Origin of the sequence: Stutzerimonas urumqiensis (genome assembly GCF_003640395.1) — a bacterium.
In the GTDB taxonomy this organism is placed as follows: domain Bacteria; phylum Pseudomonadota; class Gammaproteobacteria; order Pseudomonadales; family Pseudomonadaceae; genus Stutzerimonas; species Stutzerimonas urumqiensis.
This window is the reverse complement of sequence record NZ_RBZQ01000007.1, coordinates 171392-228590: the sequence shown is the minus strand read 5'-3', so window position 1 is coordinate 228590 and position 57199 is coordinate 171392. Positions and strand designations below refer to the sequence as shown.

Below are 57199 nucleotides of genomic sequence, written 5' to 3'. Positions count from 1 at the left end.
ATAAAGTTCGATGAACACGAACGGCGATCCGGCGATGTAGGCGAACATGCCGGCCATCACGAAACCGCCGGTCAGTGCATGGCCGAGGAACGAGCGATCGCCGAACAGCCGACGATACTGGCCCAGCGCACCGGAAAGCGGCGGCCGCGGCAGGTTCGCCGGAATGCTTTCCGGCAGCCAGCGTGCCACGGCCAGCAGGCAGGCGCCGCTGAACAGCGTCAGCGCGACGAAGATGGACGGCCAGCCGAACGCATCGAGCAGCAGGCCGCCAGCCACCGGCGCCAGGATCGGCGCCAACCCCATCACCAGCATGAGCTGCGAGAACACCTTCGCGGTCGTTAGCGGGTCGCACAGGTCCCGCACCATCGCGCGGGCGATCACCATGCCCGCACAACCGCCCAGCGCCTGGGCGAAACGCGCGGCGATCAGCCACTCGAGGGTCGGCGCCAGCGCACAGGCGAACGACGCCAGGGTGAACACGCAGACGCCGAACAGCAGCGGCTTGCGCCGCCCGTAGCGATCGGCGATCGGGCCATAGACGAGTTGGCCGATGGCCAGGCCGACGAAATAGGACGCCAGCGACAACTGCACGTGTTCGGTGTCGGTGGCGAAAACGTGGCGATCGCCGGGAAGGCCGGCAGATAGAAGTCGATGGCCAACGGGCCAAAAGCAGTCAGCGCGCCCAATATGAGCAGGATCGGCAGGGGCATCGGGAATCTCGAAGCGGGAGGAAGGCGGCGCCACCGGTACGGAGACATGGCCTGGATCATTTACAGACGAAGTCGATGCTGTTACATACACCGCCGATTGTAAATACCGACAAGGCATCGCCAGCCGACTGGCCGCCTGCGAGGATTCGATGCGCCGAACCAAAGAAGAAGCCGAGAAAACCCGCCTCGCCCTGCTGGCATCCGCCGAGCGGCTGTTTCTCGAACGCGGCGTGGCCCATACCAGCCTCGACCAGATCGCGCGCGATGCCGGCGTCACCCGCGGTGCGGTGTACTGGCATTTCCAGAACAAGAGCCACCTGTTCCACGACCTGCTGGACCAGGTGCGCCTGCCGCCCGAGCAGCTGGCCGAGCGCCTGCGTGCCGGCGATCAGGCCCAGCCGCTCGAAGCGCTGCGCAACATGTGCGTCGACGCCTTGCAGGGCCTGGCGAGCGACACGCAAAAGCGTCGGATCTTCACCATCCTGCTGCACCGCTGCGAATTCACCGATGACATCCGTGATGCCGCCGAACGCCACGATGCCTTCGTGCGGATGGTCATCGAACTGTTCGAACGGCAGTTCCAGGCTGTGGCGCCGCGCCTGCGCGACGGCATCACGCCACGCCTGGCGGCCCTGGCGCTGCACGGCCTGGTGCTGGGTCTGTTCTCCGACTGGACGCGCGACCCGAGCCTGTTCGCCAGCGAACAGGAAACCAGCGCCCTGTTCGAAGCGCTGCTGCGCGGGCTGGTGACCGATTGGCCGGCGTGACCGGCCTTCGGCGTCACTGCACCTCGTAGCCTTCCTCGCGAATCGCCTCGCGCACCTCCTCGTCCGACAGCTCAGCTTCGACCCGCACGATGCCGGTCGGCAGGTCGATATCGACCCGAGCCTCGTCGTCACGCGCCTTGATGGCCTGGGTGATGGCCTTGCTGCAATGGCCGCAGGTCATGCCTCTGACGTTGAACGTTTGCATGGGGTGTCTCCTCTTTCTGTGATCGCCAACCGTTCGATGGCATTGCCAGCCTGAAGGTTGCCGCCATGGCAAGGTCAAGCCGCAGTTTCGAAGCTTGACCTTGCCACAGGGTCAAGGTCGATGCTGACCGAAACGATCAGGAGGACGCCATGAGCCAGGTCACCCATACCCTGCCGATTTCGGGCATGACGTGCGCCAGTTGCGCCGGTCGCGTCGAGCGTGCGCTGAACAAGGTCGCCGGGGTCACCCGGGCCACCGTCAACCTCGCCAATGAACAGGCGCGGGTCGAGGCACCGGACGATGCGCTTCCCGCGCTCGTGACGGCCATCGAGCACGCCGGCTATCAGGTTCCGGCGACGACGCGCGAGCTGGCCATCGAAGGCATGACCTGCGCCAGCTGCGTCGGCCGGGTCGAGCGGGCGCTGCGCAAGCTGCCGGGCGTGCGCGAGGCCACCGTCAACCTCGCCAACGAACGGGCACGGGTGACCACGGTGGGCCTGGAGCCATCGGCGCTGATCGCGGCGGTCGAACGGGCCGGCTACCAGGCGCGCCTGCTGGATGTGGAAACGGCCGCCGAAGACCGAACCGCCCAGCGATTGCGGCGTGAGCGCCTGGCATTGATCGTTGCGCTGCTGCTCGCCACGCCGCTGGTAGCGCCGATGCTGCTCGAACCCTTCGGCGTGCACGCCATGCTGCCGCCGTGGGTACAGTTCGCGCTCGCCACGCCGGTGCAATTCATCCTCGGCGCACGCTTCTATGTCGCCGGCTGGAAGGCGCTGCGCGCAGGTACCGGCAACATGGACCTGCTCGTCGCACTCGGCACCAGCGCCGGCTATGGCCTGAGCCTGTACCAATGGTGGGCCGCGCCGGTGGGCGTGATGCCGCACCTCTATTTCGAAGCCTCTGCCGTGGTCATCGCGCTGATCCTGCTCGGCAAGTACCTGGAGACCCGCGCCAAGCGCCAGACCACCGCCGCGATCCGCGCGCTCGAGGCGTTACGGCCGGAGCGCGCCGTGCGACTGCGCAACGGCCTCGAAGAGGAGGTAGCGATCGATGCGCTGGCGATCGATGACCTGGTGGTGGTGCGCCCGGGCGAGCGCTTCCCGGTCGACGGCGAGATCACCGAGGGTCATAGCCAGGCAGACGAAGCGCTGATCACCGGCGAGAGCCTGCCGGTGGGCAAGGCGCCGGGCGATCGCGTGATTGGCGGCGCCATCAACGGCGACGGCCGCCTGCTGGTACGCACCACCACGCTCGGCGGCGAAACGGTGCTGGCGCGCATCATCCGGCTGGTCGAAGACGCCCAGGCCGCCAAGGCGCCGATCCAGAAGCTGGTGGACCGCGTCAGCCAGGTGTTCGTCCCCGCGGTGCTGCTCATCGCCTTCGGTACGCTCGCCGGTTGGCTAATCGCTGGCGCCGCGCTGGAGACCGCACTGATCAATGCCGTGGCCGTGCTGGTCATCGCCTGTCCTTGTGCGCTGGGCCTGGCGACGCCAACGGCGATCATGGCCGGCACCGGCGTCGCGGCGCGCCACGGCATCCTCATCAAGGACGCCGAAGCGCTGGAGATCGCCCACTCGGTCAGTGCCGTGGCGTTCGACAAGACCGGCACGCTCACCTCCGGCACACCGCGCATCGCCCATCTCGAGGCACTCGAAGGCGACGACGCCGAACTGCTGAGGCTTGCCGGTGCGTTGCAGCGGGGCAGCGAGCATCCGCTCGCCCGTGCGGTGCTCGATGCCTGCGCCGAGCGCGGACTGATCCCGCCCACCGTGCAAGCCAGCCAATCGCTGACCGGGCGCGGCATCGCCGGCACCGTTGACGGTCGGGAACTGGCCCTCGGCAACCGGCGCCTGCTCGAGGACAGCGGCTTGCGCCCCGACACGCTGGCGTCGCAAGCGCTCGCTTGGGAGGCCGAGGGCCGCACCCTCTCCTGGTTGATCGAACGGGGCGCGGCGCCACGGGTGATCGGCCTGTTCGCCTTCGGCGACACGCTCAAGGACGGCGCCGCCGAGGCCATCGCGGCACTGGGTGCGCGCCACATCCGCAGCCACCTGATCACCGGCGACAACCGTGGCAGCGCGAACCGGGTCGCCGAGGCGCTGGGCATCGACGACGTGCATGCCGAAGTCCTGCCGGCGGACAAGGCCGCCACGGTCGGCGCGCTGAAGGCAGGCGGCGCAGTGGTGGCGATGGTCGGCGACGGCGTCAACGACGCACCGGCGCTGGCGGCGGCGGATGTCGGCATCGCGATGGGCGGCGGCACCGACGTGGCCATGCACGCTGCCGGCATCACGCTGATGCGCGGCGATCCGCGCTTGGTCCCGGCGGCGCTGGAGATCAGCCGGCGCACCTATGCGAAGATCCGCCAGAACCTGTTCTGGGCGTTCATCTACAACCTGATCGGTATCCCGCTGGCCGCCTTCGGCCTGCTGAGCCCGGTCTTCGCCGGTGCGGCGATGGCCCTGTCGAGCGTGAGCGTGGTGAGCAATGCCCTGCTGCTCAAGACCTGGCGGCCGGCGACCGAACAGACCCATGACCGCGAGGCGAATCCATGAACATCGGCAAGGCGGCCCAGCGCAGCGGACTGACCGCGAAGATGATCCGCTACTACGAATCGATCGGCCTGCTGTCACCGGCCGGGCGCAGCGACAACGGCTACCGTCATTACAGCGAGGACGACCTGCACCGGCTGGCGTTCATCCGCCGCTCGCGCGACCTGGGTTTCTCATTGGAGGAAGTGGGACGGCTGCTCGCCCTCTGGCAGGACCGTCACCGCGCCAGCGCCGAAGTCAAGGCGCTGGCCAGCAGTCACGTCGAGGCGCTCAACCGCAAGATCGAGGAGCTGAGCAGCCTGCGCGACACGCTTCAGGTGCTGGTCGATCATTGCCACGGCGACGATCGCCCGGACTGCCCGATCCTCGCGGACCTGGAGTCCAGGCATTGTTGCGGCGGTGCCGGGGCCTCGGCGACCGGCAGCGCTGCCGAGGGCGCGGCGAAGGGGTCGACTCAGGCGTAGGACTGCAGGTAGTTCTGCAAACCGATGCGGTCGATCAGGCCCAGCTGCTGTTCCAGCCAGTAGGCGTGGTCTTCCTCGGTGTCCTTGAGCTGCGCCTGGAGGATGTCGCGGGTGGGGTAGTCGCCATGCTGCTCGGCCAGCGCGATGCCCTTGGCCAGGGCTTCGCGAACCTTGTATTCCAGCGCCAGGTCGGCCTTGAGCATCTCGGGCACCGTCTGGCCGGGATGAATCGCCTCGGGCGTCATGTCCGGCGTGCCCTCGAGGAACAGGACGCGTTGCAGCAGCGCGTCGGCGTGCTGGGTTTCCTCTTCCATTTCGTGATTGATGCGCTCGTACAGCCTGGTGAAGCCCCAGTCCTGGTACATCCGCGAGTGCAGGAAGTACTGGTCCCGTGCGGCGAGCTCGCCACGCAAGAGCGTTCTGAGGTAGTCGATAACCGGCGCCTGGCCTTGCATGACGTGTCTCCTGGTGGATCGAAGGGCGACAGGATGGTGAGCGCCGGGCGCTCGGTCAAGCGACGGATCGTCCCGGGTTCCCCCTAGTCAAGCAGGCTTCGCCAGGCCTTGCATCAAGACTGCAGCCACGGCGGCGGTGGCGGCTCGTCGCTCGGTTCGTCATCGCGTCGCGCGGCCTCGCGGCGCGCCTGATCGGCCAGCGCGGCCTTGATCTCGCGCATCACCGCGTCCAGGTCGGCGGCATCTTCAGGCTCGGCGAACTCGCCGGTCAGCGCGGACTCGGGCGTCAGCTTGCCGTCTTCGTAGAGCGCCCACATTTCCTTGGCGTAACGGGTATAGCGAAGTTCGGGGGCGAACTGCCCGAAGTAGGCCGCCATGTTGCCGACGTCGCGCTCGAGCATGCGCAAGGCGTGGTTGTTGCCCGCCGCGTCGACCGCCTGCGGCAGATCGATGATGACCGGCCCCTCCGGGCCGAGCAGCACGTTGAACTCCGACAGGTCGCCGTGCACGAGGCCGGCGCAGAGCATCTTGACGATCTCGCCGATCATGAAGGCATGGAACTCGCGTGCATCGTCCGGGTGCAGCTCGACGTCGTTCAGCCGCGGCGCCACGTCGCCCTCGCCATCGGTGACCAGCTCCATCAGCAGCACGCCGTCGACGTAGTCGTAGGGCTTGGGCACGCGCACTCCGGCGTTGGCCAGCCGGAACAGCGCCGCGACCTCGGCGTTCTGCCAGGCCTCTTCCTGCTCGCGACGGCCATGCTTGGAGCCCTTGGCCATGGCGCGGGCGTCGCGACTGTTACGGACCTTGCGGCCTTCCTGGTACTCGGCAGCGTGCTTGAAGCTGCGCTTGCCGGCTTCCTTGTAGACCTTGGCGCAGCGCAGCTCATCGCCGCAGCGCACCACGAACACGGCCGCCTCCTTGCCGCTCATCAGCGGCCGCACGACCTCGTCGATCAGGCCATCGTCCACCAGTGGCTCGAGTCTTTTCGGGGTTTTCATCTAGACGGCCGGATCTCCAGGTTGCGATGCCGGCAGAGTACGGCAAAGGCGGCAGACGATCCACGCAACGAGACCATCATGGTGACTCAGCGTACTTCTTGCTGTCCGAACGGAAGGGCCGACAAAAGGGAGTGACGAAATGACCGATCTCAAGCGCTACCGCATCCATTACAACATCAACGGCAACCCCGCCTCGCTGACGATGAGTTCGTTCGACGAGCCCAGCCTCGAGCAGGCCGAGCTGGAGATCCTGCTGCATCACGTGCGCGAGCCGCGCGCTTCGGCCGACGCGCCCTGGGAAATTCCCGAGGCGCCGAGCGAAGACTGCCGCATGCGCGAGCTGGGCGTCAGCGACATCCAGATCGAGCAGGATCGCTGAGCTTGCCGCAGCAACCAGCAATGCCGAAGCTACGCCGATGCGACTGATCGATACCCACACCCACCTGGACTTCGACGACTTCGATGCCGACCGCCACGCGGTGCTCGCGCGCAGTGCCAGCCTCGGCGTCGAGCGGGTGATCGTGCTCGGCGTCAATGCGGCGAACTGGCCGCGGGTCTGGCAGCTGGCAACCACCGAGCCCTCGGTACACGCCGCGCTGGGCCTGCACCCGGTGTTTCTGCGCGATCACCGGGACGAGCACCTGGCCGAGCTGCGCGGCTGGCTCGAGCGGCTGCGCGGCCACGACAAGCTCTGCGCGATCGGCGAGATCGGGCTGGATTACTACATCGAAAATCCCGATCGCGACGGCCAGCAGCGCTGGCTCGAGGCGCAGCTGGACCTCGCCGCGGAGTTCGAATTGCCGGTCCTGCTGCATGTCCGCCGCGCCCATGCTCCGGTGATCGCCGCGCTGAAGCAACGCAAGCTGCCGCGCGCCGGCGTCGCCCACGCCTTCAGCGGGAGCTGGGAGGAAGCGCGCGAGTACATCCGGCTGGGCTTCCGGCTCGGCCTCGGCGGTGCCGGCACCTGGCCGCAGGCGCATCGCATGCATCGCGTGCTGAAGGAGTTGCCGCTCGAATCCATCGTGCTGGAAACCGATGCACCGGACATCGCGCCAGCCAGCCATCCGGGCATGCGCAACAGCCCGGAGCATCTGCCCGCGATCTGCCGGACCCTCGCCGAGCTGCGTGGCGTCGAGGCCGAGGAATTCGCGGCCGCCGCCTACCGCAACAGCTTGGAGCTGTTCGGCTGGAATTGACGGCCGGCTGCGACAACAGGCCTCGGTGACGCCGCGAAAAACGCTCTGGTTCAAGGGTTACGACTATGGTCGCGACCTCGACTAAAGTCGCCCTGCCGATGCGCAACCAGCGCTTTAGAGTGCCGCCACTGCATCTTGTAGTGGAGGACAACAACAATGCACGACCACATCTACACCCAGATCCAGAACAACCCGAAATTCCGGGAGCTGGTCGCCAGGCGCGAGCGTTTCGCCTGGCTGCTGTCGGCCCTGATGCTCGGCCTGTACCTGGCGTTCATCCTGCTGATCGCCTTCGAACCGCAATGGCTCGGTACCCGCATCGATCCCGACTCGACCACGACCTGGGGCATTCCCGTCGGGGTCGGCCTGATCGTCTCGGCGTTCGTCCTGACCGGCATCTACGTGCGCCGCGCCAACGGCGAATTCGACGACTTGACCCGCGCCGTCCTGGCCGAGGTGCATAAATGATCTACCGACTGCTCGCAACCCTGGGCCTTGTCGCCTTCGCCCCGGCGCTCTGGGCCGCCGGCGCCCTGGAAGGCGCGGTGCAACGCCAGCCGCTGAACGTCTCGGCGATCGTCATGTTCGTCGCCTTCGTCGGCGCCACCCTGTGCATCACCTACTGGGCGTCCAAGCGCAACACCTCGACGTCCGACTTCTACACGGCCGGCGGCTCCATTTCCGGCTTCCAGAATGGCCTGGCGATCGCCGGCGACTACATGTCGGCGGCGTCCTTCCTGGGGATTTCGGCGCTGGTGTTTACCTCGGGCTATGACGGGCTGATCTATTCGATCGGTTTTCTCGTCGGCTGGCCGGTGATCCTCTTCCTGATCGCCGAACGCCTGCGCAACCTCGGCAAGTACACCTTCGCCGACGTCGCCTCCTATCGCCTGAAGCAGAAGGAAATCCGCACCCTTTCGGCCAGCGGCTCGCTGGTGGTGGTGGCCTTCTACCTGATCGCGCAGATGGTCGGTGCCGGCAAGCTGATCCAGTTGCTGTTCGGCCTGAACTACCACGTCGCGGTGGTGCTGGTCGGCATCCTGATGGTCTGCTACGTGCTGTTCGGCGGCATGCTGGCGACCACCTGGGTGCAGATCATCAAGGCCGTGCTGCTGCTCTCCGGCGCCTCCTTCATGGCGCTGATGGTGATGAAGCACGTCGGCTTCGACTTCGGCACGCTGTTCGCCGAAGCGGTGAAGGTGCATGCCAAGGGCGAGGCGATCATGAGCCCCGGCACCCTGGTGAAGGACCCGATCTCCGCCATATCGCTCGGCCTGGCGCTGATGTTCGGCACCGCCGGCCTGCCGCACATCCTGATGCGCTTCTTCACGGTCAGCGACGCCAAGGAAGCGCGCAAGAGCGTGTTCTACGCCACCGGCTTCATCGGCTACTTCTACATCCTGACCTTCATCATCGGCTTCGGCGCGATCCTGCTGGTCAGCACCAACCCGGCCTTCAAGGACGCCACGGGCGCCCTGCTCGGCGGCAACAACATGGCCGCGGTGCACCTGGCCGATGCGGTGGGCGGCAGCCTGTTCCTGGGCTTCATCTCGGCCGTGGCCTTCGCCACCATCCTCGCGGTAGTCGCCGGGCTGACCCTGGCCGGCGCCTCGGCGGTCTCGCATGACCTGTACGCCAGCGTGATCAAGAACGGCAAGGCCAACGAGAAGGACGAACTGCGCGTATCCAAGATCACCACCATCGCCCTCGGGGTGCTGGCCATCGGTCTGGGCATCCTGTTCGAGAAGCAGAACATCGCCTTCATGGTCGGCCTGGCGTTCTCCATCGCGGCGAGCTGCAACTTCCCGGTGCTGTTCCTCTCCATGTACTGGAAGAACCTGACCACCCGCGGCGCCATGATCGGCGGCTGGCTGGGCCTGATCACGGCGGTCGGACTGATGATCCTCGGCCCGACCATCTGGGTCTCGGTACTGGGCAACGCCGAGGCGATCTTCCCGTACGAATACCCGGCGCTGTTCTCGATGGCCGTGGCGTTCGTCGGCATCGTGGTGTTCTCGCTGCTCGACAAGTCGCACGCAGCGGGCGAGGAGCGCGCACGCTTCCTGCCTCAGTTCGTGCGGTCCCAGACCGGCCTGGGCGCGTCCGGAGCGGTCGCTCACTAAGCGTGACGGCAAGACAAAAAGGGCGACCGGAAGGTCGCCCTTTTCATTCCCGAGCCCTAAACGAGCATTCCGACTGGGTCGCACTCGACTGGGTCGCATCCGACTGGGTCGCACTCGAGCCTGCTTTCAACGCGGCCTAACCGCACGACGCAGCTGTTCACAGCCTGAGCAGGCGCTCATTCATCGATCGCCGATAGCGACCGGCCAGCCATCAAAACGGCCGATGTTCACTATCAGCCCGCTCGCCTTTGCCGAATTTTCCTGGTGCGTAGCATGGCCCCCGTAGCCACTTCCCACGAGGAACCCGACATGAAAACGCTCATCGCCAGCCTGATCCTGGCCAGCACCGCCACCACTGCCCTGGCCGCTGCGCAAGACGCCACCCTGCCCTCTCGGCCTGAACACAGCGCCCTGATGATCGAGCTGCACGTCGACGGGCTGCGGCTCGCCGAAGACGGTTTCGACCGCACGCCGCAAGGCAACTTCCTCAACGATTCGTTCGGACGAGACCAGGACGACGGCCTGGTCGACGAGACCGCACCGAAGGCGGACGGCGTCCGCATGGCCGAAGACGGTGCGGAGCGCACGAAGCGCCGCGTGGCCGAAGACGGCTTCGACCGCACCCCGGCCGGCCAGATGTTCGCCGAAGGCGGCAGCGACCGGCTGGGTCGGGCGTGATGACACAAACGCAAAGGGCGCCGGAGGGCGCCCTTTTGTTCAGTTCGGTCGTCTCAAACGTGGAAGGCACCGATCAATTGCTGAAGGCGCTCGACCAGCGCTGACAATTCGCGGCTGGCCTGCTCGGTCTGGCCCGCGCCGCTGGCGGTCCGCTCACCGGCTTCGTTGATCGCGACGATGTTGCGGTCGATGTCATGCGCAACGGCCGTCTGCTCCTCGGCAGCCGTGGCGATCTGATGGTTCTGTTCGACGATCGCACCCACCGCTTCGAGGATATTGGCCAGCGCAGCCTGTACCTGGGCCGACTGGCTGACGGTTCCGTTGGCCATTTCATGACTGGCATGCATGGACTTCACCGCCGCGCCGACGCCGCCCTGCAACCGCGCGATCATCTGCTCGATTTCTTCGGTGGATTGCTGGGTGCGGCGCGCCAGGTTTCGCACTTCGTCGGCCACCACGGCGAAACCGCGCCCCTGCTCGCCCGCTCTCGCCGCCTCGATGGCCGCATTGAGCGCGAGCAGGTTGGTCTGTTCGGCGATGCCTTTGATGACGTCCAGCACCTGGCTGATGGTCGCGCTGTCGCTGGCCAACTGGTTGATGACGCCGACCGACCCGTCGATGCCGCTCGCCAGCCGCTCGATGCTGCCGACCTGCGACTCGACCAGTCGCCGGCCTTCGACCGTCTCGTTGTTCACGTGGCTGGCGCTCTGCACCGCCGCGGCCGCGCTGCGGGCGACCTCGTTGGCGGTCGCCGCCATCTGGTTCATGGCCGCGGCGACCTGCTCGATCTGGCTGCGCTGTCCGGCGACCGCCTGGTTGCTTTCCCCGGAGATACGCTCGACCTGGCCGGCCTGGCGCTCGACCTCCACGACGGTCTGACCGACCCGCTGGATCAGCTCGCGGATCTTCGCGACCGACGCATTGAATACTTCACCCAACTCACCCAGCTCATCGCGGCTACGCACCTCGAAGCGGGCGGTCATGTCGCCATCGGCCACCTTGTTCATGACGCGCCCCAGGCTGGACAGCGAACGGCGGGTCGACACGTAGAAGGCGCTGTAGAGATAGACGACCAGCAGGAACACCAGCGCCAGTGCGCCGATCAGGCCGATCACCTCGCGTTTCTTCTGGCCGAGCCGCTCGGTCAGCCCGGCCTCCAGCACGGTGAGCGTGCCATCATTGAGTGCATAGGTATGGGCCATTTCGGCGCTCAGGCGGTCGTAGTAGCGGTCCCAGCCCTGGGTCAGTTCATCGGCGAGGATGACTTCGTCCTGGATCAGCGCGCCGACCGTCGCCAGCGTTTGCTGGCTGGCCGCGGCCAGGGGTTGCAGGCGCTCACGCGCCGCAGCCGTGGTCGACAAGGCGTCCTGCAGCTGTGCGCCGTACTGGCCCTGAAGTCGCTCGAGCTCGAGCACCAGATCATCGAGCGTAGTGCTCGCATCGGAATCCAGATACCCCTGCCCGAAGGTGTTGGCGCCGACCACCCGGCCCTCGCTCAGGGCCGCCGTGATCGCCGGCGTGACGGTGGTCAGCAGTTCGGCCAGCTGGCGGATGTCGCGCTCAGGGTCCTGGCTCAACCCCGACTGGTTGGCGATCAGCCGGATCATCACCTGCGCTTCGCCGAGCAGCGCCTCGGCCAGCGCCACTTTCGATTGCAGGGATTGTTCGGCCTTGGCGGCCTCGAGCGACTGCCCAAGACGTTCGCGACGGCTGTTGAATTCAGCCACCTGATCGGCATCGCCACTGACCGGCTGTAACGCGGCGAGCTGGCCGTCGAGCAGGCTTTCCACCTTTTGCAGGCGCTGGTTCAGCACCTCGGCGTTGCCCGACTGACCGATGCGCGCTTCGATCAGCACCAGGTCGCGCCAGTCTTCCATCGACCGCCGCAATTGAAGGGCGGCACCGAGCGGGCTCAGGCTCTGCAATTCGGTTCGGGTCGCGACGAAGCCACGATACGAGTCTTGCGCCAGGAAAAAGCTGGTGGCCAGCATCGGAATGAAGACCAGGACACTGATCAGGCTGAACTTCATGCCGAAGCTCAGCCGGTTCATCAGGCGGATAGCCGGATATAACAGGCTCGTCACAGAAACCGCTCCCATCATTATTGGTATGTGCAGCATCTGCTGCAGGGTTCGCCAGCGGGTTACCCGAGCAGTTATACGAGATATCGACAGGCGTCTATGTAACTTAAGGTAATGGCGATGAGCCGCCATTCATGGCGCGAAGTCAGTCGCGACGCGGCCTGCAAGCCCAAGGGCGTCAGCGCAACAGGACCCAGACGGCGAAAGCCGCGTACCAGAGCGCCGCGGCCCGGATGGCGAGCGACCACAGCGCATCGAGCCGGGCCGCATCGCCGGTCGTCGCCGGCACTTCGCAGCCGATCGCGGCGCAGCCGGTCAGGGCGACCAGCTGTCGGCTCGACACGTACCAATCCAGCAGCAGCGGCAGCAGGGCACGGTTGACGGCTGAAAAGTCGCCGACCAGGGCGAAGCTCGCTGCCAGCACCCGCGCCGGCAGCCATTCGAAGGCATGACGAAGCTGGCGAGCCCGCTCGACCATCGGCTCCCTGCGCCCGTGCGACTGCGCCAGGGCGATCAACCGATAAGCCAGCGCGACCGCCGGCCCGAGCAGGACGTACCAGAACACCACGACGAACAGGCCCTGGAAGGCCTCGCCAAGCAGGTAGGTGCGCACACGCGTCAGCAGCTCGCCGGCGTCCGCCGCCTCGATGTTCAAATCCCGCTGCGCCGCCAATGCCGCGCCCTGTTCATCGCTGCGCCGCCAGGCGGCTTCGAAGGGGCCGACCTCACGGCGAACGTCGCCCCGCCCCAGGCTGTACAGCAGGATCAACAGATGGAGTGGCAACGCCAGCCAGCCATAGGCGATGGGCTCGATCGATTGCACCACCAGTGCCGCGACAATCGCCGGCGCTAGCACGAGCAGACCGAGTGCCAGCCACGGCATGCGCTCCGTCCAGCCACGGGCCTCGCACACGGCCAGGGCATGCGCCCACGGACCGTCCCGCTGGGCGAGCCGGCGCAGGCCGGAGAATTTCTCCGCGAACAGAACGAGCAGCAGGACCAGGAAGCTCATGTGCCGATGTCTCGCTGTGAATGGACGATGCCCGCCGCGGCCAATCGCGACCAGTCGAATGCCGGTCCCGGATCGGTCTTGCGGCCGGGCGCGATGTCGCTGTGTCCGCAGACCCGATCGGCGGAAATGGCCGGATACGCGTGTCGCAGCGCCCGTGCCAGCGTGATCAGGCGGTCGTATTGCACCGCCGTGAAGGGTTGCTCGTCGGTCCCCTCGAGCTCGATGCCGATGGAAAAGTCGTTGCACCCTTCCCGACCGCAAAAGCTCGACGCTCCGGCATGCCAGGCGCGATCGAGGCAACTGACGAACTGGACGACGTGGCCGTCGCGCTCGATGAGAAAGTGCGCCGACACGGTCAACCCGGCGATCTGGGCGAAATAGGGATGCTCGGCCGGATCGAGGCGGTTGAGGAACAGCTCGTTGACCTTGCCGGTGCCGAACTGTCCGGGCGGAAGGCTGATGTTATGGATGACGAGCAGGGAGATCTCGCCATCGGGACGGGCATTGAAGTTCGGCGACGGGCAGTGCGTCACGCCGTGGCACCAGCCGGTGAGAGGGTCCGGTTGCATGGGGGCTCCTTTGATGGCGCACGCTACCTTTCCACGCCGTCACAGGGCAAGCACCCGCCTAGACGCGGTGCTCCTTGCCGCGCCGCGACGCCAGCCGATCGGCCAGACGCGTCGGCTCGGGCAGGCGATAGCGCGTCACGAACGCCATCACCACCTCGGGCGCGGTCGCAAGGCTCACCCGGTTGCCGGGCGAAACGATCAACGGCCGAACGCCATCCTTGCTGCGCAGCAGCGTGCCGATGACGTCCCCCTCCTTGGCATGCAGATCGACCCGCGCGCCCTTGTTCAGCGGCAATTCCGCATGCTCGCCGGTGAGAATCTTCTTGGCCACGCCGATGGTCGGCAGGCCGGTCACTACGCCCAGGTGCGCCGCGACGCCCAGGCGCCGGGGGTGCGCGATACCGTGGCCGTCGACGAACACCAGATCCGGTCGCTGTGGCAAGGCATCAAGCGCCTGCAACAGTGCCGGCAGTTCACGAAACGAGAGCAGCCCCGGGATGTAGGGCATCGAGGTGGGAATGCGCGCGACGCACTCGGCGAGCGGTTGGCGGGTTTCGGCATCCAGCAGCACGGCGGCGGCACGGGTGATGCGTCCGCCTTCTTCGAACCCGACGTCCACCCCGGCGACGAGGCGCAGTGGCGGAAAGTCGTCCTCCAGCCGCACCTGCGCGGCCAACTGGCGCTGCAGGTCGCGTGCGGCCGCGACGCTGCCATCCCAGCCGCTCAGTGGGTCTGCATACACGTGGCGTTGATTGTCCATTGATCCCTCCGTGCCCGGTTGGACGGGCTGGTGTGCCAGCTGGTTCAGCCGTCTGGACATTTCCAGGAAAAGCGAAGACGATCCCGCCATCGCGCGGCAGTTTAGTCACGCTTCCGATAACAAGAAACCAAGCGGTACGACATGAACCGGATCTGCATTCTGGCTACCGACGGGGTCTTCGCTTCGACCCTGATGCATGCCAAGGACTTTTTCCACATGGCCGGCCTCCGCCACGCCAAGCGCCTGGGCGACGAGGCGTCGCCGGCCTTCGACACGCTCATCGTCAGCCCGGACGGCGGCCCGGTGAAGACTTTCAGCGGGACTGAAATCACGGCCGAAGCGGCGTTGGTCGACGCGCAGGTGATCATCCTTCCCGCGTTCTGGCATGAGTTCGATGCGCTTCGAGCCCGTGCCCCACAGGTGATCGACTGGCTGCGCGAACGGCACGCCGCCGGTGCGCTGCTGGCCGCCGAAGCGACCGGAGCCTTCTGGATCGCCCAGGCCGGCTTGCTCGATGGCAAGGAAGCCTGCACCCACTGGCGCTTCCAGCAGGAATTCGCCGCGCGATTCCCAAAGGTCACGCTCACCCCCGGCAAGCAGCTGACCGACAGCGACAACCTGTTCTGCGCCGGCGGCACCACCTCATCGAGCGACCTCTACCTCTATCTGGTGGAGCGGCTCTACGGGCCAGGCATCGCCCAGGGCATGGCGCGCGACATCCTGTTCGAGGTGCGGCGCAGCTACAGCCCGGGTCGTATCGGCTTTGGCGGACAGAAACTGCACCAGGACGGCAGCGTGCTGCAGATCCAGGAGTGGCTGGAGGAGCATTTCGCCGAGAAATTCCGTTTCGAAGACGTCGCCCGCCAGCATGGCATGAGCATTCGCAATTTCATGCGCCGCTTCCAGGCCGCTACCGGCGACAAGCCGTTGCACTACCTGCAACGCCTGCGCATCGAGACGGCCAAGGGCCTGCTCTCGACGACCCGCAAGAGCATCAAGACCATCAGTTACGAGGTGGGCTACGACGACGCCAGCTTCTTCGCGCGGCTGTTCCGCCAGCACACCCAGCTCTCGCCGAACGACTATCGGCAGCAGTATCGGCACAAGGGGAGCTAAGGCTGGATGCGCAGAAGGCTCGCTCCGGGTTGCCCGACCGCGACGTTGCGTCGCGTCGGCCACGGACAGGCGAAGCCGAGAGCCCAACGCGCCGCCGTCCGGCCTTCGGGCTCGTCTTGTCCTTCCCGCCTTAAGGCTTGTGCGGCCGCGACAGGTATTCGTGGGATTGCATTTCCAGTAGCCGGCTCAGGGTGCGCTGGAACTCGAATTCCAGACGGCCGCCGGTGTAGAGGTCCTTCAGCTCGACCTCCGCGGAAATGATCAGCTTGACGTTGCGATCGTAGAACTCGTCGACCAGGTTGATGAAGCGGCGCGCCATATCGTCCTTGGCGACGCCCATCTGCTCGACGTTGGCCAGCAGGATGGCGCCGAAGATCTTGCCCAGCTCGATGTAGTCGTTCTGGCTGCGCGGGCCGTCACACAGCTCGCGGAATTCAAACCAGGCGACGTCGTTGCCGGTCTTCACCGCGCGTATCTCGCGGTTCTCGATATTCAGCGCGTCGTTCTCGACGACCCGGCACTTTTCCGGCAGCAGGCTCTTGAAGCTGCGCTCCAGGCTCTGCTGGGCCTCGGTATCGAGCGGGTAGTGAAACAGCTCGGCCTGCTCGAGCGCGCGCAGGCGATAGTCGATGCCGCTGTCAACGTTGACCACTTCGGTGTGCTGCTTGAGCAGCGCGATCGCCGGAAGGAAGCGCGCCCGCTGCAAGCCATCCTTGTAAAGGCCATCGGGAACGATATTGGACGTCGCGACCAGGCTCACGCCGTTCTTGAACAGCTCGTCGAGCAGGGTCGCAAGGATCATCGCGTCAGTGATGTCGGAAACGAAGAATTCATCGAAGCAGATCACCCGCGCCTCGTCGGCGAACCGCTTGCCAATGATGGTCAGCGGGTTCTTCTCGCCCTTGAGCGTTTTCATCTCCTCGTGCACACGCTTCATGAAGCGGTGAAAGTGCGTGCGCATCTTCTGCTCGAACGGCAGCGCTTCGAAGAAGGTGTCGACCAGGTAGGTCTTGCCGCGCCCTACGCCACCCCAGAAATAGATGCCCTTGATCGGCTCGTGCTTCTTCTTGCCGAACAGCTTGCCAATGAAGCCGCCCTTGTCCCGGTCGTCGGCCACCAGGTCGTCATAGAGACGCTGAAGATGCCGAACGGCATTTTCCTGCGCCGCATCGTGAAAGAAGTCAGGACGTTTCAGATCAGCCTGATAGCGCTCGAGGGGGGTCATGGCGGGGTCGGGGTTGCGAAACGGGGCCGCCACTTTAGCCGCGGCCTCGGTGCTTGGCAATTTCGGGCCGACGCGGACGCCTGGCCCAGGCGACCGGCCCGTCGGCTGCCCCGGCGGGCAGCGCAACGCGCCGGCAGTGCGCTGCGTTCAGTCGGTTGCCAACGAGGCGACCGCGTTGCGCAGGCGAACCATCGCGGCATCGAGCGCCTGCGCATCGGCGAAGGCGGGACTGTCCGCGACGCGTGCCCCGTCCAGCCACAGGCTGAAGCGATCTCCCTCGTCCTCCCGAAGGTCCAGCGCATCCACGCCCGCGGCGATGACACGCTGGGTCAGCATGCCCACCGCCTTGGGATCGGCCAGCGGGCGCGAGAGCAGCAGCTCCTCGCCATCGGCCGCCAGAAACCGGAAGCGGAAGGTGCCGTCGGCTTCGCGGAAGCTGACGAAGCGAGCGCTCTTGGCGCCTTTCTTCTTCGTTGGCGCGGCAACCGATGCCTGTGCGCCAAAGTTGCGCAGACCGACCGCCTCGCGCAGCTCGCCAAGAAACGGCGTGGCGATCCGGCGCGCCTTGGCGGCACCGGCTTGCAGGATGTCTTCGAGGTCCGCCGGCCGGGCGATCAGCGCATGGTAACGGTCGCGTGCCTCTCCCAACTCGGCATCAAGCAACAGGAACAGGCGCTCCTTCGCCTCGCCCCAGGCCAGCCCGGCCAGCAAGTCGGCACGGAAGGCGGCAAGCTGCTCCGGCGTGGAGAAGGCCTGGTAAAGCGTGAACAGGTGGCTGCTGTCCGGATCCTTGGGTTCGCCGGGCAGCTTGGAATCGGTCACGATACGCGCGATCGCCGCCTTCAGTTCCTTCGCACTGCCGAACAGCGGAATGGTGTTGTCGTAGCTCTTGGACATCTTGCGTCCATCGAGCCCCGGCAGCGTTGCCACGTCTTCTTCGACCACCGCCTCGGGCAGGGTGAAGAACTCTCGCCCCTGGCCGAACAGGTGATTGAACCGTTGCGCAATGTCGCGGGCCATCTCGACATGCTGGATCTGGTCCCGACCGACCGGCACCTTGTGCGCGTTGAACATCAGGATGTCCGCCGCCATCAGCACGGGGTAGCTATACAAGCCCATCGTCACGCCAGCATCGGCGTCTTCCCCCGCCTCGACATTGCGATCGACCGACGCCTTGTAGGCGTGCGCACGGTTGAGCAGCCCCTTGGCGGTCACGCAGGTAAGCAGCCAGCACAGCTCAGGAATTTCCGGGATATCGGACTGGCGATAAAACGTCGCCCGGTCGACATCCAGCCCGCAGGCGAGCCAGGTGGCCGCTATCTCCAGACGCGAGCGCTGGATGCGCAGCGGATCTTCGCACTTGATCAGCGCGTGGTAGTCGGCCAGGAAGTAGAACGAATCGGCTGCCGGCGTACGGCTGGCGACGATCGCCGGGCGGATCGCACCGGCGTAGTTGCCCAGGTGTGGAGTGCCGGTGGTGGTGATCCCGGTCAGGATGCGTGTGGTCATAAGCGCCCTTGCAAGGTGAACGACATCAGAGCCGAGGCAGAACCAGCTCCTTCAGCTCGACGAGCTTGCCGTGAAAAAAGTGGCCGCATTCTGCCACTTTCAGCAGCTCGTGGGAGCGAGACAGGCTGGCGGAAAACGCATGGACAGTCTGCGGATCGACCACCTCGTCGGCCTCCGGCTGGATGATCGTCAGTGAGCCCTCGGCTGGAAGCGGCTTGCCCTCGAGCCTGTGAACGGCCGGCGCGACCATGAACAGCCGCTCGACCGGCTCGCCCGCCGCCTCGAGACGCGCTGCGAGGCTCGCCGCGACGAAGCCGCCGAAGGAAAACCCCATGAGGGTGACCGGCAATCCCGGGTATTGCGCCATGAGCCAGCGCACTGCCGCCTCGGCATCGTCGACTTCGCCGTCGCCCATGTCATGGCTGCCCGCGCTGCGCCCCACGCCCCGATAGTTGAACCGCAACGTGGCGTAGCCGGCGTCCCGGGCGGTGCGCTGCAAGGTCGAGACGACCTTGTTCAGCATGGTGCCGCCCTGCACTGGATTGGGATGACAGACCAACGCCGCGCCTACGGCCTGTGGCGTCTCGAAATGCAGCGCCTCGAGCCCACCGCTCGGGCCGTCGAGGAAAAGGGATTGTTCTCGCATGAGCAAGGGGAACTCCGTGACCCACCCTCGGGTCGACTCGTCTTCTCGAAACCTGCGACCGCCGCGGCAATGCGCGACGGTGTACAGGACAGGGGCCAGACGTTAACGTAACAGGCCGTCGAAACACCACTGCGCGCCTGGCCCGCATCGGCCTTGGCCCTCGCAGCGTGCGCAGTCGCTTGAATGAGGAAGGACTCGTGGAACAAAACCTTGCGCTCTGGCTGCTCCCGATCGTCGGCCTGCTGGTTGGCGTCGCCATTGGATACCTGATCGCACGCAGCACCTCACCGAACCGCACCCAGCGTCAGGTGGATGACCTGCAGGAGCGCTTCGACACCTACCAGAGCGAAGTGATCACCCACTTCAATACCACCGCGAGCCTGTTGCGCAAGCTCACCAACAGCTACCAGGACATGCAGGATCACCTGTCCGAAGGTGCGAACAAGCTGGCCCTCGACGAGCAAACCCGGCAGCGCCTGCTCGCCGCCTTACATAGCGACGAGCACAACCCACGCGAACGGCTTAATTCGCCGGTGTTCACCGAAGCCCCGAAGGATTACGCCCCCAAGGGCGATGATGCGCCCGGTACGCTGCACGAGAATTTCGGCCTGAAAAGCCGGCTGTGACGCGGAGGAACTGATAAGGGGCGAAAGCCCCTTTTTCGTTGCAATTACTGACTCGCTGCAATCACTGGCGAAGACGCATGGACAGGTCGATCGCCTGCACATGCTTGGTCAGCGCACCGATCGATACATAGTCGACACCGGTTTCGGCAATGGCCCGCAGGGTCGACTCATCCACGCCTCCCGACGCTTCGAGCATGGCGCGTCCCTTCGCGCGGTCGACGGCAATCCGCATGTCCGCCAGGCTCAGTTCGTCCAGCATGACGATGTCGGCCCCCGCCGCCAGCGCCTGGTCGAGCTCATCGAGGCTCTCGACCTCGACCTCGACCGGCTTCCCCGGCCCGATACCACGCGCCGCGGCGACCGCCTCGGCGATTCCGCCACATGCCGCGATATGGTTCTCCTTGATGAGGAAGGCATCGTAGAGGCCGATCCGGTGGTTGTGGCAGCCACCGCAGGTGACGGCGTATTTCTGCGCCAGGCGCAAGCCCGGCAATGTCTTGCGCGTATCGAGCAGACGCACGCCGGTGCCTTCGACCAGATCGGCATAATGCTGGCAACGCGTCGCGACACCCGAGAGGGTCTGCAGAAAATTCAGGGCGGTTCGTTCGCCTGTCAGCAGCGCCCGCGCCGGCCCCTCCAGATGAAACAACGGCTGATTGGCCTGGACGCGCTCGCCATCAGCGGCTTGCCAATGAACCGCGACCCTCGGATCGATCTGCCTGAACACCGCATCGACCCAGGCCGTACCGCACAGCACCGCGGCTTCGCGGGTGATGACGGTCGCATGTGCAAGTCGCTCGGCCGGAATCAATTGCGCAGTGATATCACCGGTCCCGACGTCTTCGGCCAGGGCGCGTCGGACGCCGGCATCGATCTCGGCGTTGATGTCTTGGAGTGTGAGATTCGGCATGGCTGCTCCTTCGTTTGAGGCCGATTATAGAGGCCATCGCACGACAAGCAGACCAGCGGCGCTTTCGAAGAATCGCTTGTGGAAATATTTTTTTAACCCCAACGAAAAAAGTCAGGAGTATCTGTGAACGAAATCATGTCCAATGCCGAAGCCGGCTTGGCTTGATGCTATCCACTCCAAGAAATGCCTTAGTATTGGCGCCGTCTCGTTGACGTTGATCACAAGATCTCAAGCAGCGGACTGCTAGAGACCCTCGAAGGGCGGTGTTTGCGGGAGAGTTTGAATGCGAACCGATGCAAAAGTGGTGCACCTCAATAAAGCAGCGCCCGATGCCAAGCCCACGGTCACGGCCGGCCGGCTGCCGGTCGCGCTCATCAACGTTCGCGACAAGGCAGCGCTTCAGCTCAAGCAGGCACTGCAGGCCCTGTTCGACAACGCTGACGACACCCTGTTCGAAATGGCTGACCGTGCCGGCAGCAACAGCGAGCAAAGTGCATTCTTCGAAGCCATGCGCGACTTGCGCCTCAAGCGCCGCAGCATCGAGCGCGGCTTTCTGCAGAAGGTCTTCGAGTCTTTCGCCACACTGAATCAGTACGACATCGGCCCCGCCCAGTCGGCCGAGGCGGTGTCGTTCGACAGCCTCTCGCTCGTACAGAACGACGAGCTGGAAGAGTCGGTCGCGGTCGATACCATGGTCGCCAAGGTGATGACGCGCGACGCCCTCGCCCTGACGCACCTGAGCACACGGCTGAACACGCTCGTCAGCAGCAAGGTCGATGACAAGAGCAATCCGCTCGGCCCGCTCACGCTATGCGACAGCTTCCTTCAGGCCTGCTCCGAGCTAGTCATGGAGATTCGCGTCAAGCTGATCATCCTCAAGCTATTCGATCGCTTCGTACTGACCAACCTCGATCAGCTGTACGCCGAAGCCAACCAGATCCTTGTCGCCGCCGGCGTGCTGCCCGAACTGCGCTCGACGCCACCCCGCCCGAGACAGGACCGCCCTGTGTCTTCGGCCAACCCGCTCCCGGCAGGCAGCTACAGCCAGGACGACGTTCGCACCGACGAGGAAATGGAGGAGGTGTTCAGCCTGCTGCAGGGCTTGTTGTCAGAAGTCCGCGGGGCGCACCGCAGCCAAGCTGCGCCGCGCGATGCGCTGCCGATCTCCAGCCATGACCTGCTGCGCCTGCTCTCGCATATCCAGACCCGGGCGCCACAGACCACCGACTACCACGAGGTGCGCGATCACCTCGACCAGCTTCTCAAGCGCGCCAGCGCCAAGAGCGGAAAGAACCGCACCGTCGGCGAGATCGACGAGGACGTCATCAACCTGGTGTCGATGCTCTTCGAATTCATCCTCGACGACCGCACGCTTCCCGACTCGCTGAAGGCGCTCATCGCCCGCCTGCAGATCCCGATCCTGAAGGTTGCGGTCATCGACAAGACGTTCTTCAGCCGAGGCAGCCACCCGGCGCGGCGGCTGCTCAACGAAATCGCCTCGGCGGCGATGGGCTGGGGCGATCAGGACGATACCCAGCGGGACAGCCTGTACCAGAAGATCGAACAGATCGTTGCACGGCTTCTGAACGACTTCACCGACGACCCCAGCATCTTCTCCGAGCTGCTCGCGGACTTCCTTGCCTTCACGGGCGATGAGCGCCGTCGGAGCGAGCTTCTGGAGCAGCGCACGCGGGACGCCGAAGAAGGCCGCGCAAAAGCCGAGGCCGCCCGCCAGGAAGTGGAACGTGCGCTGAATCAGCGCCTGCTCGGGAAAACCCTGCCCGAGGTGGTCGTACGCCTGCTTCAGGAAGCCTGGAGCAAGGTGCTGCTGCTGACCTGCCTGAAGCACGGCACCCAATCGGAGCAATGGCAGTCGGCGCTGGATACGATGGATCAACTGATCTGGAGCGTAAGTCCGCATGACGACGCCCAGGAGCGCCAGCAGTTGCTCGAACTCGTCCCGGACCTGCTCAGGTCTCTGCGCGACGGCCTCAGCAGCGCGGCGTTCAATCCCTTCTCCACCAGCGAATTCTTCAATCAGCTCGAAACTCTGCACGTGCAGGCGCTTCAGCCGCCGCAGCCTGTCGAGGCGGAGACTGCCGCGCCGACCGGCGAAATCGATGCCCAGGTAGAATTCGTCGGCCCACCCAGCCCCGCGATGGTGGAGGTTCAGGAGGAGATCGTGCTGCTGGCACCGGGCGAGGTTCGCGACGTCGAGCCCGAGCCACGGCTGCCCGAGAACGACGAAGCCTTGATCAAGGTCGACAACCTGCGCGTTGGCAGTTGGGTCGAGTTCCAGGAAGACGAAGAGCACAAGCTCCGCTGCAAGCTGGCGGCCATCATCAAGCCGACCGGCAAATTCATCTTCGTCAACCGCACCGGCATGAAGGTGCTCGAGAAGACGCGAACAGGCCTGGCGCTCGAATTCCAGCGCGGCGCCGTCCGATTGCTCGATGACGCCCTTCTGTTCGATCGCGCACTGGAGTCGGTGATCGGCAACCTGCGCCGCCTCAAGAACGCCTGATCCCGCCTCGATACCAGCCACGCCCAAACGGGCCGGGGCTGGTATCGAGGGGCTGGCCCGCTACAATGCCAGCCAACAGATCGAGGTACCCATGCCCAGCCGCCTCTCCCCCGAAGATCAGCAGCGCGTCGATGAATACCTGAGCGCCCCGCAGCATCAGGTGAACAGGCGCCCTTTCCGGCCCCTTCTGCTCTTGGCTCTTGTCCTCGGCACGGTGATCGGCCTTGGGCTGCTCAGCCGGGTACTCGGCTCCCTGGTGCTTTAGCACCGGAGCGCATCACGATTCCCAAGCCTCATGAGAGCAAAGCATGCAGCATCGCATCGTTATCGTCGGCGGCGGGGCCGGCGGCCTAGAGCTGGCGACACGCCTTGGCAGGACGCTCGGCAAACGCCGACAGGCGCGTGTCACCCTTGTCGACGCCAACCTGACCCACATCTGGAAGCCATTGCTGCACGAAGTGGCCGCCGGCTCGCTCAACTCGTCTGGCGACGAACTGAACTACGTTGCGCAGGCCAAGTGGAACCACTTCGAATTTCAGCTGGGACGCATGACCGGGCTAAATCGCCAGGAGCGTCAAATCTCACTCGCACCGGCGGTCGATGACAACGGCGTCGAGGTGCTCCCGGCGCGCCAGATCGGCTACGACACCCTCGTGCTCGCCGTGGGCAGCACGACCAATGACTTCGGCACACCGGGCGCTGCGGAACATTGCATTTTTCTCGATACACGAGAACAAGCCGAACGCTTCCACCGCCAGTTGCTGAGTCACTACATGCGCGCCCATGCGGCACATGACGATCAACCGGCGGCGTCATTCAACGTAGCGATCATCGGAGCTGGCGCCACCGGCGTGGAGCTATCGGCCGAGCTGCTTCACGCAGCCCGCGAACTCGCCGCCTATGGCCTGGACCGTATCCGTCCGGAAGACGTCGGCATCACGCTGGTCGAGGCGGCCCCTCGGGTTCTGCCTGGCCTGCCGGAGCGCATCGGCAATCCTGTCCGACAGACGCTAGACAAGCTGGGTGTCTCGGTATTGACCGATGCAGCCGTAAGCGAAGTCACGAGTGAAGGACTTCATACCCGCGACGGCCGCTTCGTTCCGGCCGAGCTCAAGGTGTGGGCGGCGGGCATACGGGCGCCCGCCTTCCTGCGCGATCTGGGCCTCGAATGCAACCGCATCAATCAGTTGGTTGTCCGCCCGACCCTCCAGACAACGCTCGATGAACGCATCTTCGCCTTCGGCGACTGTGCCGCCTGTCCCCAGCCGGATGCCGAGCACAACGTCCCGCCGCGCGCGCAAGCCGCCCACCAACAGGCGTCGTTGCTGGCCCGCTCGCTGCGTCTGCTCCTGCAGGGCCAAGCGCTACCCGAGTATCGCTACCGGGACTACGGCTCGCTGATCTCGCTGTCCCGGTTCTCCGCAGTCGGCAATCTGATGGGCAACTTGACCGGGAGCGTCATGCTGGAAGGCTGGCTCGCGCGACTCTTCTACGTTTCGCTTTACCGCATGCATCAGATCGCACTGTACGGTTTGGTCCGTACGACGCTCATGATGATTGGCGATCGCCTCAGCCGAAGCACCGAGCCACGTTTGAAACTGCACTGAGGTGTTAGGCATGCGGCGCCGGCCGCATGCCGAAGCCTTACGCCAGGCATGCGAAAAGCATCGACCGGTCAGCACCAGGCAATGGCCATTGCACAACAAGAGGAAGGAATGGTGGGTCGTGTAGGATTCGAACCTACGACCAATTGGTTAAAAGCCAACTGCTCTACCGACTGAGCTAACGACCCGAAAGATGGTCGGGGTAGAGAGATTCGAACTCCCGACATCCTGCTCCCAAAGCAGGCGCGCTACCGGACTGCGCTATACCCCGGCTGGAAGTTGGCTCCGCGACCTGGACTCGAACCAGGGACCCAATGATTAACAGTCATTTGCTCTACCGACTGAGCTATCGCGGAACGTTCGGTACTTCCAACTCCGACAGGGCAATGAAGCAAACCCGCATCAGAGGCGCGCCATTTTACGGACGATCACCAAGCTGTCAAGCACTCGATAGCGCATCGACTCGGGGCGGATGCCCCGGGTCCCTGATCAGGCAAAGACGATTTCGTCTCCTTCGACACGCGCCTGGACGGTATCGCCAGGCGCGAAGGTGCCGGCCAGTATCTGCTGTGCCAATGGATTCTCGATCCAGCGCTGGATCGCACGCTTGAGCGGCCGGGCGCCGTAGACCGGGTCGTAGCCGATAGCCACGAGCTTGTCGAGCGCTTGCTCCGACAGGTCCAGCGACAGGTCTCGCTCGGCCAGCCGCTGACGCAGCCGCCCCAGCTGGATTTGCGCGATACCGGCGATCTGTTCCCGGCCGAGCGGCTCGAACACCACCACTTCATCGATCCGGTTGATGAATTCCGGACGGAAGTGGCTGCCGACCGCATCCATCACCGCTGCACGCTGCGCCTCGCGGTCGCCGGCCAGCTCCTGGATCTGCGCCGAACCAAGGTTGGAGGTCATCACCACCACGGCATTGCGGAAATCCACCGTACGCCCCTGGCTGTCGGTCAGCCGGCCATCCTCGAGCACTTGCAGCAGGATGTTGAACACGTCCGGGTGAGCCTTCTCCACCTCGTCGAGCAGGATCACCGAGTACGGCTTGCGGCGCACCGCTTCGGTCAGGTAGCCGCCCTCCTCGTAACCGACGTAACCCGGCGGAGCACCGATGAGACGGGCGACCGAGTGCTTCTCCATGAACTCCGACATGTCGATCCGCACCATCGCCTCCTCAGTGTCGAAGAGGAACTCGGCCAAGGCCTTGCACAGCTCGGTCTTGCCCACCCCGGTCGGACCGAGGAACAGGAAGGAACCGCTCGGCCGGTTCGGATCGGCCAGTCCTGCACGCGAGCGGCGCACCGCGTTGGCCACCGCCACCACCGCCTCGTGCTGGCCAATCACCCGCTTGTGCAGATCGTCTTCCATGCGCAGCAGCTTGTCGCGCTCACCCTCGAGCATCTTCGCGACCGGGATGCCGGTCCACTTGGACACGACCTCAGCAATCTCCTCGTCGGTCACTTTGTTGCGCAGCAGCTGATTCTCCGGCTTGCCGTGCTGGTCGACCATCTGAAGGCTGCGCTCCAGGTCCGGGATCACGCCGTACTGCAGCTCGGCCATGCGATTGAGGTCGCCCTTGCGCCGCGCGGCCTCGAGCTCGGTCTTGGCCTGCTCGATCTTCTGCTGCAACTGGGCCGAGCCTTGCACCTCGGCCTTCTCGGATTTCCAGATGTCCTCGAGGTCGGCGTACTCCTTCTGCAACTTGGCGATGTCTTCCTCGAGCTTGGCCAGGCGCTTCCTCGCCGCCTCGTCCTCTTCCTTCTTCAGCGCCTCGCGCTCGACCTTCAGCTGGATCAGCCGACGATCCAGGCGGTCCAGCGCCTCGGGCTTGGAATCGATTTCCATGCGGATGCGGCTGGCCGCCTCGTCGATCAGGTCGATGGCCTTGTCCGGCAGCTGGCGGTCGGTGATGTAGCGATGGCTGAGCTTGGCCGCCGCGATGATCGCGCCGTCGGTGATGGTCACCTTGTGGTGGACCTCGTAGCGCTCCTTCAGCCCGCGCAGGATCGCGATGGTGTCTTCCTCGCTCGGCTCGTCCACCAGCACCTTCTGGAAGCGCCGCTCGAGCGCCGCGTCCTTCTCGATGTACTGGCGATACTCGTCCAGGGTGGTGGCGCCGACGCAGTGCAGTTCGCCACGCGCCAGGGCCGGCTTGAGCATGTTGCCGGCGTCCATGGCGCCCTCGGCCTTGCCGGCACCGACCATGGTATGCAGCTCATCGATGAACAGGATGACCCGCCCTTCCTGCTTGGCCAGCTCGTTGAGCACCGCTTTCAGGCGTTCCTCGAACTCGCCGCGGAACTTGGCGCCGGCGATCAGCGCGCCCATGTCCAGTGCGAGCAGGCGCTTGTCCTTCAGACCGTCGGGCACCTCGCCGTTGATGATGCGCTGCGCCAGGCCCTCGACGATGGCGGTCTTGCCCACGCCCGGCTCGCCGATCAGCACCGGATTGTTCTTGGTGCGCCGTTGCAGCACCTGGATGGTCCGGCGGATCTCGTCGTCACGGCCGATCACCGGGTCGAGCTTGCCGTCCTCGGCGCGCTTGGTCATGTCGACCGTGTACTTGTCCAGCGCCTGGCGCGATTCCTCGGCGTTGGGATCGTTCACTGCCTCGCCGCCACGCAGGTTGGCCACGGCATTCTCCAACGCCTTGCGGCTGACGCCCTGGGCGAGCAGCAGCTTGCCCAGCCGGGTGTTCTCATCCATCGCCGCGAGCAGCACCAGCTCGCTGGAAATGAACTGATCGCCCTTCTGCTGGGCCAGCCGGTCGGCCTGGTTGAGCAGACGCGCCAGGTCCTGCGACAGGTTCACGTCGCCGGTCGGGTTCTGGATCTTCGGCAACTGATCGAGCGCCTCGGTGAGCGCCTTGCGTAGCGCCGCGATATCGAAGCCAACCTGCATCAGCAGGGGCCGGATGGAGCCGCCCTGCTGCTCGAGCAGGGCCTGCATCAGGTGCAGCGGCTCGATCGCCGCGTGGTCGAGACCGACAGCGATGGATTGTGCATCGGATAGCGCAAGCTGGAGCTTGCTGGTCAAACGGTCGATACGCATGGAAATGCCTCTATCTGATCGAAGCAGGCCGGCGCCAACGCGCCTCGGACGAACGCCTGCGAGTTGCAGGTTAGATAGGGACGAACCACGGAGATTCAAGCAGCGCGGGCATCCGGTGACCGGGACGCGCTGTCGCGCTCAGTCAGCGAGCCAGATCAGAGAGGCGAACCGACCCGTGCGGGATTGCCGACGATAGGAATAGAAGCGTGGATCGGAAAAAGTGCAGGCGCCCTCGCCATGTACGGCCAGGACACCCTGCGCGGCCAGGCGCAGGCGCGCCAGGGCATGGAGATCTGCCATCAGCCGGCCCGGTCGGGCGCTCGGGCGAAAGGCAGTCGTCGCCTCGGCCTGATGGTCGACGAACGCATCCCGCACCTCGGGGCCGACTTCGAACGCCTCGGGTCCGATCGCCGGCCCCAGCCAGACCAGCACCTCAGCCGGCTCGATATCCAGCGCCTGCAGGGTTCGCTCCAGCACGCCGGCCGCCAGCCCGCGCCAACCGGCGTGCGCCGCCGCCACACGGGTTCCGGCTCGGTCGCAGAACAGCACCGGCAAGCAATCGGCGGTAAGAATCGAACAGGCCATACCCGGGCGCTCCGACCAACTGGCGTCGGCAGTCGCCCGCCGGGACGGGTCGGCCTCGACAACCTCGGTACCGTGCACCTGCTCGAGCCAGGCCGGCTGGCAGCCCAGCGCGTACCTCAACGAGCGGCGGTTGGCGTCGACCGCGGCCGGATCATCCCCGACGTGATCGCCAAGGTTGAAGGAATCGAACGGCGGCAGGCTGATCCCGCCTGCGCGGGTGGTAACGCAGGCACGCACCCGTGCCGGCGCCGGCCACCGGGGCACCAGCCAATCGGCGGGCCAGTCCGTCACCCGAGGTAGGCCTCGCGATCCTGGCGCAACAGGGTCAGGAGCCACACCAGGTCGTCCGGCAGGGCGGATTCCCACTTCATGCGGGCGCCAGTGGCCGGATGGTCCAGCTCGAGAAAGCGCGCGTGCAGGGCTTGCCGCGGGAACTCGCGCAGGGTCTGGACGAGCGTGGCGCTCGCCGCCGGCGGAATGCGGAAGCGTCCGCCATAGACCGGATCGCCCACCAGCGGAAAACCGACATGCGCCATGTGCACACGAATCTGGTGGGTTCGCCCGGTCTCGAGCTTCACCCGCACATGGGTATGGGAGCGGAACCGCTCGAGCACCCGGTAGTGACTGACCGCCGGCTTGCCACTTTCGGTGACGGCCATACGCTGGCGCTGCTGGCCATGCCGTCCGATCGGCGCATCGACTGTCGCACCGGAGGTCACCACGCCAAGCACGATCGCCTCATAGATGCGACTGACGCTGCGCGCCTGCAGCTGCTCGACCAACCGCGTCTGCGCTTCAAGGGTCTTGGCCACTACCATCAGGCCGGTGGTGTCCTTGTCCAGGCGATGAACGATACCGGCCCTCGGCACGTTGATGAGCGACGGCACGTGATGCAGCAGCGCATTGAGCAGCGTGCCGTCCGCATGCCCGGCGGCCGGATGCACGACCAACCCGGCAGGCTTGTCCAGCACGAGGATATGGTCGTCTTCGTGAACGATATCCAGGTCGATGGCCTGCGCCTGCCACTCCCCCTGCGCCTGTTGCTCGGCACGTAGCTCGAGCAGCGCGCCGCCGTGCACGATGTCGCGCGGGCGCAGCACGGCGCCGTCGACGGTGAGCAGGCCGTCCTTGATCCACCCCGTCAGCCGCGAGCGCGAGTGCTCGGAGAAGAGCTGGGCGGCAATCTGGTCGAGCCGCTGCCCGCCTTGTTCTGAAGGCACCTGAGCCTGCAGATGGATGAACTGTTTCGAGGTGGTGGGCATAGGGAACGCAGGTAGGGAGGGCTTTGGTTTCGGCTTTGCGCTTGTGGTTAAATACGCCGTCTTTTCGCCCCGTCTCAACGGGGCGCCAATCATAACAGGACGGCCGTGACCCAGACAGCCGACCGTCACAGGACGCAAGCCGCCATGCAAGTGAAACACCTGCTGCTGATCGCCATCCTCGCTCTCGCCGCCTGCTCGTCGAATGAACCGGTCGATGAGAACCTCGGCGAAGTCGAGCTGTATCAGCAGGCGCAGGCCGACCTGGCAGACAAGAGCTATACCAGCGCCATCGCCAAGCTCAAGGCATTGGAGTCGCGTTACCCCTTCGGCCGCTTCGCCGAGCAGGCACAGCTCGAACTTATCTACGCCTACTACCGCAACATGGAGCCGGAGGCCGCTCGCGCCGCCGCCGACCGCTTCATCCGGCTGCACCCGCAGCATCCGAACGTCGACTATGCCTACTACCTCAAGGGACTGGCCTCGTTCGACCAGGACCGAGGGCTGGTCGCCCGCTTCCTGCCGCTGGACATGACCAAGCGCGATCCTGGCGCCGCGCGCGATTCGTTCAACGAGTTCGCCCAGCTCACCTCGCGCTTCCCCAACAGCCGTTACGCGCCGGACGCCAAGGCCCGCATGGTCTACCTGCGCAACCTGCTGGCAGCCAACGAAATCCACGTCGCGCATTACTACCTGATGCGAGACGCCTTCGTCGCGGCGGCCAACCGCGGGCGCTACGTCGTCGAGAACTACCAGGGCACCCCCTCGGTCGGCGACGGCCTGGCCGTGATGACCGAGGCCTACCGGCGCATGGGCCTCGATGAGCTGGCGGCCACCAGCCTCGAAACCCTGAAGCTCAACTTTCCTGACCATCCCTCCCTGGAAGACGGCGAATTCGTGCCCCGCGAGAAAGAAGCGGACAGCCGCTCCTGGCTGGCGAAGGCGACACTTGGCCTGATCGAAGGTGAAGTGCCCGCGCCGGAGCGCACCCAGGCGGAGGAAGACGTACGCCGCCAGTTCCAGCGCGCACAGCAGGAACTGCCCGAGGACATCGCCCCGGAAGTGAAGGACCTTCAATCCGAGATCGAGGAACCGGAAGACCGCGAGCGCTCCTGGTGGAGCTACCTGACCTTCGGCCTCTTCGATTGATCATCCGCCGCTGGGCGTGACGAGAGGACCGCATGGGCCTGTTCCGCATTCTGTTTTGGGTCGCACTGGTCGTCGTCGCCATCTGGCTTTGGCGACGCCTGAAGCGCCCTGCCACCACCAAGCGTGGTCCAGAGCCGGCCGCCATGGTGCGCTGCGCATCCTGCGGGGTTCACGTACCGCAAGATCACGCACTCAAGGCCGGTGACCGCTGGTACTGCAGTCAGCGCCACCTCGAGCAGGACAAGGCCAACGGTGGCCACTGAGCCCATCACCCTGAGCGACGACCAGAGTCGTCGCATCCTGCGCCTCTACCACTATTACCGTCTCACCATCGGCCTGGCCCTCGTCCTGCTGATTTCCAGCGACCTGCACCAGGACGTGCTGGACGTCATCAACCCGGCCATGCTGCGCAATGGCGCCTGGGCCTACCTGATCGTCAACATCGTGGTCGCGGTCTCGATGCAGCAGCCGCGGCGCAGTAGCCAGCTCTTCGGCTTGGCGCTCATGGACGTGGTGCTGCTGTCGGCTCTGTTCTACCTGGCGGGAGGCACGCCCAGCGGCATCGGCAACCTGCTGGTCATCGCCGTGGCGATCTCCAACATCCTGCTCGGCAGACGCATCGGACTGCTGATTGCCGCACTCGCCTCGATCGGCATCATTTACCTCACCTTCTATCTCGCCCTGAGCAAGCCCGGCGCGGAGAGCCAGTACGTCCAGGCAGGCGCGCTCGGAACGCTGTGTTTCGTGGCGGCGCTGTTCGTCCAGGCGTTGACCCGCCGACTCCAACTGAGCGAAAACCTGGCCCGTCAGCGCGCCGAAGATGTGGCCAATCTCGAAGCGCTCAATGCGCTGATTCTCCAGCGCATGCGCACGGGCATTCTGGTCATCGACGCGGAGCACCGGGTGTTGCTGGCCAACCGGGCGGCGACCGACATGCTGGCGTTGCCGGAGCTGGCCGGGCAGGTGCTGGACACGAGCTACCCACCCTTGATCGAGCGCCTTCAGCAATGGCGCACCAACCCCACACTGCGGCCCGAGAACCTGCGCGCCGTCGCGGGTGGCCCGACCCTGCAGCCCAGCTTCGCGACGCTGCAGCACAGCGAGCAGAGCAATACGCTCGTGTTCCTGGAAGACGTCTCGCACATCACGCAACAGGCCCAGCAGCTCAAGCTCGCCTCGCTGGGCCGACTGACCGCCGGCATCGCCCATGAGATCCGCAACCCGCTGGGCGCCATCAGCCATGCCGCCCAATTGCTGCAGGAATCCGAAGCCCTGGACGCACCCGATCGGCGCCTGACGCAGATCATTCAGGATCACTCGCGGCGGATGAACCTCATCATCGAGAACGTCCTCCAGCTCTCGCGCCGCCGTCAGGCCGAGCCGCAGCTGCTTGACCTGAAGTACTGGGTGCATCGCTTCGCCGGCGAGTTCCGCAATGGCCTCAAGGGCAATCAGAGCCTGCATGTGGAGTCGGTCGGCAGTTCCCTGCAGACCCGGATGGACCCTAACCAGCTCATCCAGGTGCTCAGCAACCTGGTCCAGAACGGGCTGCGCTACAGCGGCCAACAGCATGCAGAGGCCCAAGTGTGGCTCAGGCTGTACCGGGAGCCGGACAGCGACCTGCCGGTGCTGGAGATCCTGGACGACGGCCCCGGCGTGAAACCCGACCAGATGGCGAATATTTTCGAGCCCTTCTTCACCACGGAGAACAAGGGCACCGGGCTAGGCCTCTATATTTCGCGGGAGCTTTGCGAAAGCAACCAGGCCCGGCTGGACTATCAGCCACGCGCGGAAGGCGGCAGCTGTTTTCGCATCGTCTTCGCGCACCCGCGCAAGGTCGCCTGAGCAGGCCGCACTGCGACAGAGGCACGGCCGCGCCGGCATACATCGGAGTAACATGAGCCATCGCCCCGACAGGCCTGCATGAATCATTACCTACGCCATGACCGTTCGCCAGAAAGCGCTGATCATCGATGACGAGCCCGACATCCGGGAGCTGCTCGAGATCACGCTCGGCCGCATGAAGCTCGACACCCGCAGCGCACGCAACGTAAAGGAAGCCCGCGAGTGGCTCGCACGCGAAAGCTATGACCTGTGCCTGACCGACATGCGCCTGCCCGACGGCACCGGACTCGACCTGGTGCAGTACATCCAGCAGCATCATGCACAGACGCCGGTCGCCATGATCACCGCTTACGGCAGTGTGGAAACGGCCATTGCGGCACTCAAGGCCGGCGCTTTCGACTATCTCACCAAGCCCGTCGATCTCGAGCGATTGCGCGAGCTGGTCAGCTCGGCGCTTCGCCTGAAGACGGTTCGTGCCGAAACGGCGCCGGGAGATAGCCGACTGCTGGGCGAGTCACCGCCGATGAAGGCGCTCCGCAAGCAGATCACCAAGCTTGCGCGCAGCCAGGCGCCGGTCTACATCAGCGGCGAGTCGGGCAGCGGGAAGGAGCTGGTCGCCAGGCTCATCCATGAGCAGGGTTCGCGCGGCGATCGCCCCTTCATACCGGTCAACTGCGGTGCCATACCCTCCGAGCTGATGGAAAGCGAGTTCTTCGGCCATCGCAAAGGCAGCTTCACCGGCGCGATCGACGACAAGCAGGGCCTGTTCCAGGCCGCTCACGGCGGCACGCTGTTCCTCGACGAAGTGGCCGACCTGCCGCTCCCCATGCAGGTGAAGCTGCTGCGGGCGATCCAGGAAAAGGCCATCCGGGCGGTAGGCGGCCATCAGGAGAGCCTCGTGGACGTCCGCATCCTGTGTGCGACCCACAAGGATCTGGCCGCCGAAGTCGAAGCCGGCCGGTTCCGGCAGGATCTCTACTACCGTCTCAATGTGATCGAGCTGCGCGTGCCTCCGCTGCGTGAACGACGTGAAGACATCGGCATGCTCGCCGACGCCGTCCTTGCCCGCCTGACCGAGGGCGGGCCGGCCGCTCGCCTGAGCCCCGAGGCGCTGGAGAAACTGCGCAGCTACCGCTTCCCCGGCAACGTGCGCGAGCTGGAGAACATGCTGGAGCGCGCCTACACGCTCTGCGACGGCGACGAGATCGCCGCCAGCGACCTGCGTTTCTCGGACGCTCCCGGTTCTGACCGAGGCGAGACGGGCGACCTATCCAAGATCGACAACCTCGAGGACCACCTTGAAGACATCGAGCGCAAGCTCATCATGCAGGCGCTTGAAGAAACGCGCTGGAACCGTACGGCCGCAGCCCAGCGACTGGGCCTGAGCTTTCGCTCCATGCGCTATCGATTGAAGAAGCTCGGGTTGGACTAACACAGACCGACCCGGAACAGTTTCTCTGGCTGCGCCGGCGACTAGACCGAGGCATGCCCTGAGGTTGGCCCCCAGGCATGCCTCCGTTCCGATGCAGCGACCGCTGCCCGCGTATTCCGAGTTCCGTTCCCAGCCTTACCCCTGCGCCAGCAAGTTGCGCAAATCGATGATGGCTGCGTTCGCCCGCGAGATGTAGTTCGCCATCACCAGCGAATGATTGGCCAGCACACCGTAGCCGCTGCCATTGAGCACCATCGGACTCCAGAGCGGAGCCTGCGCCGCTTCCAGCTCGCGAATGATCTGCCGCAGGCTGGTCGTCGCGTTCTTCTTTGCCAGCACATCGGCGAAATCGACTTCGATCGCGCGCAACAGGTGCGACAAGGCCCATGCCTGACCACGCGCCTCGTAGAAGACATTGTCGATGTTCAGCCAGGGCGTCTCGACCACCTCCTCGCGCACCGGAGCGGCTTCGCCCGGCGCCGCCGCCGACTCGGCAGAATCCACCGGATCGAGGCGAACCCGCCCGACACTGGCAGACAATCGCTGCGACAGTGAGCCCAGGCGGGTCGCGACGTCGCCAAGCCAGCTGTTGAGGTTGTCGGCACGGGTGTAGAACAAGGCATTCGGCGCCGGATCGCTCAGCCGTGCCAGGTACCGATCCAGCGCCCGGATGCCCTCGCGGTATTCGGACTCGGTCGCCGGCAATGCCCAGCTGTTGTTGTCGAAGTGGAACAGCGGCTCGCCGCGCGCCAGGTCCGGGTCCTCGGCCGACTGCGACTGGGAGCGGGCGAAGTCCTTTCTCAGCGCGCGAGTCAGGTCACGCACTTGCACCAGAACGCCGTATTCCCAGCTCGGCATGTTGTCCAGCCAGACCCCGGGCGGCGCGATATCGTTCGAGAGGTAACCGCCCGGCTTGTCCAGCAACGTGCCGGCAACCTGCTTGAGCGTCTCCACCGTGGCGTAGCCATTGACCAACTGGCGATCGGACGCCTGCGCGGCCTCTCTCACGGTCTGCCGGACCGCGAAGCCATCCGGCTCCTGGCTCCAGTACCAGCCAAGCACCAGGCAGATCAGCAGATAAAGACCGATGACGATGGCGAGCAGTCGGATCAGCGTGCGCTGCCCCAATGGCTCCGTGTGCGAGGAATCGGCGCCTGTTGCTCCGGCGCGGGTACGGTTCTTCCAGTCGAGCATGGAGTTCGCCTTGTGTTTGTCCGGGAGAGGCCGCCCCGTATCAGGTTGCGGCACAGGTCCGAATGATAACCCAGGCTCGGAGTATGCTCAGCGCCGATCGCCAGGCGTGGCTGGCAGACTTCCCTTGGCATCGTGATAGCATTGAGCCACCTACTCGCCCGTCCGAAGGCGCCGAGAATCCTATGTCAGGTCAAGAAACCCTCAAGCAGCATTTCGCGCAGCGCGTGATCCATCAGGCGCGCGAGGTGCTTGAAGTTTGGCAGCGGCTGCAGCGTGGCGAGTGGGAGCCTGCCGGCATGGCCGCCTTGCAGGACGCGACCGCCCGTCTGCGCCGCTCGGCCGAGCGTTTCGACCAGACCGAGCACAGCCGCCTGGCGGGTCAGATCGAGGACTGCCTGACGGACATCGAGGACAATCGCGGACGGCTGTCCAGCGACACCATCGTCTCGCTCAGCCAGCTCATGCATCGGCTTGGACGCACAGGTCTGCGCCATGGCGACCCGCTCGAGCAGCTGTTTCTGCCGCCGCTTCGAAAACCCGTCTACCTCGCGCTCAGCGATAGCGAACGTGCGAGCCGCCTGAGCCAGCAGCTGGAATTCTTCGGCGTCGCCGCGCAGGTCCACGCCGACGCCGACCAGTTCGCCGCCGCCATGCGCGAGCGACACCCCGCTGCCATTCTCATGGACGTCGATTTCAGCGGACCCGACCTGGGCGTACGCCTGATCGAACATGCCCAGCAGGGACTGGAACAGAAGCTGCCGGTGCTGTTCTTCAGCCATGACGAGCGGGACACGCCGACCCGCCTCGCCGCGGTACGCGCCGGCGGCCTGGAATTCTTCACTGGCAGCGTCGATGCCTCCTCCCTGCTGGAGAAGATCGAAGACCTGACCCGCTCAGCACACAATGACCCGTACCGGGTGCTGATCATCGACGATTCGCGCGCGCAGGCCACCCACACCGAACGCGTGCTCAACAGCGCCGGCATCATCACCCGCACGCTGCTCGAGCCCTTCGAGGCGATGGCCACGCTGTCGGAGTTCCAGCCCGACCTGATCATCCTCGACATGTACATGCCCGATTGCGTCGGGACCGAGCTGGCCAAGGTGATTCGCCAGCATGAGCGCTACGTCAGCGTGCCGATCATCTACCTCTCCGCCGAGGACGACATCGACAAGCAGATCGATGCGATGAGCGAAGGTGGCGACGACTTCCTCACCAAACCCATCAAGACCCGACACCTGATTGCCACGGTCCGCACCCGCGCCAGCCGCGCGCGCAACCTCAAGGCGCGCATCGTCCGCGACAGCCTGACCGGTCTGTATAACCACACCCATACGCTGCAGCTGCTCGAAGACGCCAGCTTTCGCACGCGACGCGAAGGCCAGCCACTGAGTTTCGCGATGCTCGACATCGACCACTTCAAGCGCGTCAATGACGAATACGGCCACCCCATGGGCGACCGCGTGATCAAGAGCCTGGCGCTGTTCCTCAAGCAGCGCCTGCGCAAGACCGACCAGATCGGCCGCTACGGTGGCGAGGAGTTCGCCGTGGTGCTGCCCGATACCGACGCCCGCGCGGCAGGCGACGTGCTCGATGAAATTCGCCGACGCTTCGCCGAGATTCACTACCCGGCCAAACCGCGCGATCTATCGTGCACCTTCAGTTGCGGCATTGCCGAACTGGCGCCCGGAACCGACGTGAAAGTTCTGACGCAACAGGCCGACGAAGCGCTCTATCGCGCCAAGCATGGCGGCCGCAATCGCGTCGAGCTGTTCTAGCGGACGCGCTGCGATCCCCGTCACATGGATGACATCAAAGTGCCATAACGTCTGCGCTCCACCTGATGCCGGAGCCAGCCCCCATGCGCTTGCGAAGCCTGACTACCCTGAACACCGCCCTGCTGCTCGGCATCTGCCTCGCCCTCGGCGCGGCGTTGTGGTGGTCCGAACGCGCATTGTCCCAGCCCTATCGCCTGGTCTTTCAGGTACTCGAACTGTCTCAGCAGTTTCGTGAAGACGTCGCGGCGCCCATCCAAGGCTATCTCGCCTCGGGCGATGCGGTCCGTCATCGTGCGGCCGTCGAGGGGCTGGCCGCGTTCGAGCAGCAAGTCGCCGGACTGCCACCGACCCTGTCCCAGGAACTCGGCACAGCGTTACGCGCCCTGAACGATTTCGTCACCGATGAGCTGCTCGCGGTGGGCAAGCTCGCCGGGGACCCGCAGGCCCTCGTGCTCCAGGCCGAACGCGACATGGCGGCGGCGATCGCTCGGCTGGCCGAGGACGCCAGCGCCGCCGGCACAGCCGGACAGCCCTATCATGCCCCGCTGCTGGCGATCTCGGACCGACTACTGCGCCTGAGCCATGCCCGCGCCAAGTACGTCTCGACCGGTCGCGACACCCTGCGCGACGACGTCCAGGAACAGGTCGCCGCGCTCGACAAGCGGATCAGCGCGGCACAGGCGTTGCCGCTGCTCGGGGCGATCGACAGCGGTCCCAGCGGCGCCGGCAACTTCGCCGCGATGATGGGGCTGGAATCGCAAACCAGCGAACGCGACCTGGAAGACCGGACGACTGCGCCCAAGCGAGAACTCACCGCGCTGATCGCCCGCTATCCGAACGAGCTGACGCGGACCCGCGAGCTGATCGAACGACGCGCCGCCCTCGTTCAGGAAACCGAGCACAGGGTCGCCACCCTCCAGGCAGCCCTCGCCCGCCTGGAGCCTGCGGTGCGAACCGCCTACCACGACATCCAGACCGAGGTAAGGCAGCTGCAGGTCGCCATGATCCTGGCGATCGTCCTGATCGCGCTGCTGGCCGACCGCCTGCAGGGGCGCCTGACCCGGCAGCTCGGCCAACTGGTGCCGGCCCTGACCGCCTGGGCCGGCGGCGATTTCAGCCGCCCCATCGACGCCAGCGCCAGCATCGACGAGCTTCGAACCATCGAGGAATCGTTGAATCGTCTGCATGGCTTCCTTCATGGGCTGATCGGCACGCTCGGCGATCATGCGAACCGCGTCTCTACCAGCAGCCGAACGCTCGCCGATCTCAACGGCCACCTCCAGGACGGCGCGCAGCGCCAGGCTGACGACACCGCACAGATTCGCGATTCGCTCGTCGAGCTGGAGGCCACCATCGAGCAGGTAGCGACCGGCGCCTCGCAAACGGCCGCAGCGAGCCGCGATGCCAGGCAGGCCGTAGCGACCGGCCAGGATGTCATCGAGCAGAGCCTGAACGGGCTGAAGAACCTGGTGGAGGAAGTGCAGCTCAACGCCCAGGCGATCGAACACCTGGCCAAAGAGAGCGAAACGATCGGCAGCGTGCTCTCGATCATTCGCTCGATTGCCGAACAGACCAACCTGTTGGCCTTGAACGCGGCGATCGAAGCCGCGCGGGCCGGCACACACGGGCTGGGATTCGCGGTCGTCGCCGAGGAAGTACGCACGCTTGCCAAGCGCTCGAGCAGCGCAACCGATGAGATCGATGCGGTGATCAGCCGTCTACAGGGCACTGCGCGGCAATCGGTCGAGGCCATGCGCAGCCAGGTCGATCACGCGCGTGCCACCGCGGACTCGGCCAAGGGCGCCAGCGGTGCGCTGGATGGAATCGTCGCCGCCATGTCGGCGATCGGCGAGCGGGCCGAACAGATCGCCGCGGCGACGGCTCAACAGCATCTGGCCACTGCGGAAATCCGCGACCACGGGGAGCGAATCCATCGTTTGGGAGAGGCCAACCTCGGCCATATCGCCCTCAGCCGAGCCGAAGGCGAGCGCCTGCTGAGCCTGGCGCGCGAGCTCGATGCGGCGAGCGCCGACTTCAAGCTCGAACGAACCGACAGCGCGGCTTAGCGGGGCATCGGCTCCGGCCGCTGGCGACCCTTGGGCTTGCCGTTGCCAGCCGCCTTGCGACGCGCCTGGGCGGCCGCCTTGGCCTGCTCCCGCTTGTCCCAGGGATTGCCGTCCTGGCTACGCGGCGGCAGGCCGGTGTGCTGGGTCAGTAGCGGCTTGCCAGCCTTCTTGCTGCCCGCCGGCGTGGAGTTCTTGCGCCGCGCGCTCTGGTACTCGTCGGTAGCCGGCTGATACGTCGGGATGAGCTGATGCTTGCCGTTGCCGATGAGATCGGCACGCCCCATATCCTTCAGCGCTTCGCGCAGCAACGGCCAGTTCTTCGGATCGTGGTAGCGCAGGAAGGCCTTGTGCAAACGGCGCTGCGCCTCGCTCTTGACGATGGTGACGCCGTCGCTCTTGTAGGTCACCTTGCGCAGCGGATTCTTCCCGGAGTGGTACATGGCCGTCGCGCTCGCCATCGGCGAGGGATAGAAGGCCTGAACCTGATCGGCGCGGAAGCCGTTGCGCTTGAGCCAGAGCGCCAGGTTCATCATGTCTTCGTCCGTCGTGCCCGGGTGCGCCGCGATGAAGTAAGGAATCAGATACTGCTCCTTGCCCGCTTCCTTCGAGAACTTCTCGAACATCTGCTTGAAGCGGTCGTAGGCGCCGATGCCCGGCTTCATCATCTTCGACAAGGGGCCGGCTTCGGTGTGTTCCGGTGCGATCTTCAGGTAGCCGCCGACATGGTGGGTCACCAGTTCGCGCACGTATTCGGGCGACTCCACCGCGAGGTCATAGCGCAGCCCGGAAGCGATGAGGATTTTCTTAACGCCAGGCAGTTCGCGCGCCTTGCGGTACAGCGCGATCAGCGAGCTGTGGTCGGTGTCGAGGTTCTCGCAGATGCCCGGGAACACGCAGGACGGCTTGCGGCAATGCCGCTCGATCTCGTGGCTCTTGCAGGCCAGCCGGTACATGTTGGCGGTCGGCCCGCCAAGGTCGGACACCACCCCGGTAAAGCCGGGCACCTTCTTCATTTCCTCGATCTCATTGAGGATCGATTCGTGCGAACGGTTCTGGATGATTCGCCCCTCGTGCTCGGTGATCGAGCAGAAGGTACAGCCGCCGAAGCACCCTCGCATGATGTTCACCGAGAAGCGGATCATCTCGTAGGCCGGGATTTTCGCGCCGGCATAGGACGGGTGCGGCACGCGGGCATAAGGCGCGGCGAACACGTAGTCCATTTCCTCGGTGGTCAGCGGGATCGGCGGCGGGTTCAGCCATACGTCCAGGCCATCGTGTTTCTGCACCAGTGCCCGCGCATTGCCCGGATTGGTTTCCAGATGCAGCACCCGATTGGCGTGCGCATAGAGCACCGGGTCATTGCGAACCTTCTCGAACGAGGGCAGGCGAATGACCGTACGGTCCCGCTCGATCGTCGGGTGCGGCAACAATTCGACCGGACGGGCCTCGTTGGGGTCCTCGGCGGGCTGGCCGTTTTCCAGCGCACAGGCCTCGAGATCGCGCGTGTTCACGTAGGGATTGATGATCTTGTCGACCTTGCCCGGACGGTCGATCCGCGAGGAGTCGATCTCGAACCAGCCTTCCGGCGTATCCCGACGGATGAACGCCGTGCCCCGGACATCGGTGATGGTGCTGACCGACTCGCCGGCCGCGAGGCGCTGCGCGATCTCGACGACCGCCCGCTCGGCATTGCCGTACAACAGCAGGTCGGCGGTGGCATCCATCAGGATCGAGCGGCGCACTTTGTCGGACCAATAGTCGTAGTGGGCGATGCGACGCAGCGAGGCCTCGATGCCGCCAAGAATGATTGGCACCTGGCTGTAGGCCTCCTTGCAGCGCTGGCTGTAAACGAGGCTGGCGCGGTCCGGGCGCTGGCCCGCGATTCCGCCGGCCGTGTACGCATCGTCCGAACGGATCTTACGGTCGGCGGTGTAGCGGTTGATCATCGAGTCCATGTTGCCGGCCGCGATGCCGAAGAACAGGTTCGGCTCGCCGAGCTTCATGAAGTCATCCTTCGAGCGCCAGTTCGGCTGCGCGATGATACCGACGCGAAAACCCTGGGCCTCGAGCAGCCGCCCGATGATGGCCATGCCGAAGGACGGATGATCGACGTAGGCATCGCCGGTGACGATGATGATGTCGCACGAATCCCAGCCGAGCTGATCCATCTCCTCCCGACTCATCGGCAGGAACGGCGCCGGCCCGAAGCATTCGGCCCAGTACTTGGGATAATCGAACAGCGGCTTGGCGGCAGGCATGGCGAATCCGGGCGAGCGAAGAAAAGGCCGCGGAGAATAGCACAAAAAATGATCAGCAAAGCGCCAGGCAGCCGCCCTCGGCGACGACCGTCGCCGGTGCTCGCTATGACCGGTAGTGACGCGGCACGCGCGCGGTGACCTTGGTCAGCAGCTCATAGCCGATGGTCCCGCACGCCTGGGCGAGCTCGTCGATCGTGACCTGCGCGCCCCACAGCTCGACTTCGTCACCCATGCCCGCTTCCGGCAGGTCGGTCAGGTCCACGGCCAGCATGTCCATCGACACGCGCCCGGCCAGCGGCACGCGCCGCCCCCGCACGACCACCTCTGTGCCCACCGGCGCGGTGCGCGGATAACCGTCGGCATAACCGCAGGCGACGGTGCCGATGCGCGCCTTGCGCTCCGAACGCCAGGTCGCCCCGTAGCCCACCGTTTCACCGGGCGCCAGCTCGCGCACGGCGATGATCCGCGAGGTCAGCGTCATCACCGGGCGCAGCCCCAGCGTCTCGGCGCTGAGCTCGGCAAAGGGGCTTGCGCCGTACAGCATGATGCCGGGACGCAGCCAGTCCTGATGCGCCGCCGGCAGCGTCAGGGTGGCGGCCGAATTGGCGAGGGAGCGGTGCGTGAATGGTAGGTCGACGAGGCTGGCAAAGCATTCGAGCTGTCGATCGTTCAGCCAATGGCCGCGCTCGTCGGCACAGGCGAAGTGACTCATCAGATTCAGCTCGGCCACCTGTTCCGCCTCGGCCAGGCGAGCATGCCAACGCCGGACGGACGAGGCGTCCATGCCGAGGCGATGCATGCCCGAATCGAGCTTGAGCCAGACATTCAGCGGTCGATCGAGCTTCGCGGCGAGAAGCCAGTGCGCCTGCTCGTCGCCCTGCACCGCCACATCCAGGCCATGCTGGGCTGCCAGCGCATACTCATCCGGCTCGAAGCAACCCTCGAGCAGCAGGAGGCGGGCGTGCGGCGCGACGTCCCGGACCTGCAGCGCTTCCTCGAGGCTGGCTACCGCGAAACCGTCGGCCAGCGGCTTCAGCGTTTCGACCACCCGTGCCACCCCATGCCCGTAGGCATTGGCCTTGACCACCGCGAACGCCTGCCGGCCCGGACCGCATTGGCGTGCCAGTTGGTAGTTGTGCCGCAGGGCGGCGAGATCGACGGTGGCGACGAGCGGGCGCATGGGGGTTCCTTCGGCTGACCTGGAAAGCGGCATGGTACTCCCGCCGCCCGGGCCTGGCAGCCACTGCGGATCGCCTTACTCGTCGTCGAATTGGTAGCTACCCGGTGCCAGGTTGTCGAAGCGGGTGTATTTGCCGATGAATGCCAACCGAACGGTGCCGATCGGACCGTTACGCTGCTTGCCGATGATGATTTCCGCCACGCCCTTGTGCTCGGTTTCCGGGTGATACACCTCGTCCCGGTAGACGAACATGATGATGTCGGCGTCCTGCTCGATCGCGCCCGATTCGCGAAGGTCGGAGTTGACCGGGCGCTTGTTCGGGCGCTGCTCGAGCGATCGGTTGAGCTGCGACAGCGCCACCACCGGGCAGTTGAACTCCTTGGCCAGCGCCTTGAGGGAGCGGGAGATCTCGGAAATCTCGTTGGTACGGTTGTCGCCACTCGAGCCGGGGATCTGCATCAACTGCAGGTAATCGACCATGATCAGGGCGATCTCGCCGTGCTCGCGCGCCAGACGCCGGGTACGGGCGCGCATTTCCGACGGACTGATGCCGGCGGTATCGTCGATGAAGAGCTTGCGCTCGTTGAGCAGGTTGACGGCCGAGGTCAGGCGCGGCCAGTCGTCGTCGTCGAGCTTGCCCGAACGCACCTTGGTCTGGTCGATCCGCCCGAGCGAAGACAGCATACGCATCACGATCGAATCGGCCGGCATCTCGAGCGAGTAGACCAGTACCACCTTGTCGCTGCGCAAGGCGACGTTCTCCACGAGGTTCATGGCGAAGGTCGTCTTGCCCATCGAGGGGCGGCCCGCAACGATGACCAGGTCGGCCGGCTGCAGGCCGCTGGTCTTGTCGTCGAGATCGGCGAACCCCGTCGACACGCCGGTCAGCCCTTCGTTGGTATTGAACAGCGTATCGATGCGGTCGATGGTCTTGACGAGAATATCGTTGATGCCCACCGGGCCGCCGGTCTTCGGGCGCGCTTCGGCGATCTGGAAGATCATCCGCTCCGCTTCGTCGAGAATTTCCTCGCCTGTCCGGCCTTGCGGCGAGTAGGCGCTGTCGGCGATCTCGTTGCTGATGCCGATGAGCTGACGCAGCGTTGCGCGCTCGCGGATGATCTGCGCATAGGCCTTGATGTTGGCGACCGAGGGCGTGTTCTTCGCCAGCTCGCCCAGATAGGCCAGCCCGCCGACCTGGGACAGATGCCCCTCCTTGTCGAGCTGCTCGGACAGGGTCACCACATCGAACGGCATGTTGCGCTCGGCCAGCTTGAAGATGGCGCGAAAGATCAGGCGATGGTCGTGACGATAGAAGTCGCCATCGGACACCTGGTCCAGCACGCGCTCCCAGGCGTTGTTATCGAGCATCAGACCGCCCAGCACCGCCTGCTCGGCTTCGATCGAATGCGGCGGCACCTTGAGCGCGGCGGTCTCCAGATCGTACTGTTCAGGCAGGCTGATATCGTTCATGGCAGTCGAATTCCAAACCTCGAAAAGACAACGGGCACGTCTGCCGAAGCAGAAACGTGCCCGATGTTAACCACGCGACAGCCCTGCTGCCAGGCGGTGCAGGCCTCGCCCTCTCAGGCAAGGCCCTGGTCGGCTTAGGCCGCGACGACGATCAGCTTGACGGTCGCCTCGACATCGGTGTGCAGGTGCACAGCGATGTCGTATTCGCCGGTCTGGCGAATGGTGCCATTGGGCAGGCGCACTTCGCTCTTCGCGACTTCGACGCCAGAGGCGGTCAGTGCGTCGGCGATGTCACCGGTACCGATGGAACCGAACAGCTTGCCCTCATCGCCCGCGGTAGCGGTGATGGTGACTTCCAGCTCGGACAGCTGGGCAGCGCGGGATTCGGCGGAAGCGCGCTTCTCGGCGGCGGCCTTCTCCAGCTCGGCGCGGCGGGCTTCGAACTCGGCGATGTTGGCCGGGGTCGCTGCGGTTGCCTTGCCCTGCGGCAGCAGGTAGTTACGTCCGTAACCGGACTTTACGTTCACTTTGTCGCCCAGGTTGCCCAGGTTGGCGATCTTTTCCAGCAGGATGACTTCCATTCGAGTCTTACCTCTTAACTTTTTAACCTTCACCGTCCGCAGGTCCCGCTCCAGGCTTGCGCGGAGCGCGACCACGGAAATCAAACAGACTGTCGACAAGAGCCACGACGACCAAAAACGGATAGATCAACTGCATGAACAACAGCAGCCCGACGTAGAGCCCAACGAGCCAGAACCGACCAAGCCGCTTCTGCTCGACCAGGCCGTGCATCAGCGCCAGCGCGGCAAAGACCAACGGGACGCTGCACAGCGGCGTCAGCACTGCGACCCCGACACCCAGGCTAGGCCCCAGCAACATGCACAACAGGAGCCCACTGGCCACCAGCGGCGTAAAACGCAACGCCCGGAACTCGTGACCGAAACCGCCCGGGTTGTACAGTGCCGCCTGCCAGTAGCGCCCCAGCATCAGGCACAACAGCGTGACGATCTGCATCAGCGCCGCCAGAAGCCCGGTCAGTACCGGTGCGAGCAGCGCACCCAGGCGCTCCTGCTCGTCCGCCGACAACTGCTGGTACGCCTCCGACAAGGCGCCCGGCAAGACCTTGCGCAACTCATCGGCCAGCGCGCGGATCGGTTCACCGAATGCAATGCCCAATACCCAGGCATACACCAGTCCCAGCACCACGCTACCTAGCAAGACCCAACGCCAGGACGCCTGGCTGCGCAGCACGACGGCCAGCGCCAAGGATCCACCCAGAACCATCAAGACCCTGGGATCACCGAAGTACCACCAGGCCACCGCCGGTAACGCCGCCCATGCGAGCACACCTGCCGCATCGCTCAACCCACGTCGGAGCACGACCAGACTGCCGGCGGCTGCACTCAGCCAGAACAGCAGCGGCAATGCCGCCGAACCTGCCACCACCAGGGTGGCTTGCATGCGGCCGCGCATGATGAACTCAGCCAGCGAACGCATGCGATCTATCCTTCAGCTCTGTCGACCGATCCGACTCAACGACCGTGGCTATCGGTATAAGGCAGCAGGGCCAGGTAGCGGGCGCGCTTGATAGCGGTCGCCAGCTGACGCTGGTAACGCGCCTTGGTGCCGGTGATACGGCTCGGAACGATCTTGCCGGTTTCCGAGATATAGGCCTTCAGGGTGTTGAGATCCTTGAAGTCGATTTCCTTCACGCCTTCGGCGGTGAAGCGGCAGAACTTACGACGACGGAAAAAACGTGCCATGTGTCAGGCTCCTCAATAAAACCGTGGATTACTCGTCAGCGTTGTCTTTGTCGCTGCTCTCGCCATCGTTGCCGGCATTGTCGGCACCTTCTGGGCGATCACGGCGCTCGCGGCGCTCGCTGCGGTTTTCCTCGGCCTTGAGCATTTCGGACTGGCCGGTGACGGCTTCGTCGCGACGGATGACCAGGTTACGGATGACAGCGTCGTTGTAGCGGAAGTTGTCTTCCAGCTCGGCCAGTGCCTTGCCAGTGCACTCGACGTTCATCATCACGTAGTGCGCCTTGTGCACGTTGTTGATGGCGTATGCCAGCTGACGACGGCCCCAGTCTTCCAGACGGTGGATCTTGCCGCCGTCTTCTTCGATCAGCTTGGTGTAACGCTCCACCATGCCGCCGACCTGTTCGCTCTGGTCAGGGTGAACCAGAAAAATGATTTCGTAATGACGCATAGATGCTCCTTACGGGTTGCAGCCTGCCGACGAGCGGTCAGGCAAGGAGTGAATGTGATTCGTTGGCTTGCCCGGCTCCGGACAAGGCGCGCAATTCTAGAGAAGGCGCCTGATGGGTGCAAGGGAACTGGCGATTATTTGATCAGCCGAACACGCCCGCTCAGTTGCCACGTCGCGTCTGCGCGATGGCATTCAGCACGTCGCGCACACGGTTGATGTCATAGGGCTTGAGCATGGTCTGCAACGAGTCCACACCGACCTGCTCCGCCTCGACGATGTAGCCCGAGGCGATCACCACGGCCAGCCGCGGATAGCGCGCCTTGGCCTGGCGAACGAGATCGATCCCGCTCATGCCGACCAGGCCGACGTCCGTGAACAGCACGTCGAACGTCTGATCATCCAGCCGGCTCAGTGCCTCCTCGGCCGATTCGCTCAGCGTGACCCCGTGACCCAGCTCGGCGATCACCTCGCCGGTGAGCATGCGAAGCGTCGGATCGTCCTCGACGAACAGCACCTTCAACCCAGCCGACCCGACGTTCATCGCCGCCTCCTTGATCGTGTTTTCCGTAGTCGATGCCTGCGGCTTCGCTTCGGTGCGCTCCTCCCGGTCAACCACTAGCGCAACCGATTCGTCCCGATACCGGGGAAGATGCACGCACACGGAAGTCCCCTGCCCTGGCTCGCTCGTCAGGGTGATGAAACCGCCACTTTGCCGCACGAACCCATACACCATGCTCAAGCCAAGACCCGACGCATTCAGATGGCGCTTGGTGGTAAAGAAGGGTTCGAATGCTCGCGCCTGTACCTCGGGCGTCATCCCGCTCCCCTCATCGCGCACGTCCAGCGTCACGAAATCGCCGGGTTCGATACCGGGGTGCGCGCGGGCAGCCTCAGGCGACAGCACGCGATTCTCCAGACGGATGGTCAGGCAGCCTTGCCCTTCCATCGCATCGCGTCCGTTGACGGCGAGGTTGAGCAGCATCGCCTCGAGATTGCCGACATCGGCGAACACCGGCCACAGCGAATCAGCCATGTCCAGGCGCACCTCGATGCGTTGCCCGAGCGAGCTATCGAGCAGTTCCAGCAGCCGCTCGACCAGCTCGTCGAGGCGCACAGCCTGCGGCTGCAACCGCTGTCGGCTGGCGAAGGCGAGCAGCTGAGACGCCATGCGGGCGCCCTTGTCGACGCCACCGACCGCCGAATCGAGCCGGCGCAAGGCCGTTTCATCGCCGGTCAGGCTGCGCCGAAGCAACTGCAGATTGCCGCCGATGACCTGCAGCATGTTGTTGAAGTCATGCGCGATCCCGCCGGTAAGCTTGCCCACCGCCTCGAGCTTCTGCGCCTGTAGCAGCGCAGCTTCGGCCGTCCGGCGTTCGGCCTCGCTCTTGCGAAGCTCGCGGGTCCGCTCCTCGACGAGCGCCTCGAGATGCTCCTGATAGGCGGCAAGCTGCTGCTGGCTACGCACCTGCTCGGAAACGTCGTGCCCCTGAACGAAGATGCCGATCACCTGCCCTTGCTCGTCGAAGATCGGCTGGTAGACGAAGTCGACGAACACCTCCTGCAACTGCTGGCCAGCCTGCTGCTGAACCATCAGGCGCATTCGACGACCGACGTATGGCCGGCCCGTACGGTAGACATCGTCGAGCAGATCGAGAAAAACCTGGCCCTCGACCTCCGGCATGCCTTCCCGGACGCGCTTGCCGATCAACTGGCGAAAGCCCGTGAGCTGCTGGTAAGCCTCGTTGACCAGCTCGAACACATGCTCCGGTCCACGAAGGAAGCAGACGAACCCCGGCGCCTGGGCAAACAATCGGCGCAGGTGCTTGCCCTCGTCCTGCCAGAGGCGCGCCCGCGACAGCAACCCTTCCTCGATCTGCTGCAAGGGCTGCTCGCCAGCTCCCGCCTGGCGCGCCGCCTGCTTCATCGCGTGCAACTCGGTGATATCCACCGTGTGCTGGAGAATGGCGGTGACATCGCCGTGCTCGTCGAGGACGGGCGTGTGGGTGGCGCTCCAGTAGCGATCCTCGTAGAGGGTTCCCTCCGGCAGATCACGGCGGATCGAATAGCGGATCACCGGCAGGGTATCGACCGTCCGCCGCGACAACACCCGCTCAAACGAATCGAGCAACTCATCGACCCGGGTGGAGTCGGGAGAGGCCGGGTCGGCGGGGAAGGCCTCGTGCAGGCGATGTCCGCGGATTTCGTCCAGCGCCCGCCCCGTCAACCGAAGGTAGGCCTCATTGGCATCGAGGATGCGCAGCTCGCGATCGAGAAGCACATAGGCGTTTGGAGAAAGCCTGAACAGACTCTCGAACGACGGGCGTTGCATGAAACCTCCATGGGATGCCCAGCCGCCTCGGTCAGGCCATGCCGGAACATCGGTCGGCGGATCGACCGCCGCGCTATTAATGTGTCGAACCCGGATGGCCATTGACCATCCGGTGGCAAGTCCGTTCGCCGGCCCGGCCCAGCCCGACGCTCAGGCGTTGCGTGCGAGGTTCACGATTCGCTGCCGACGGGCCTCGAACAGGCATACCCCGCTCGCAACGGATACGTTCAGGCTACTGACGCTTCCGCCCATCGGCAGGCTGGCGAGGAAATCGCAGCGCTCGCGCGTCAGCCGCCGCATGCCTTTCCCTTCGGCCCCCATCACGATCGCCAGCGGGCCGGTCAGGTCGTGGTCGTAGAGCGCCTTCGACGCTTCGCCGGCCGTTCCGACGACCCAGACGCCGCGCTGTTGCAGCTTCTCCAGCGTGCGCACCAGGTTCGTCACCGCGACCAGCGGCATGACTTCCGCCGCCCCGCAGGCGACCTTGCGAACCGTCGCGTTCAGCGTCGCCGACTTGTCCTTCGGCACGATCACCGCCAGCGCGCCTGCTGCATCCGCGGTACGCAGGCAGGCACCGAGGTTGTGCGGGTCGGTCACGCCATCGAGCACGAGCAGAAGCGGCGGCTCATCGGCTCGGTCGAGCAATTCGTCGAGCATCGCCTCGCCCCATACCTGGCTCGGGCTGACCTCTGCCACCACCCCTTGATGAACGCCTTCGACCGAAGCGTCCAGCTCGCGGCGGTCGATCTGCCCCACCGGGATGCGACCCCGCTCGGCGAGTTCGAGCAGTGTCTGCGCGCGCGGGTCCGCTCGGCCTTCAGCCAGCCATATCTGCTTTACCCGCTTGGGATGGTGATGCAGCAGCGCCTCGATCGCATGAAAGCCGAACACCTTCTCCAACTGGCTCATGGCTTGGCCTTGCGCTTGCGCGGTTTCGACGGCTCCGTGGCGCCCGGCGCGCCGCCTCGCTTGCTGCGGCTGCCGGCCTTGGCATTCGTCGCCTTTTTCGCCTCGCCCAGCAGGGCCTTCTTCATTTCCCGGCTTTTGCGGTGCTCGTCATTCGCGCGCTCGGTCGTCGCCTTGCCGTCCGCACGGCCGGCGTTCCGCGCCCTGCTCGTCGGCTCGCGGCTGGAATCGCCGGGATCGCGGCTGCTGAGCTCGTAATCGATCTTGCGCTCATCGAGATCGACGCGCATCACCCGCACCTCGACGCTATCGCCCAGCCGGAAGCTGCGCCCGGAACGCTCGCCGGTAAGCCGATGATGGAGCGGATCGAAGTGGTAATAGTCGCCCGGCATCGCGGTGACGTGAACGAGCCCCTCGACATAGATGTCGGTCAGCTCGACGAAAATGCCGAAGCCGGTAACGGCCGTGATCACACCGGGAAAGGTTTCCCCGACGCGGTCTTTCATGAATTCGCACTTGAGCCAGTTGACGACGTCGCGTGTCGCCTCGTCAGCGCGGCGCTCGGTCATCGAGCAATGCTCGCCCAGTTGTTCGAGCGCGGCTTCGTCGTACGGATAGATACGTGCTTTGGCCATCGGGGCCGCACCCGCACGCTCGACGTGTTCGGTCGTTCGCTTGGAGCGGATGACGCTCCGGATCGCGCGGTGCACCAGCAGATCCGGGTAGCGGCGGATGGGCGACGTGAAGTGGGTGTACGCCTCGTAATTGAGGCCGAAATGGCCCTGATTGTCGGCGCTGTACACCGCCTGGCTGAGCGAACGCAGCATGACGGTCTGGATCAGGTGAAAGTCCGGCCGCTCGCGGATGCCTTCCAGCAATCGCTGGTAATCCTTCGGCGTCGGGCCTTCCTTGCCCTTGTGCAATCGGAGCCCGAGCTCTGCCAGGAACGCGCTGAGTTTCTCCAGCCGCTCCGGCGGAGGACCGTCGTGTACGCGGTAAAGGCCCGGGATATCGTGATCCTGAAGGAAGCGCGCGGTCGCGACGTTCGCGCACAGCATGCACTCCTCGATCAAGCGATGCGCATCGTTACGCTGGGTCGGTCGAATTTCGGCGATCTTGCGATCGTTGCCGAAGACGATGCGGGTTTCCTGGGTTTCGAAATCGATTGCGCCACGGGCGTGCCGCGCCTTGAGCAGCACCTTGAACAGCGCATACAGCTGCTTGAGGTTATCCATCACGGGGGCATTCGCTTCACGCAACTGCCGACCCTCGGTGGAACGAGGCTGCTCCAGCATGCTGCTGACCTTGTTGTAGGTCAGGCGCGCGTGCGAATGGATCACCGCTTCGTAGAACTTGTAGTCGGTCATCTGCCCGTTCTTGGACAGAATGACTTCGCAGACCATCGCCAGCCGATCGACGTGCGGATTGAGGGAGCACAAGCCGTTCGACAGCGCTTCGGGCAGCATGGGAACGACGCGCTCCGGGAAATAGACCGAGTTGCCACGGCTGCGTGCCTCGTCATCGAGCGCCGACCCGATCGTGACGTAATGCGACACGTCAGCGATGGCGACCAACAGCCGGAAGCCACCGGTGAGCCGCTGCCAACCGCCCAGCTTCTCGCAGTACACCGCGTCGTCGAAATCGCGCGCATCCTCGCCATCGATCGTCACGAAGGGCAGGTCGCGCAGGTCGACGCGGCGTGCCTTGTCCTTTTCTTCTACCTCGGCCCGGAGCTTTCCGGCTTCGGTCAGCACTGCATCCGGCCACACGTGGGGAATGTCGAAGCTGCGCAAGGCCACGTCGATCTCCATGCCCGGCGCCATGTAGTTGCCGATCACTTCGACGATGTCGCCTTGCGGCTGGAAGCGCGGAGTCGGCCAATGGGTGATGCGGATTTCCACGAACTGCCCCGGCTTGGCATCCATCGCCCGGCCCGGCGTGACAAGCACCTCTTGCTGAATCTTCGGATTGTCCACCACGACGAACCCGACGCCGCTCTCTTCGTAGTAACGCCCGACGATCGACTCGTGAGCCCGGCTGAGCACTTCGACGATCGCGCCCTCGCGTCGCCCGCGGCGATCGAGTCCGGCGACACGTGCCAGGCATACGTCGCCATCGAAAACCAGCCGCATTTGCGCAGGGCTCAGGAACAGGTCATCGCTGCCATCGTCCGGAATGAGAAAGCCGAACCCGTCCCGGTGACCGCTGATGCGGCCGCGGACCAGATCGAGCTTATCCACGGGGGCGTAGGTACCGCGCCGGGTGTAGATGAGCTGACCATCACGTTCCATCGCACGGAGCCGACGGCGCAACGCCTCGATCTGCTCCTCCGAAGCCAGACCGAACTCCTCGATCAGCTGTTCACGATTGGCCGGAGAACCTCGATCCCCAAGGTGCTGAAGGATCAGCTCGCGACTGGGAATGGGGTTTTCGTATTTTTCCGCTTCACGGGCGGCTTCGGGATCGAGCGACTGCCAATCAGCCATTAAGGAGTGTCACCTTTTGGTTCGTTGAATACAGGCGGCGTATTGAAGCGCGAATCGTGCGCGAGCGGCACCTTTCGCTGAATTATTTTTCGCCATCAGGGGTTTACAAGCCCCGGACCCGACCTTATAGTTCGCGGCCACAATGTCCGGTGGACGTTGTACACGGTAGCGTAGCAGCACTGACGTTACACGTGCCCAGGTGGCGGAATTGGTAGACGCACTAGGTTCAGGTCCTAGCGGTGGCAACACCGTGGAAGTTCGAGTCTTCTCCTGGGCACCACTTCAGTTGTTACGTTATTGACGAAGCTTGCCAGCTTCGACCGGCAACGGTCCAACAGGCAGCAGTGAGCGATCATTGCGACATGTGCCCAGGTGGCGGAATTGGTAGACGCACTAGGTTCAGGTCCTAGCGGTGGCAACACCGTGGAAGTTCGAGTCTTCTCCTGGGCACCACTCTTCAAAAAAGCCGAGCCGATGCTCGGCTTTTTTATTGCCTGACGCCCGGCGCCTCGCTGGCGGTCGGATCCGAGGCGCAGCTCAGCGCATCCAAAGCCTTCGCACCACCCTCTCCTTGCGCACCAATCAAATTACACGGCAATCGGCCGGACGCCCTCATGAAAAAAAGCCGCTCCTGAGAGCGGCCTTGGCGTTCGTACCGGTTCAGGCGTAAGGATGCCGCAGAACGATGGTTTCGATGCGATCCGGCCCGGTCGAAATGATATCGATCGGCGCACCAACCAGTTCTTCGATGCGCTTGATATAGGCGCGGGCCGCAGCGGGAAGCTCGTCCAGGCTCTTGGCACCCACCGTCGATTCGCTCCAGCCAGGCATTTCTTCGTAGATCGGCTCCAGACCATCGTAGCTATCGGCATCCGTCGGCGCCTCGATAACGTCACCGGATTCGTTGCGATAGCCCACACAAAGCCGCACGGTTTCCAGCCCATCGAGCACGTCCAGCTTCGTCAGGCACAGACCCGAGATGCTGTTGATCTCGATGGCGCGCCGCAGAATCACTGCATCGAACCAGCCACAGCGACGGGCGCGCCCCGTTGTCGACCCGAATTCGTGCCCCCGCTTGGCGAGAAACGCACCCGTATCGTCGAACAGCTCGGTCGGGAACGGCCCGGAACCGACTCGCGTGGTATAGGCCTTGGTAATACCCAGGACATAGTCCAGGTACAACGGACCAAAGCCGGAACCGGTAGCCGTGCCGCCAGCCGTCGTGCTGGAGCTGGTTACATAGGGGTAGGTTCCGTGATCGATGTCCAGCAGAGAACCCTGGGCGCCTTCGAACATGATGTAAGCGCCCTGCTTGCGCAGCTCGTGCAGCCGAGCGGTGACGTCCATGACCATCGGCCGCAGGATCTCGGCATAGCCAAGCGCCTCATCGAGCGTCTTCTGGTAATCGACCGGTTCCACCTTGTAGAAATGCTGCAGAACGAAGTTATGCAGCTCGAGCAGCTCGCGCAATTTGCTGGCAAAGCGCTCAGGCTTGAACAGATCGCCGATCCGCAAGCCGCGGCGCGCCACCTTGTCCTCGTACGCCGGCCCGATGCCACGCCCTGTCGTGCCGATCTTGCCTTCCGATCGTGCGGCTTCGCGCGCCTGATCGAGCGCGACGTGATAGGGAAGGATCAATGTGCAAGCGGGACTGATCCGCAGGCGCTCGCGGACCGGGACGCCCTTCTCCTCGAGCTTGGTGATTTCCTTCATCAAGGCATCGGGTGCCACCACGACGCCATTGCCGATGAGGCATTGGACGTTGTCACGCAGAATGCCGGACGGAATGAGGTGAAGAACCGTCTTTTCCCCGTCGATGACCAAGGTGTGACCAGCATTGTGTCCGCCTTGGTAGCGCACGACAGCTGCCGCCTGGTCGGTCAGCAGATCGACGATCTTGCCCTTGCCCTCGTCACCCCATTGGGTGCCCAGGACCACGACATTCTTACCCATAACCATGTCCTCTTCGGCGAAGCAGGCCGGTCAAGACCGGCGAAAAATCGGTGGATTCAAAACGGTAAGTCAGCGATTCAAGCGCTCAACGGCACAACTTGCCATGCGCCTTCGACGCGAACGAGCTGGTGGTCGCAACCAGCCGCGCCGGCACACGCCACGGACTGATCGCCAAGCGCCTGGACCACGCGCACACCGCGGCCGCGCAACTCGGTGATCGAGCCCCACAGAGCGCTGTCAGCTGGATCGGCTGGCGCCCATACGCCACCGGCACTCGGCTGAGCCATCGACTCGCCATAGGCGACGAGCGATTTCAGATCGGTGGAAAAGCCGGTCGCCGGGCGCGCCCGGCCGAACGCCGCGCCGACATCATCGTAACGCCCACCTTGGGCGATCGCATCGCCCATGCCAGGGACGAACGCCGCGAACACAACACCGGTGTGATAGTGGTAGCCGCGCAATTCCGCGAGATCGAAATAAAGCGGCAGCGAGGGATAGCGCACCGCCAGCGTGTCGGCGATCGTGATCAGCGATGCCAGTGCATCACGCACCGCATCAGGTGCTTCGGCGAAAAGCTGTGCCGCCTCGTCCAATACTTCGCGCCCACCGCACAGCCGGGCCAGCGCTCGTATCAGACTGGCGATGGAAGCATCGAGAGACTCCGTAAGCACGGCGACTTCCTCGACCGCCTTGCGCTGCAAGGCATCGAACAGCCGTTGCTCAGCCTCTCCAGCAAGACCAGCGGCCTGCGCCAACCCTCGATAGACGCCGACGTGGCCCAGATCCATGTGGACCTGCTCCACACCGGCCAGCTCCAGCGTTTCCAGCATGAGGCAGATCACTTCGATGTCGCTGGACGCGCTTGAATCGCCATACAACTCGGCGCCCAACTGGATAGGGCTGCGCGAGGTCGCCAGCGAACGCGGCTTGGCGTGCAGAACGCTGCCTGCGTAACAGAGCCGACTTGGCCCCTGGCGTCTCAGCGTATGCGCGTCGATGCGAGCGACCTGCGGCGTGATGTCCGCACGCAATCCCATCTGACGTCCGGACAGCGGATCGACGACCTTGAAGGTCTTGAGGTCGAGTTCCTGGCCGGTGCCGGTCAGCAACGAGTCGAGGAATTCGGCATGCGGCGTGATGACCAGCTCGTAACCCCACCGCCGAAACAGATCCAGCACGCTCCGTCGGGCTTGCTCGATGCGCTCCGCCTCGGGGGGAAGCACTTCTTCGATACCGTCTGGCAGTAGCCAGCGCTCTACCGTTGCCATCCGCCTACCTCTCGCCTCGCCTGTCGCATCGCCTAGCCGCGCGCAGCAAACGAGTCGCCTAAACCATTCATGATCGACGCGTCAGCGCGCCACTATCCGTCTTCGGACGACAAAGCCCTAGACGCAAAAAAGCCGGGCAACCCCGGCTGGCCGGATCATAGCAATGTTTTCCCGGACGGTCACCCGCACCGCCGGAGCCGCGGGCGGACGATCGCTCGTCCGCCCGCGCGGGTGCTACTTGGATTCCTCCAGGAACCGGAAGAACTCGCTTTCCGGATCGAGCACCAGAACGTCCTGCTTGTCCGCGAAGCTCTCGCGATACGCCTGCAGACTCCGATGGAACGCATAGAACTCAGGGTCGCGCTCGTAGGCCTCGGCATAGATGGCGGCAGCACGGGCATCACCCTCGCCGCGGAGCTCTTCCGCTTCACGGAAGGCTTCAGCCAGGATCACGCGACTCTGACGATCCGCATCCGCACGGATACCCTCAGCCAGCTCCTTGCCCTTGGCACGATGCTCGCGCGCCTCGCGCTCACGCTCCGAGCTCATCCGTTCGAACACGCTGCGGTTCACTTCGCGCGGCAGGTCGATAGCCTTGACCCGCACGTCGACCACCTCGATGCCAAGCTCACGCTGCGCATCCTGGTTCAGGCTTTCGGCGACCTGAGCCATGAGCTCGTCGCGTTGGCCCGAAACGGCTTCATGCAGCGTCCGCTTGCCGAACTGGTCGCGTAGCGCCGCTTCGAGACGGCGCGAAAGCCGCTCGTCGGCGATCTGCTTCATACCGGAGGTCGCCGTGTAATAGCGCTCGGCATTGTCGACGCGCCATTTTGCATAGGCGTCGACCATCAGCGCCTTTTTCTCGAGCGTGAGGAAGCGGGACGTCGGCGAATCGAGCGTCATGAGCCGTGCATCGAACTTGCGGACGCTGTTGACGTAGGGAATTTTCATATGCAGGCCCGGCTGCACGTCCGGGTCCACGATCCGCCCGAAGCGCAGCAGAACCGCACGCTCGGTCTCGGAAACGATGTAGAAGCTGTTCCACAGCACCACCGCAAGGATGACGCCGACAATCAGCGCCACCAGGGACTTGTTGCTCATTAGCGGGTCCCCCTTGTGCGCGGATCCTGGCTGTTCATGTCGATTGCCGGCGGTGCGTCGGTCGTCGTATCCGTCGGGACCGCCGTCTGCGAGCCGGACGTGCGGTTGTTCCGCTCGCCGACCATCTTGTCCAGCGGCAGGTACAACAGGTTGTTCTGTCCGGCATCACCGGTGACCAGAACCTTGCTGGTATTGCTCATGACATCCTGCATGGTTTCGAGATACAGCCGCTTGCGCGTCACTTCCGGCGCCTGCTGATATTCGGTCAGCAGCTTGGAGAAACGATCCGACTCACCCTCGGCGCGGGCGATCACCGCATCGCGATACCCGCTCGCCTCTTCCAGCATGCGCTGGGCCTGACCCCGGGCCTCGGGAATCACGGCGTTGGCATAGGACTCGGCCTGGTTCTTCAGGCGCTGTTCGTCCTCGCGCGCGCGAATCACATCATCGAACGCTTCCTGGACTTCCTGCGGCGCCGACGCGCTCTGCAGGTTGACCTGCGTGACGGTGATGCCCGTGCCGTAATCGTCGAGGAATCGTTGCAGACGATCCTTGACCTCGGCCGCCATGACCTCGCGCCCCTCCGTCAGCACCTGATCCATGGACATGGAGCCAACGACGTGGCGAACCGCGCTGTCCGTGGCGTGCTGGAGGCTGACCTCGGGCTGATCGACATTGAGCACGAACGAGCGCAGGTCACTGATCTTGTACTGGACGGTCAGCGGCACTTCGATGATGTTTTCGTCTTCGGTCAGCATCTGCCCCTGCTTGGTGTAGGAGCGCTCCCGGGTGACGTTTTCCTGGAATTTCTTGTCGATCGGCGGGAAGTAGATATTCAGGCCCGGACCAACCGTCTCGTGGTACTCGCCCAGGCGCAGCACGACGGCCTGCTCCTGCTCATCGACCACGTAGACGGCGCTGTACAGCCAGAAGGCCACC

48 protein-coding genes, 5 tRNA genes and 1 pseudogene (2 of these 54 cut by a window edge) are annotated in these 57199 nt (G+C 64.8%); 21 read left to right on the top strand and 33 right to left on the bottom strand.

Annotated elements, in window-relative coordinates:
- Nucleotides 1-710, bottom strand: a pseudogene (locus tag D7325_RS15030) (multidrug effflux MFS transporter) (it extends 474 nt beyond the left edge of the window).
- 149 nt (nt 711-859) lie between these two features.
- On the opposite strand from D7325_RS15030, the gene D7325_RS15025 reads away from it, so the two are divergent.
- Nucleotides 860-1477, top strand: a complete 618-nt coding sequence (locus D7325_RS15025) for a TetR family transcriptional regulator (protein ID WP_120997011.1) — start codon at nt 860-862, stop codon at nt 1475-1477.
- 13 nt (nt 1478-1490) lie between these two features.
- Here the strand turns inward: D7325_RS15025 and D7325_RS15020 are convergent, their stop codons facing one another.
- Nucleotides 1491-1682: a heavy-metal-associated domain-containing protein gene (locus D7325_RS15020; protein ID WP_120997009.1), complete on the bottom strand. Its 192-nt coding sequence runs from the start codon at nt 1680-1682 to the stop codon at nt 1491-1493.
- Between the two features lie 149 nt (nt 1683-1831).
- Here D7325_RS15020 and D7325_RS15015 point away from each other — a divergent pair, with 149 nt between their 5' ends.
- Nucleotides 1832-4240, top strand: coding sequence for a heavy metal translocating P-type ATPase (locus D7325_RS15015; RefSeq protein WP_120997007.1), 2409 nt, complete (start codon nt 1832-1834; stop codon nt 4238-4240).
- Nucleotides 4237-4701: a Cu(I)-responsive transcriptional regulator gene (cueR, locus tag D7325_RS15010; protein WP_120997005.1), complete on the top strand. Its 465-nt coding sequence runs from the start codon at nt 4237-4239 to the stop codon at nt 4699-4701. The genes D7325_RS15015 and cueR overlap by 4 nt, the downstream gene beginning before the upstream one ends.
- Here cueR and bfr read toward each other — a convergent pair.
- The gene (gene bfr / locus D7325_RS15005) at nt 4692-5156 is read right to left on the bottom strand and encodes a bacterioferritin (protein ID WP_120997003.1); all 465 of its coding nucleotides are present in this window, start codon (nt 5154-5156) and stop codon (nt 4692-4694) included. The genes cueR and bfr overlap by 10 nt on opposite strands.
- A gap of 113 nt (nt 5157-5269) precedes the next feature.
- The gene (locus D7325_RS15000; RefSeq protein WP_120997001.1) at nt 5270-6157 is read right to left on the bottom strand and encodes a PA4780 family RIO1-like protein kinase; all 888 of its coding nucleotides are present in this window, start codon (nt 6155-6157) and stop codon (nt 5270-5272) included.
- 139 nt (nt 6158-6296) lie between these two features.
- On the opposite strand from D7325_RS15000, the gene D7325_RS14995 reads away from it, so the two are divergent.
- The 5 genes from D7325_RS14995 (at nt 6297) to D7325_RS14975 (ending at nt 10154) form a co-directional block, all read left to right on the top strand.
- Complete coding sequence (locus D7325_RS14995) at nt 6297-6536, top strand: hypothetical protein (protein ID WP_120996999.1); 240 nt, start codon at nt 6297-6299, stop codon at nt 6534-6536.
- Between the two features lie 37 nt (nt 6537-6573).
- A complete protein-coding gene (locus tag D7325_RS14990; protein ID WP_120996997.1) occupies nt 6574-7353 on the top strand; it encodes a TatD family hydrolase in 780 nt (259 codons plus the stop codon).
- Nucleotides 7354-7509: 156 nt separating this feature from the next.
- Nucleotides 7510-7821 carry a DUF485 domain-containing protein gene (locus D7325_RS14985; RefSeq protein WP_120996995.1) on the top strand — a complete coding sequence of 104 codons (312 nt, stop codon included), beginning with the start codon at nt 7510-7512 and terminating at the stop codon, nt 7819-7821.
- Nucleotides 7818-9476 (top strand): cation acetate symporter, encoded by a 1659-nt coding sequence (locus tag D7325_RS14980; RefSeq protein WP_120996993.1) that lies wholly within the window; start codon nt 7818-7820, stop codon nt 9474-9476. Before D7325_RS14985 ends, D7325_RS14980 begins: the two co-directional genes overlap by 4 nt.
- A gap of 309 nt (nt 9477-9785) precedes the next feature.
- Nucleotides 9786-10154 carry a hypothetical protein gene (locus tag D7325_RS14975; RefSeq protein WP_120996991.1) on the top strand — a complete coding sequence of 123 codons (369 nt, stop codon included), beginning with the start codon at nt 9786-9788 and terminating at the stop codon, nt 10152-10154.
- A gap of 53 nt (nt 10155-10207) precedes the next feature.
- On the opposite strand, the gene D7325_RS14970 is transcribed toward D7325_RS14975, so the two are convergent.
- The 4 genes from D7325_RS14970 to nfi all read right to left on the bottom strand — a co-directional run bounded on the left by D7325_RS14970 (nt 10208) and on the right by nfi (nt 14576).
- Nucleotides 10208-12238 (bottom strand): methyl-accepting chemotaxis protein, encoded by a 2031-nt coding sequence (locus tag D7325_RS14970; protein ID WP_120996989.1) that lies wholly within the window; start codon nt 12236-12238, stop codon nt 10208-10210.
- Nucleotides 12239-12413: 175 nt separating this feature from the next.
- Nucleotides 12414-13247 (bottom strand): regulatory signaling modulator protein AmpE, encoded by an 834-nt coding sequence (gene ampE / locus D7325_RS14965; protein WP_120996987.1) that lies wholly within the window; start codon nt 13245-13247, stop codon nt 12414-12416.
- The gene (ampD, locus tag D7325_RS14960) at nt 13244-13816 is read right to left on the bottom strand and encodes a 1,6-anhydro-N-acetylmuramyl-L-alanine amidase AmpD (protein WP_120996985.1); all 573 of its coding nucleotides are present in this window, start codon (nt 13814-13816) and stop codon (nt 13244-13246) included. The genes ampE and ampD overlap by 4 nt, the downstream gene beginning before the upstream one ends.
- 58 nt (nt 13817-13874) lie before the next feature.
- On the bottom strand, nt 13875-14576 hold the full coding sequence (gene nfi / locus D7325_RS14955) for a deoxyribonuclease V (RefSeq protein ID WP_120996983.1): 702 nt from the start codon (nt 14574-14576) through the stop codon (nt 13875-13877).
- Between the two features lie 141 nt (nt 14577-14717).
- On the opposite strand from nfi, the gene D7325_RS14950 reads away from it, so the two are divergent.
- Nucleotides 14718-15692, top strand: coding sequence for a GlxA family transcriptional regulator (locus tag D7325_RS14950; protein ID WP_120996981.1), 975 nt, complete (start codon nt 14718-14720; stop codon nt 15690-15692).
- 130 nt (nt 15693-15822) lie between these two features.
- Here D7325_RS14950 and zapE read toward each other — a convergent pair whose 3' ends face one another.
- From zapE to D7325_RS14935, 3 genes are all read right to left on the bottom strand, one after another.
- On the bottom strand, nt 15823-16917 hold the full coding sequence (gene zapE, locus D7325_RS14945) for a cell division protein ZapE (protein ID WP_120996979.1): 1095 nt from the start codon (nt 16915-16917) through the stop codon (nt 15823-15825).
- A 147-nt stretch (nt 16918-17064) separates the two neighbouring features.
- The gene (locus D7325_RS14940; protein WP_120996977.1) at nt 17065-18426 is read right to left on the bottom strand and encodes a tryptophan--tRNA ligase; all 1362 of its coding nucleotides are present in this window, start codon (nt 18424-18426) and stop codon (nt 17065-17067) included.
- A 25-nt stretch (nt 18427-18451) separates the two neighbouring features.
- On the bottom strand, nt 18452-19078 hold the full coding sequence (locus D7325_RS14935; protein ID WP_120996975.1) for an alpha/beta hydrolase: 627 nt from the start codon (nt 19076-19078) through the stop codon (nt 18452-18454).
- A gap of 191 nt (nt 19079-19269) precedes the next feature.
- Here D7325_RS14935 and D7325_RS14930 point away from each other — a divergent pair, with 191 nt between their 5' ends.
- Nucleotides 19270-19698, top strand: a complete 429-nt coding sequence (locus D7325_RS14930) for a Z-ring associated ZapG family protein (protein WP_120996972.1) — start codon at nt 19270-19272, stop codon at nt 19696-19698.
- A 61-nt stretch (nt 19699-19759) separates the two neighbouring features.
- Here the strand turns inward: D7325_RS14930 and nadC are convergent, their stop codons facing one another.
- Nucleotides 19760-20608, bottom strand: coding sequence for a carboxylating nicotinate-nucleotide diphosphorylase (nadC, locus tag D7325_RS14925; protein WP_120996970.1), 849 nt, complete (start codon nt 20606-20608; stop codon nt 19760-19762).
- A gap of 283 nt (nt 20609-20891) precedes the next feature.
- Here nadC and D7325_RS14920 point away from each other — a divergent pair, with 283 nt between their 5' ends.
- The 3 genes from D7325_RS14920 to D7325_RS14910 all read left to right on the top strand — a co-directional run bounded on the left by D7325_RS14920 (nt 20892) and on the right by D7325_RS14910 (nt 24739).
- Nucleotides 20892-23132, top strand: coding sequence for a DUF1631 domain-containing protein (locus tag D7325_RS14920; RefSeq protein WP_120996968.1), 2241 nt, complete (start codon nt 20892-20894; stop codon nt 23130-23132).
- Nucleotides 23133-23223: 91 nt separating this feature from the next.
- Entirely contained in the window at nt 23224-23397 is a 174-nt protein-coding gene (locus tag D7325_RS14915) for a DUF3094 family protein (protein WP_120996966.1), read from the top strand.
- A 43-nt stretch (nt 23398-23440) separates the two neighbouring features.
- Complete coding sequence (locus D7325_RS14910; RefSeq protein WP_120996964.1) at nt 23441-24739, top strand: NAD(P)/FAD-dependent oxidoreductase; 1299 nt, start codon at nt 23441-23443, stop codon at nt 24737-24739.
- A gap of 109 nt (nt 24740-24848) precedes the next feature.
- Here the strand turns inward: D7325_RS14910 and D7325_RS14905 are convergent.
- The 6 genes from D7325_RS14905 to rluD all read right to left on the bottom strand — a co-directional run bounded on the left by D7325_RS14905 (nt 24849) and on the right by rluD (nt 29637).
- A tRNA-Lys gene (locus D7325_RS14905) sits at nt 24849-24924 on the bottom strand.
- A gap of 6 nt (nt 24925-24930) precedes the next feature.
- A tRNA-Pro gene (locus tag D7325_RS14900) sits at nt 24931-25007 on the bottom strand.
- A 9-nt stretch (nt 25008-25016) separates the two neighbouring features.
- Nucleotides 25017-25092 (bottom strand) — tRNA-Asn (locus D7325_RS14895).
- A gap of 133 nt (nt 25093-25225) precedes the next feature.
- Nucleotides 25226-27790 (bottom strand): ATP-dependent chaperone ClpB, encoded by a 2565-nt coding sequence (clpB, locus tag D7325_RS14890; protein WP_120996963.1) that lies wholly within the window; start codon nt 27788-27790, stop codon nt 25226-25228.
- Between the two features lie 138 nt (nt 27791-27928).
- Nucleotides 27929-28666, bottom strand: a complete 738-nt coding sequence (gene pgeF / locus D7325_RS14885; RefSeq protein ID WP_120996961.1) for a peptidoglycan editing factor PgeF — start codon at nt 28664-28666, stop codon at nt 27929-27931.
- On the bottom strand, nt 28663-29637 hold the full coding sequence (rluD, locus tag D7325_RS14880) for a 23S rRNA pseudouridine(1911/1915/1917) synthase RluD (protein ID WP_120996959.1): 975 nt from the start codon (nt 29635-29637) through the stop codon (nt 28663-28665). The genes pgeF and rluD overlap by 4 nt, the downstream gene beginning before the upstream one ends.
- A 144-nt stretch (nt 29638-29781) precedes the next feature.
- On the opposite strand from rluD, the gene D7325_RS14875 reads away from it, so the two are divergent.
- The 4 genes from D7325_RS14875 (at nt 29782) to D7325_RS14860 (ending at nt 34060) form a co-directional block, all read left to right on the top strand.
- Nucleotides 29782-30783: an outer membrane protein assembly factor BamD gene (locus D7325_RS14875; RefSeq protein ID WP_120996957.1), complete on the top strand. Its 1002-nt coding sequence runs from the start codon at nt 29782-29784 to the stop codon at nt 30781-30783.
- Nucleotides 30784-30815: 32 nt separating this feature from the next.
- Nucleotides 30816-31046: a PP0621 family protein gene (locus tag D7325_RS14870; protein ID WP_120996955.1), complete on the top strand. Its 231-nt coding sequence runs from the start codon at nt 30816-30818 to the stop codon at nt 31044-31046.
- Complete coding sequence (locus D7325_RS14865; RefSeq protein WP_120996953.1) at nt 31036-32628, top strand: sensor histidine kinase; 1593 nt, start codon at nt 31036-31038, stop codon at nt 32626-32628. Before D7325_RS14870 ends, D7325_RS14865 begins: the two co-directional genes overlap by 11 nt.
- A gap of 97 nt (nt 32629-32725) precedes the next feature.
- The gene (locus D7325_RS14860; protein WP_120996951.1) at nt 32726-34060 is read left to right on the top strand and encodes a sigma-54-dependent transcriptional regulator; all 1335 of its coding nucleotides are present in this window, start codon (nt 32726-32728) and stop codon (nt 34058-34060) included.
- Between the two features lie 135 nt (nt 34061-34195).
- On the opposite strand, the gene D7325_RS14855 is transcribed toward D7325_RS14860, so the two are convergent.
- A complete protein-coding gene (locus D7325_RS14855) occupies nt 34196-35254 on the bottom strand; it encodes a DUF2333 family protein (RefSeq protein ID WP_120996949.1) in 1059 nt (352 codons plus the stop codon).
- A 182-nt stretch (nt 35255-35436) separates the two neighbouring features.
- On the opposite strand from D7325_RS14855, the gene D7325_RS14850 reads away from it, so the two are divergent.
- Nucleotides 35437-37032: a response regulator gene (locus D7325_RS14850; protein WP_120996947.1), complete on the top strand. Its 1596-nt coding sequence runs from the start codon at nt 35437-35439 to the stop codon at nt 37030-37032.
- An 83-nt stretch (nt 37033-37115) separates the two neighbouring features.
- Nucleotides 37116-39098, top strand: coding sequence for a methyl-accepting chemotaxis protein (locus D7325_RS14845; RefSeq protein WP_120996945.1), 1983 nt, complete (start codon nt 37116-37118; stop codon nt 39096-39098).
- Here D7325_RS14845 and D7325_RS14840 read toward each other — a convergent pair.
- The 10 genes from D7325_RS14840 to rnr all read right to left on the bottom strand — a co-directional run bounded on the left by D7325_RS14840 (nt 39095) and on the right by rnr (nt 51938).
- A complete protein-coding gene (locus D7325_RS14840) occupies nt 39095-41356 on the bottom strand; it encodes a YgiQ family radical SAM protein (RefSeq protein ID WP_120996943.1) in 2262 nt (753 codons plus the stop codon). The genes D7325_RS14845 and D7325_RS14840 overlap by 4 nt on opposite strands.
- A gap of 103 nt (nt 41357-41459) precedes the next feature.
- Nucleotides 41460-42536, bottom strand: coding sequence for an alanine racemase (gene alr, locus D7325_RS14835; protein ID WP_120996941.1), 1077 nt, complete (start codon nt 42534-42536; stop codon nt 41460-41462).
- 75 nt (nt 42537-42611) lie between these two features.
- Nucleotides 42612-44006 (bottom strand): replicative DNA helicase, encoded by a 1395-nt coding sequence (dnaB, locus tag D7325_RS14830; RefSeq protein ID WP_120996939.1) that lies wholly within the window; start codon nt 44004-44006, stop codon nt 42612-42614.
- 134 nt (nt 44007-44140) lie between these two features.
- A complete protein-coding gene (rplI, locus tag D7325_RS14825) occupies nt 44141-44587 on the bottom strand; it encodes a 50S ribosomal protein L9 (RefSeq protein WP_120996937.1) in 447 nt (148 codons plus the stop codon).
- 22 nt (nt 44588-44609) lie between these two features.
- Nucleotides 44610-45503 carry a hypothetical protein gene (locus D7325_RS14820; RefSeq protein WP_120996935.1) on the bottom strand — a complete coding sequence of 298 codons (894 nt, stop codon included), beginning with the start codon at nt 45501-45503 and terminating at the stop codon, nt 44610-44612.
- A 35-nt stretch (nt 45504-45538) separates the two neighbouring features.
- Complete coding sequence (gene rpsR / locus D7325_RS14815) at nt 45539-45769, bottom strand: 30S ribosomal protein S18 (RefSeq protein WP_012699436.1); 231 nt, start codon at nt 45767-45769, stop codon at nt 45539-45541.
- Between the two features lie 28 nt (nt 45770-45797).
- The gene (rpsF, locus tag D7325_RS14810; RefSeq protein ID WP_120996933.1) at nt 45798-46217 is read right to left on the bottom strand and encodes a 30S ribosomal protein S6; all 420 of its coding nucleotides are present in this window, start codon (nt 46215-46217) and stop codon (nt 45798-45800) included.
- A 160-nt stretch (nt 46218-46377) separates the two neighbouring features.
- Entirely contained in the window at nt 46378-48546 is a 2169-nt protein-coding gene (locus D7325_RS14805; RefSeq protein ID WP_120996931.1) for a PAS domain-containing protein, read from the bottom strand.
- 150 nt (nt 48547-48696) lie between these two features.
- Nucleotides 48697-49455, bottom strand: coding sequence for a 23S rRNA (guanosine(2251)-2'-O)-methyltransferase RlmB (rlmB, locus tag D7325_RS14800; RefSeq protein ID WP_120996929.1), 759 nt, complete (start codon nt 49453-49455; stop codon nt 48697-48699).
- A complete protein-coding gene (rnr, locus tag D7325_RS14795; RefSeq protein ID WP_120996927.1) occupies nt 49452-51938 on the bottom strand; it encodes a ribonuclease R in 2487 nt (828 codons plus the stop codon). Before rnr ends, rlmB begins: the two co-directional genes overlap by 4 nt.
- 193 nt (nt 51939-52131) lie before the next feature.
- On the opposite strand from rnr, the gene D7325_RS14790 reads away from it, so the two are divergent.
- Together D7325_RS14790 and D7325_RS14785 are read left to right on the top strand one after the other, a co-directional pair.
- Nucleotides 52132-52218, top strand: a tRNA-Leu gene (locus tag D7325_RS14790).
- 86 nt (nt 52219-52304) lie between these two features.
- Nucleotides 52305-52391: transfer RNA gene (locus tag D7325_RS14785), tRNA-Leu, on the top strand.
- A gap of 207 nt (nt 52392-52598) precedes the next feature.
- On the opposite strand, the gene D7325_RS14780 is transcribed toward D7325_RS14785, so the two are convergent.
- The 4 genes from D7325_RS14780 to hflK all read right to left on the bottom strand — a co-directional run.
- A complete protein-coding gene (locus D7325_RS14780) occupies nt 52599-53891 on the bottom strand; it encodes an adenylosuccinate synthase (RefSeq protein WP_120996925.1) in 1293 nt (430 codons plus the stop codon).
- A gap of 77 nt (nt 53892-53968) precedes the next feature.
- The gene (locus D7325_RS14775; protein ID WP_120996923.1) at nt 53969-55159 is read right to left on the bottom strand and encodes an ATP phosphoribosyltransferase regulatory subunit; all 1191 of its coding nucleotides are present in this window, start codon (nt 55157-55159) and stop codon (nt 53969-53971) included.
- Nucleotides 55160-55393: 234 nt separating this feature from the next.
- Nucleotides 55394-56260 carry a protease modulator HflC gene (gene hflC, locus D7325_RS14770; RefSeq protein ID WP_120996921.1) on the bottom strand — a complete coding sequence of 289 codons (867 nt, stop codon included), beginning with the start codon at nt 56258-56260 and terminating at the stop codon, nt 55394-55396.
- Nucleotides 56260-57199: the 3' portion of an FtsH protease activity modulator HflK gene (hflK, locus tag D7325_RS14765; RefSeq protein ID WP_120996919.1), read on the bottom strand. Its footprint extends 242 nt past the window's final position; the window shows 940 of its 1182 coding nt (coding positions 243-1182); the start codon falls outside the window, past its right edge; it ends in the stop codon at nt 56260-56262. The genes hflC and hflK overlap by 1 nt, the downstream gene beginning before the upstream one ends.

Excerpts from the sequence above, each read along its gene's own strand:
- D7325_RS14940 (WP_120996977.1), bottom strand. The coding sequence starts at position 18,426 with ATGACCACACGCATCCTGACCGGGATCACCACCACCGGCACTCCACAC.
- bfr (WP_120997003.1), bottom strand. The coding sequence starts at position 5,156 with ATGCAAGGCCAGGCGCCGGTTATCGACTACCTCAGAACGCTCTTGCGT.
- clpB (WP_120996963.1), bottom strand. The coding sequence starts at position 27,790 with ATGCGTATCGACCGTTTGACCAGCAAGCTCCAGCTTGCGCTATCCGAT.
- nadC (WP_120996970.1), bottom strand. The coding sequence starts at position 20,608 with ATGCCGAATCTCACACTCCAAGACATCAACGCCGAGATCGATGCCGGC.
- D7325_RS14840 (WP_120996943.1), bottom strand. The coding sequence starts at position 41,356 with ATGCCTGCCGCCAAGCCGCTGTTCGATTATCCCAAGTACTGGGCCGAA.
- D7325_RS14805 (WP_120996931.1), bottom strand. The coding sequence starts at position 48,546 with ATGCAACGCCCGTCGTTCGAGAGTCTGTTCAGGCTTTCTCCAAACGCC.
- D7325_RS14860 (WP_120996951.1), top strand. The coding sequence starts at position 32,726 with ATGACCGTTCGCCAGAAAGCGCTGATCATCGATGACGAGCCCGACATC.
- rluD (WP_120996959.1), bottom strand. The coding sequence starts at position 29,637 with ATGCCCACCACCTCGAAACAGTTCATCCATCTGCAGGCTCAGGTGCCT.
- D7325_RS14985 (WP_120996995.1), top strand. The coding sequence starts at position 7,510 with ATGCACGACCACATCTACACCCAGATCCAGAACAACCCGAAATTCCGG.
- cueR (WP_120997005.1), top strand. The coding sequence starts at position 4,237 with ATGAACATCGGCAAGGCGGCCCAGCGCAGCGGACTGACCGCGAAGATG.
- D7325_RS14990 (WP_120996997.1), top strand. The coding sequence starts at position 6,574 with ATGCGACTGATCGATACCCACACCCACCTGGACTTCGACGACTTCGAT.
- D7325_RS14910 (WP_120996964.1), top strand. The coding sequence starts at position 23,441 with ATGCAGCATCGCATCGTTATCGTCGGCGGCGGGGCCGGCGGCCTAGAG.
- zapE (WP_120996979.1), bottom strand. The coding sequence starts at position 16,917 with ATGACCCCCCTCGAGCGCTATCAGGCTGATCTGAAACGTCCTGACTTC.
- D7325_RS15025 (WP_120997011.1), top strand. The coding sequence starts at position 860 with ATGCGCCGAACCAAAGAAGAAGCCGAGAAAACCCGCCTCGCCCTGCTG.
- ampE (WP_120996987.1), bottom strand. The coding sequence starts at position 13,247 with ATGAGCTTCCTGGTCCTGCTGCTCGTTCTGTTCGCGGAGAAATTCTCC.
- D7325_RS14875 (WP_120996957.1), top strand. The coding sequence starts at position 29,782 with ATGCAAGTGAAACACCTGCTGCTGATCGCCATCCTCGCTCTCGCCGCC.
- D7325_RS14950 (WP_120996981.1), top strand. The coding sequence starts at position 14,718 with ATGAACCGGATCTGCATTCTGGCTACCGACGGGGTCTTCGCTTCGACC.
- D7325_RS14870 (WP_120996955.1), top strand. The coding sequence starts at position 30,816 with ATGGGCCTGTTCCGCATTCTGTTTTGGGTCGCACTGGTCGTCGTCGCC.
- D7325_RS15000 (WP_120997001.1), bottom strand. The coding sequence starts at position 6,157 with ATGAAAACCCCGAAAAGACTCGAGCCACTGGTGGACGATGGCCTGATC.
- D7325_RS14915 (WP_120996966.1), top strand. The coding sequence starts at position 23,224 with ATGCCCAGCCGCCTCTCCCCCGAAGATCAGCAGCGCGTCGATGAATAC.
- alr (WP_120996941.1), bottom strand. The coding sequence starts at position 42,536 with ATGCGCCCGCTCGTCGCCACCGTCGATCTCGCCGCCCTGCGGCACAAC.
- D7325_RS14975 (WP_120996991.1), top strand. The coding sequence starts at position 9,786 with ATGAAAACGCTCATCGCCAGCCTGATCCTGGCCAGCACCGCCACCACT.
- rnr (WP_120996927.1), bottom strand. The coding sequence starts at position 51,938 with ATGGCTGATTGGCAGTCGCTCGATCCCGAAGCCGCCCGTGAAGCGGAA.
- D7325_RS15015 (WP_120997007.1), top strand. The coding sequence starts at position 1,832 with ATGAGCCAGGTCACCCATACCCTGCCGATTTCGGGCATGACGTGCGCC.
- hflC (WP_120996921.1), bottom strand. The coding sequence starts at position 56,260 with ATGAGCAACAAGTCCCTGGTGGCGCTGATTGTCGGCGTCATCCTTGCG.
- D7325_RS14780 (WP_120996925.1), bottom strand. The coding sequence starts at position 53,891 with ATGGGTAAGAATGTCGTGGTCCTGGGCACCCAATGGGGTGACGAGGGC.
- nfi (WP_120996983.1), bottom strand. The coding sequence starts at position 14,576 with ATGGACAATCAACGCCACGTGTATGCAGACCCACTGAGCGGCTGGGAT.
- D7325_RS14845 (WP_120996945.1), top strand. The coding sequence starts at position 37,116 with ATGCGCTTGCGAAGCCTGACTACCCTGAACACCGCCCTGCTGCTCGGC.
- D7325_RS15020 (WP_120997009.1), bottom strand. The coding sequence starts at position 1,682 with ATGCAAACGTTCAACGTCAGAGGCATGACCTGCGGCCATTGCAGCAAG.
- rplI (WP_120996937.1), bottom strand. The coding sequence starts at position 44,587 with ATGGAAGTCATCCTGCTGGAAAAGATCGCCAACCTGGGCAACCTGGGC.
- ampD (WP_120996985.1), bottom strand. The coding sequence starts at position 13,816 with ATGCAACCGGACCCTCTCACCGGCTGGTGCCACGGCGTGACGCACTGC.
- D7325_RS14995 (WP_120996999.1), top strand. The coding sequence starts at position 6,297 with ATGACCGATCTCAAGCGCTACCGCATCCATTACAACATCAACGGCAAC.
- D7325_RS14920 (WP_120996968.1), top strand. The coding sequence starts at position 20,892 with ATGCGAACCGATGCAAAAGTGGTGCACCTCAATAAAGCAGCGCCCGAT.
- D7325_RS14850 (WP_120996947.1), top strand. The coding sequence starts at position 35,437 with ATGTCAGGTCAAGAAACCCTCAAGCAGCATTTCGCGCAGCGCGTGATC.
- D7325_RS14855 (WP_120996949.1), bottom strand. The coding sequence starts at position 35,254 with ATGCTCGACTGGAAGAACCGTACCCGCGCCGGAGCAACAGGCGCCGAT.
- rpsF (WP_120996933.1), bottom strand. The coding sequence starts at position 46,217 with ATGCGTCATTACGAAATCATTTTTCTGGTTCACCCTGACCAGAGCGAA.
- rlmB (WP_120996929.1), bottom strand. The coding sequence starts at position 49,455 with ATGAGCCAGTTGGAGAAGGTGTTCGGCTTTCATGCGATCGAGGCGCTG.
- D7325_RS14980 (WP_120996993.1), top strand. The coding sequence starts at position 7,818 with ATGATCTACCGACTGCTCGCAACCCTGGGCCTTGTCGCCTTCGCCCCG.
- D7325_RS14820 (WP_120996935.1), bottom strand. The coding sequence starts at position 45,503 with ATGCGTTCGCTGGCTGAGTTCATCATGCGCGGCCGCATGCAAGCCACC.
- dnaB (WP_120996939.1), bottom strand. The coding sequence starts at position 44,006 with ATGAACGATATCAGCCTGCCTGAACAGTACGATCTGGAGACCGCCGCG.
- D7325_RS14775 (WP_120996923.1), bottom strand. The coding sequence starts at position 55,159 with ATGGCAACGGTAGAGCGCTGGCTACTGCCAGACGGTATCGAAGAAGTG.
- rpsR (WP_012699436.1), bottom strand. The coding sequence starts at position 45,769 with ATGGCACGTTTTTTCCGTCGTCGTAAGTTCTGCCGCTTCACCGCCGAA.